Below are 54,508 nucleotides of genomic sequence, written 5' to 3'. Positions count from 1 at the left end.
ATCCAAAAGTTTTGTTGATAACAAAACTAATGTTTCATTCCTTTAAGGTATATTTTCACTTTTCAAAGTACAATTTAAATCTGAAAATTTTTAATCTAGTTTTTTCATAGGCTAGTTAACACTATCTTCGATATTACTTAAATTAATAATACAATTCATAGGACATACTAATTATTATAAGGTAGATAAAAACAAATAACAAGTTCGCACAGTTAGTATTTGTAGGAATATTAACTAAATATAAAATTGTTGCAAAAAATTCAGAGACTAATGTATATATTAATGATAAAATATGTATATAATATTTAAAAGGCTCTACATGTTTTGGTATATAAAATCAGGAGGGATACAATGGCAATTAATAAAATCAACAATGAAAAAGAATTAAAAAGCAACATAATTTTGAAAGAAGTTAATATAAGAGGAAATTTATGTGGTGAATTCGCTGAGTATACTATTGATCATGTATATGAGAACAAAGGGATAAATGATGTAGAAGCAGTTTATACTTTTCCAGTTCCAGAGCAAGCGGTTATATCGGGGTTTGAGGCAGTGCTTGGTGGAAGGACTATAAAGGGACTAATACAAAATAAGGAAGAAGCAAATAAGATATATGAAAATTTTAAAAATAAAGATAACAACACGTTTCTGCTAGAAGAATTTAGAGATAATATAATTAGAATAGTTATTGGGAAAATAATTCCTAATGAAGTTGTTAAAATTAAAGTTTCATATATAGAGGAACTTAGTTATGAAAACAGAAATTTAAAACTTGTTATTCCAACGATAATAACACCAATAAATATTTCTAATAATAATAATAATAATAATAATAAATTAATTGAGAGTGGCAAGGGTAGCACAAGTGAAGATTATAATTACAAATTTACTTTAAGTTTATTAGTTGAATCTTTAACAAAATTAGAATTTAAGTGTAGCTCTCATAAATTAATGGTTGAATATGAAGAGAATAATTTATATAAAGTAACATTAGACCAAGAAAATCAAAAAATGGATAAGAATTTAGAAATAATATTAGAAGAGCAAGAGAAAGTAGAAACTACAGGAATGATTTATGATTATCCAAGAGACGATAAAGGTATCTTATATTTAAGGTTTATTCCTGAAATTGATATAGAGCAAACAGAGTCTAGATCAAGTTACATATTCCTTCTAGATATCTCACAGTCAATGGTCGGTGATAAGCTAATTGAGGCTAAAAATGCTCTCCAATTATGTTTAAGAAACCTAAGCATAGGGGATACATTTAGTATTGCAGCTTTTGGAGACAAACTTAATTACTTTTCTAAGGGTACAAAGGTTAATTTTAATGAAGAAAATTTAGAAAGCGCTAGTGAATGGATTGAAGGACTTAAAGCAGAAAAAGAAGCTGTAATCTTTGATGCAATAAAATATGCTTTGCTTGGTAAAAGTGATAAAGAGGAAAATATAATATTCTTATTTACCGATGATGAGGTTCAAAATGAGAAAGAAATATTAGATTTTGTACAAGACAATATTAAGGAAAGTCGAATATTTCCTTTTGGAATAGATACCTCAGCAAACAGCTATTTTCTAAATAAAATAGCCCGTATTAGTTATGGCGCTGCAGAAGTTATTAATCTTGATGAGCGAATTGAAGATAAGGTGCTTAAACAATTTAACAGAATTAAAAATCCACAGATTACTGACATTGAAATTGACTGGGGTAAAATGAATGTAGAGACAACATTCCCAAGAACTATTGAATATATGTATGATAAAGAACCATTTTCAATTTTCGCAAAAGTCAAAGGAGAAGTTGGCGGAGTTGTAATCTTAAAAGGAAAAGTTGGCAGAAATAGAATCCAAAGAATAATCATGTTAAATGATCTTGAACTTGAAGAAAACGTTAATTTAATTGAAAAAATATGGTATAAAAAACGAATAGAATCTCTTCAACATAGAGTTAAATATGAACGAGGAGAACTTAGAGAAGCGATGAATAACAAAATTATTGAAATTTCTAAAAAAGTTGGTATTATTTGCAAAGAAACTGCTTTTATTCTTTACGAAGAAATGGAGGATCCAATCCTTGGAATAAGAATAAGAGAACTTTTACCTGTTAAAACCACTAAGAGATTAGAGATTTCTTATAAAAATTTAAATGGGGACTCGCAGTCATCAGCATTTTATTATAAAAATGTATCAAAACTAAAAGAAGTTCATGGTAAATACGCTGATTATGAAAGAAACGAGTTGTTAAGGTTTTTAGCATCAAATCAATTTGCTAGTGGCGCGTTTGGAACTAATGTTTCAGGCGACTTGGAGAGTAATATAAAATATACTATAAAAGCAATATTAGCATTTATTATAGGGAATGAAGACATGAAAATGTACACAAATCAATTAAATAAATCCTTAGAGTTTTTAAATAAAACATTCAAGAAAAGTAATTTAGAAAATAATAATAATGAGATAGATGCTAATAATTATTTAAATTTAAATAGAAAAGAATACCTAGGATTATTGTTAGTTTTAAAATTATATATTAAAAAAGGCATAACATTATCTTTCCACAAAGAAAATTTTGTAAAGAAAATTAGTGAAATAGAAGAAAAATTTAATTTGCAAAATGTAGGTGTAGTTGAAGTTAAAAAGGAATTTATTAATGAACTTAGTAAGGTTTCTAATGAATCTAAAAACACACTTGATTTTATAATTGATGCTGCTATTTTAAAAACCACTAAATATTAATAGATTTTTGTAAAAGGAAGTAAAAGAATGTTAACTAAGAATATAAAATATCTAAAATATAGTAGCTTAGAAATATTTGAAAAAAGAAATAAAATAAGAAATAGATTTATTATAAAATCTAAAAATGTAAAGACCGGAGATATACAATTTATGTCGAAGGTCGATCTGGAAATGTTGTTTTATTTGTATGATGAAGTTTTTTTTAGTGGTTATTTTAAAGAAAACTTCAAAGGTACTTTGATGTTTTCTTTATCAACAAGAATGACATCTGCTGCAGGAAAAACAATATATAGTAGGCAGATAAAGTCACTACCAGAAACTGAGGAAATTTATGAAATTAGAATGGGTATAAAATTCTTTTATCAGTATTACAAGGTAGAAAGAGATAAGATAGTTTCTGGGATAAATACAAAGGATTCTCTTGAAGCTTTCCAAATAGTATTTGAACATGAACTGTGTCATTTAGTTGAACTACATCTGTATAAACAATCTAGTTGTAAAAAAATTAGGTTTAAAATAATAGTAGAAAACATATTTGCACATACAGATGTGGTTCATCAATTACCAAGTCAAAAGGAAATAGTTTTAAAAGATTATGGACTTAATGTGGGTCAGAAGGTAAGTTTTATAAGTGAGGGTGTTAAATATAAAGGACTTGTTTATAAAATAAATAAAAGAGCAACAGTTATGGTTAAAGACAGTAAGGGAACTTATAGAGATAAGCGTGGGAATACATATTCTAAATGGTATGTTCATTTTGAACAACTCAATTTTTAATAGGATGGGTGCAAATAACAAAGCATTATAAAGAAATTGTTATAATGGAAATATGAAAATGATAATAAAGTGAATAAATTTATAAATCAGCATAAAATAATAAAGGCAAGTTTTATATAAGGTACAAATAAACAAACAACAAGTCTATATGCTAGGCTATTGACTTGTTATTTATTTATATGTGCCAAATAACTTGCCTCATAACCCTAGGGATTCTTTGACAACTCAAAACAATCTACGCTACAACCCATATACATCCCTACACACCCATATGTAATCTTTCGACTATATTAAAAGCATTACAGCACATATATACATCTTTGCTCGACAATATAGAACACCTTGGGAGCCAAAAAAAATCTCTCGACCAAGAATAACCCCTAGTTATTGTTAAGGTAACCTGCGGCAACCTATATCATCTTAGCTCGAATATTACACATCCGGGAGAACCATATATATACGGTGAGGCACACATACAGCTGTTAAGAACCCATAATACTCTTCCCTCCGGCATATAAAAAACCTTAGCAGATCTCGTATACACCTTTGGCCGAATACTCTAAAGCCATTTTAGCCTACAAGCACTCTAGACTCAACCATTTTAAATCATCTACTAACATTATTGTATGCTTTTTTTGATTTATTATACTATAAGGAACTAGAAAACAATTTGAATTTTATGGTAATATATATAGGTGGTGGAAGATCTAAGTGGATATCTAAGAGAATTATAGGCTTCAATAAATTTTTCTTTGGAATACATGTATTAAAAATGTTATAATGATTACTTAAGGCAATTATTAGAGGCATTTATGACTAAGCGAGTTAATGCTATAAAATCGAAAGTGAAGTGGTTCCTATTAGTAAGGCATTGTTTATTACAGAAAAACCAAGTGTTGCTGCAGAATTTGCGAAAGCGTTGAAAATAAATGGTAAAAAGTTTGATGGATATATAGAGTCTGACAAAGCGGTAGTAACATGGTGCGTTGGTCATCTTGTTACTATGAGTTACCCTGAAAAGTATGATGAAAAACTTAAAAAATGGTCTTTAAATACATTGCCATTTTTACCAGAAGAATATAAGTATGAAGTTATAGACGGGGTAAAAAAACAATTTAATATTGTTAAGAGCCAATTAATTCGCGAGGATATTGATAGAGTTTATGTTTGTACAGATTCTGGGCGTGAAGGCGAATATATATATAGACTAGTAGATGATATGGCAGGCAATCCTGATAAGCAAAAACGAAGAGTTTGGATAGATTCTCAAACAGAATCAGAGATTATTCGTGGCGTTAAGGAAGCAAAAGATTTAAGTGAATATGATAATCTATCGGAAGCTGCTTATTTAAGAGCAAAAGAAGATTATCTAATGGGAATTAATTTTTCAAGGCTTCTAAGTTTGGTCTATGGAAAAACTGTAAGTAGTTATCTTGGTAAAAATTATATAGTTATTGCTGTTGGGCGCGTAATGTCTTGTGTACTCGGAATGGTGGTTCAAAGGGAAAGAGAAGTTAGGGACTTTATTGTGACTCCTTTTTATAAGATTATAGGAACTTTTAAATCGGGCGAGGAAAACACTTATGATGGAGAGTGGAAATCAGTAGAAGGGTCTAAATATTTTGAATCACCACTGCTTTATAATGAGGGTGGATTTAAAGCTAAGGAAACAGCAGAAAAATTAATTGGAGAGTTAAGAGATTCAAGTATTACGGGTAAAGTTTTAGTTGAGAATATTAGTAAGAAAAAAGAAAATAAAAACGCACCATTACTCTTTAATTTAGCAGAAATACAAAATGAATGCTCAAAAGTATTTAAAATAAATCCAGAGCAAACTCTTGGTCACATTCAAGCTTTATATGAGAAGAAAATGCTTACATATCCAAGAACAGATGCTAGAGTACTTACTACAGCGTTGGCAAAGGAAATTGATAGCAACATAAAAAAATTAAGGAATTTAAATGGGAATACAGAAATAAAAAATATAGCCACAAAAATCATTGAAAACAAGTGGTATGATAACTTAGCTAAAACAAAGTATGTTGATGATAGTAAAGTTACAGACCATTATGCTATTATTCCAACAGGCGAGGGTCTGCAAAATTATGCAGCGCTTAAGGATGTACAAAAGAAAATTTATAATTTAGTGATTAGAAGATTTTTGGCAATTTTTTATCCACCTGCTGTTTATAGCAAGGTTGCAGTTATTACAAAAATTAGTGCGGAGAGATTTTTTACGTCAGATAAGGTTTGTCTTGAACTGGGTTATTTGGAAGTTTTAAAACCTGAAAGTGATAATGCTTACCGTGAAAGTACAAATATGAAATTTTTAAGTATGCTCAAAAAAGGTCAAATTGTAGATCTTGAAGATTTAGTTGTGAAAGAAGGTAAAACTTCTGCTCCTAAAAGATTTACCTCAGGATCAATAATTATAGCTATGGAGAATGCGGGTAAACTTATTGAAGATGAAGAACTAAGAGAGCATATCAAAGGTTCTGGAATTGGAACAAGTGCTACGCGTTCAGGAATTCTAACAAAACTTGAAAAAATAGAATATATTAAATCTAATAATAAAACTCAAGTGGTTATGCCTACTTTGCTTGGCGAAATTATCTTTGATGTAGTGAAAAATTCTATACCTACACTGTTAAATCCAGAACTTACAGCTAGTTGGGAAAAGGGACTAACAATGGTTACTCAAAGTGAAATCCAAGGTGACATATACATGGGTAAGCTTGAAAATTATATAATTAAAAATACTGATAGGGTACTAAAGCTAAATAATGGATCAAGACTTAAGAAGAATTTTGACATGGTAAAAGCATTTTATAAAAATCCAAAGGCAGTGGCGAAATAATATTAATTAGTTTACAGATATTTTTATACGCAAAAAAAGTATATATTAATCGTATTGCAATACGTGTAATATATACTTTTTTTCTTTATTCTATAATTAATTCGAATAGTTTTTTAGCAGCTTTTTTAGGACCATCTTTTTCTTGTCCTGCTACTCCTAGAGAAGTTCTAATTTGTCCAACTTTTACACCTGTTTTAAAGAAATCTTCAAAGTAGCTATCTATAAGTACATCTACTTGTTCTTGTTTTTGAACAGGTCCAAAAGGATTTGCAAAATATGAAGTTACTAAACCTAGTTCAGTAGTAGTACCTTTTGCCATTCTTGCGCCTCTTTTACAAACATCAATAGCATCAGCTGAATTTGTAAAGAAATTAATTTCTTCTACTCCATCTTTTACTTCTTCATAATTGTTTGCATAGAGGAATAAATCTATAGGATATCCTTTAATTATAGCTTTATAGCTTGCAACTGGCATAACAAGCCTTGCGTTTATTTTATCAGGATTCATAAATATACTTCTATCAATTTCTTTAAAAGCATAACCTGTATCTAAATCATCGAGTCTTACGAAAGCTCCTATTTCAGTTCCGAAGGCTAATGGTTTTGATCCTTCTTTAAGAGTTAGGTATCCCATGTCATCAAAGACAATGGTCATATCGCTAATATAGTCCTCGCTTAAGCTTCTAAATGCTTCTAAGGATTCAGACTTACCAGCACCACTATCGCCCATAATAATAACATTTGCACTTTTACCATTATTCATAATAATATTTACCATTGCACCATGAATTGGTAGCGAACCTTTTTTAATCATTATTAGATTATGAAGAGTTAAGGCCATCTTTTTTACATAACCGAAATAATCAATCTCGTCGCCATAACTTATATAGCCAAGCATAAGATGATTCTCTTTATCATCATAAAACACTGTTTTAACTTTTGCAAAAGAATCTTTAGCACCAAAAATAAATACTATATCTGGCTTAGCGTCTCTATATTCTTCTTCACTTGCCATTTCAAATAGGTTACATAGAGTTATTGCATGAGCCATAAAATCTCTGTGAACATAAATAAATGTAAGTAATGTACCAACTTTAGCAGGGTAACAAAACCAATGATCCGTGGATATTGTACAGTTTTTCAATGGATTTTCAAAACATTCCTCAAATATACCATCTCGAGTATTTTTTTTAGGATAGCTTATATAAGGCAAATCTAGTATTATTGCATCAATAAAGGGAACATTTTTTAATACTTCATATCCAAAGGGCAAAGGCCAATTTACATTATTAACAATTAGACCTGCATTACCACCTGCAGGTAGTTGCCTGTAAACCTTAGGTTTATGGCCAACTACATTTTCTTCGATTTTTCTGTATAAATTAAGAATAAGCATTGAAAAGTTGTTATTAGCCTCAACAAAACTTGTTTTTTCAATACCATCATTAATTTTATTATTGTGAATTACAGTGTATCTTTCAAGCTTTCTCCAAAAACTATAAAAATCTTCTATAAAATCAACAAAATTATTTTTACTATTAATAAGGGAACTATATTTAGTATTTAAATTTATAATTTCATTTACATCGAGTACGGTTAGGAGTTTAAATAAATGTATAATGTAAATATCTAGGCCCTCATTGTCTGCTTCTGTGTTTTCAACCAAATATTTATAAATATTCGATTTTTTCTTTTTGATTTTCTTAATATAAGTGTTAAAAACTCTTCTGAAACCATCACTTTCTAATAATTGAACAGGGCTATTACAGTATTTTGCAGTGAAATTTATCATTACCTTTTCGTTACTAAGAGAAAATTCTTTTTTCAAGTTGGCACCTCCATGTATAAATAAATATAATTATTAATAAATTGTATTTTTATGCACAAATGTTATCATAAGTAGCATAAAATATTAGAATACTATACTATAATACTCCAAAAGTGAAAGGTTAACAATACTATAATTGTAAAAATATACATTGTAATATTATAGTGTTGGTTGGGTTTAAATAGTATAAAATTAAATAATAATTTAATTAATTTAGCATATAATTATAATAAAGTTTATTGTAATCTTAGGTAATTTTGAGATATAATATATATTAAGCTTTTGAAGCCCAATAGTATGAAGAGGGAGTGATATATTGACAAATAAAAGAATATCTCATGTAATGGCAATTATCTTAATGTTTATATGGAGCTTATCCTATTTAAGTATAAAGGTAATATCTACAGAAATAAGTCCTGTATTATCAGCATTTTATAGATTTGTATTAGCAGCAATAATTTTATTTATAATATTAAAAGTAAAATTCCCAGATGAAAAAGTTTTAAAAGAGGACAAGGTCAAGTTCGCCTTGGGTGGGTTCTTTGGAGTAACAATATACTTTATTTTCGAAAATTATGCGGTAGCATATACATCTGCATCAAATGTTGCAATTTTAATTGCATCTATACCAGTATTTACATTATTTACGCAAAGATTGTTTTATAAAGAGAAACTTACTTATGGAAAAATGATTGGAGCTACATTAAGTTTAATTGGAATTATTATAGTAATTGCATCTAAAGAAAGAGTGGATTTTTTATCTAAAGGGAGTATAGGAGATTTGATGGCTCTTGGAGCAGTGTTTTCTTGGATAATTTATAATATGGTTTGTAGTAGTTTTAAAGGCCATTATAAAGTTATAACTATAACCACTTATGAAATTATGTGGGGATCTTTATTCTTAAGTCCTTCATTATTTTTTAGTGCTTTGCAAATACCTTCTACAAAAGTTGTATTAAATATAATATTTTTATCCATTGCTTGTTCTTGCGTTGGGTATGTCATGTATGTTCATTGCTTAAAAGATCTTGGTGCAACGGTCCTTACTACATATATAAATTTACAACCTATTATGAGCCTAATAGCTGCGGGTGTATTGCTTCATGAGGTTGTTAGGGTATGGCAGGTCTTAGGATGCATTGTTATAATAGTGGGTGTATCATTAGTTAGCTTAGATGGTAGGTTTAAGTTTAACAAGCGAAGGAGGATATAACGAATAAACCCTCCACAGAGGGTTTATAGTGGACTATCTAAACGAGTCAACTAACTCTCTACAGGGAATATCGCATTTATTATGTTTACGATAGTTTCATTACAAATGTTGTAATTAATCTGTAAACCATCTCTTTCACCTTTGATAATTCCTAAAGATTTTAATTTTTGGAGATGTTGCGAGACTGTAGATTGAGGCAGGTTTAAGCAATTTTGCATATAGCCAACATTGCAACTCCCTTTGTTCATAAGTCCTCTAATAATGCATATTCGTGCAGGGTGAGCAATAGCTTTTAATAAATCTGCAATTTCTTCATATTGTTTAATATTGTTAAGGTTAATATCGTTAATATTAATATCGCTAATGTTAATATCGTTTTTTATAATATCGTTATTCATAATAATCTCCTTTAAAAAAATTTCTTAATTATGTTTTAAGTATATCAAATAAATAATATATATACTAATTAACATTAGTATATTACAATATGAATGTCAATAAATTAATATAATAATATAATAATAGTAAAAGATGCTAAAAGAGACTGTATTAACTAAAGAGTTAATACAGTCTGTTAATTTATGAAGCGATTGTATATAATTACTTAGTATCTAATTCGTCTACCATGGCGATTTTTGCGCTTATTAATAGAAGAAATTAAAAATAAAATTAATGCAATAATTATAATTAGTACAACTGCAGCAGCAACGTAGATAATTATATTATCTTTAATAAGAGTAGATTTCGAAATCATTGGATATAATTTGTAGCTTTTATTTGAATCCTTTTGAGTAATAGACATAGTTCCGACAGAAGTATCTTTATCAAGCTTCCATGGATTTACGCTAGAAACATCAACGATGTTTTTTGGTTTTAAATCATTATTATAATAAGTAATATCTTCTTTAGATTCTAGAGGAACACTAATTGTCCTTTTTGGTCCTATAAAGGGAATAACCTTATAAGGAACTGAAATTGTTTTGATTGCGGTATTCTTCTTTTTAAGTACCTCTTTCTGAGCAGCATAACTATAGTTAATTAGTGATGTCATATCTTCAAATACTTTTGTGTCTTTTGCATCATACTCAGAATCCATAACAACACCTATAATTTTACGACCATTACGTTCGTATATAGAAACTAAACATCTCCCGGATTTGTTTGTAACACCAGTTTTACCACCTACGTTACCATCGATGCCAAGAAGCTTATTCCTATTTTCAACGGTTACCTGTGGACCATTGGAAAATTTAATTACACTTGTTTTTTTAGCTATAGTTTTTTTTACCCAATCGTTTTTATATACAGCTCTACCTAAAAGTGTTAGATCATAAGCAGTTGTATAATGTTCTTTAGTTACGTCATCCAAACCATTAGGGGTGACAAAATGAGAGCCTTTCATACCTAGTGAGACTGCTTTCTCATTCATAAGTTTAGCAAACTTTTCTGTATCACCAGCAACGTTATCAGCAACCATAGATGCGATATCATTTCCAGAGTAAAGAAGAAGAGCATCCATCACGTTGTCGGCGGACATAGTATCACCAATTGTTACTGGATGTAAATTTAAGTTATATGAAAAAGCTGGTTGTTTTTTTGCGGATTCTGTATAGACCAAATTATCAGTTGATTTTTTATTTTCAGCAAGTAATAATCCTGTAAGAAGTTTTGTAATACTTGCTGGTTGCATTTTATTATCAATATTTTTAGTGTAAATAATCTCGTTTGTATCCATATCTACAGAAATAGCAGCTTTACCGATTAGTTCTGGGGGAGTAGTAGCAGCTGCCAAAACGGTTGTAGAAAAGACTAAAGTAAATATTAGTGTAAATAATAAAAGTCGGTTTCTTCTTTTCAATTTTCATCTCTCCATCTTAATTAAATTTTGTATTAATTTTGTGACAAATACAGACCAAGTATATCATTTTAATTTATTAAGAACAAGGTGAATTAATTAATGAAGATGGATTTAGATGGGAATTTATAGAATGATAACATTTAAAAACATTTCAGCTCCTCAGGAGCTGATTTAATTATCGTGATTTCTAGAAGGTAATTTGCCAACATAAAGTTTAAATCCCATGAAAATTGAAGTTATGATAATTATAATAGTTGCTATAAATACGCAAATCAAAATTATATTTCCAGAGGGCATGATGGAGAAACTCTCAAGAAATTCTACTTGACCAGTGGTGGGGGATATTGGTAAATTGATTTTTAGTAAAAATAAAAATGCGTAAGTTATGGTGGCAAAGCCTAAAAAGCTTAGAAGTCTTAGTTTTTTACGTTTAATAAAAGTAATTGCAACTCCTCCAAAAATTAGTATAACTAATAAGCATAGTATTAAATTGTTACCTTTTGTTATATCTATTATATTTAGCGCCACATCTTGCGCAGGGGTTGTCATGTTTTGTGGGCTGAAAATAGTAAGAAGCCCAACTAAAAGCCATATAAAGGCTATAAAAGAAATGCAAACCGTCAAATAACCTATAGTTGAAATTACTATTGACAGCAGGTATATATTTAACAGTGTATATTTTTTACTTACAGGTAAAGTATCAAACAGTTTGTGGTCACCGTAAAGTATTCTGTTAATCATCCAAACACTTACTGCAGGTAAAACAATAGCTAAGGTAGTATTTGCAGATAATCTAGTTCCCATAAATATAAAAAAATTCATAAAAATCATCACAAAAATAGCGACAATATAAGTCGTTGTTGTTAAAGGATTTGGGGAAGTCATATTGAGTGGTGGCATTGAATTAAGTAATACCCTCTGATAAGTAATGAGTTTTTTTAACATATTAAGCCCTCTTTTCCTTTATAAAGTTTATAGGATATTAACATGAACTTTAAAGACTGTTTTGTATTGGGAAAACCTAGTGAACTACTTAAAAATTGTTGATAACTCCAAAAACACGTTAGCATTATTTAACCTCCTTGTAAAATTTTCCGTAATTTGAACCCATATAAATCATAATATCTTCAATTGTAGGTCTTGCGGTTTTAACTCCCACTTTATTTTTTATTTTAAACTCACTTGGACATAATCCCTGATAGCCGAAAGTTGTCTCTTTTAATCCTATAAGAATTAATTTCATTTCATGGGTCATGGCTTCTTTTTCAATTTGTGCCAGCATATAGTTATCAAGCATTTCATCTTTAGCTTTTGTAAAAACAATTTTACCATTATCAATCATGGTTATATAATCAGCAATTTTTTCAAGGTCACTTGTAATATGCGTTGAAAATAATATTGACCTTTCCTCATTTTGCATAAGTTCTAGGAGTAAATCAAGTACGTCCGCTCTTGCAATTGGATCAAGTCCTGCTGTAGGCTCATCAAGTATTATTAATTCTGGGTTATGACTTAAGGCCATTACAACTCCGAATTTCATTTGCATACCTTTTGAATACGCGGAGAGCTTTTTATTTGGGTCAAGTTCAAAGCGTTTCATTAGTTCGTCAAATTTTTCGTCATCAAAGGTTTTATAAAAGGGTGATATCATCTTTTTAATTTTATAAGGCTTAAAATGGAGAGGATAAATTAGACTGTCAAACACAATGCCTATTTTTGCTTTTACTATTTCTTCATTTTCTAGCATTGGGATACTATCGAACAAGACTTCTCCTGATTTTTTTTGAATCATATTGAGTATTGTTTTAATAAGGGTGGTTTTGCCTGATCCATTTTTTCCTATGAACCCCATAATGGTTCCTTTTTCTATTGAAAAATTTATGTCCCTTAGAGAAAAATCTCCTATTCGAGAAGTCAAGTTATTAATTTCCAAAGCATTATTTGTCATATTTATTACCTCCAAATATTTCATTTATAACTTTAAGCATTTCCTCGGGGGATATCCCAGAAGTGTCTGCAAATTCTTTAATTTCTAGAAGTCTTTCGGCAAGCATGCCAATGTGTATTGCTTTAATTTTATTTCTATCAATCTCTGCTACAAAACATCCTCGTCCTTGTAAATTGATTACAATACCTTCTTTTTCAAGTTCCTCATAAGCTCGTTTTACGGTTATGATACCTACCTTTAAATCTTTTGCCATAAGTCTTATTGAAGGTAATTGCTCCTTAGATTTTATATTTTCACTCAGTACCATTTCTTTTATTTGATTTTGTATTTGCTCGTATATAGGTGTTTGTGAGAGGGCAGATATAAGAATATTCGTACAATTCACCTCCTTATCTACTGTTATTATATGATAGACACAGTTAATTGTCAATAAATTCTTAGATTATAATTAATTCTTATTAATAATAGTCATTGTAAGCTGATATAGTGGTGGAGAAGAATTAGAAGTGATACTGCTACTTGGATGGAACCATAAAAGGGTTTTTATGATAGAATAGAGTATAGTTTTGTAAAAAAATAATGTATAAAATATTATTGTAAGTTAATAAATAGAGTTTATTAATAAGTTGCCACTTGCCATGATTTCGGCACAAGAAAGGTTGTGATTAAAGTGATAGATAAAATAGAACAAATGTTTAAGGATAGACTTCCTAAAGTAATAGGAAAGTTAGATGAAAGTGCGGTTATGATATTATTAGTAGAGGACGTAGAGGGATTATCTATTGTATTTGAAGTACGTGCTTTTAACTTAAGAAGCCAGCCAGGGGATGTTTGCTTACCAGGTGGAAGAGTGGAACCGGGTGAAAACCCAAAGGAAACAGCTATAAGAGAGACAATGGAAGAACTAAATTTAAAAAGAAATCAAATTGAAGTAATAGGAGATATGGATTATTATATTAGTCCTTATGGAAATATATTGTATTCATTTGTAGGTAATCTAAAATATGGAGAAATAAACCCAAGTAGAGATGAAGTTGATCATATATTTAAAGTTCCATTAAAATTCTTTTTGGAAACAAAACCACTACTTTACAATATGAATATAGGGCCATTAAGCCAAGAAGGGTTTCCGTTTCATTTGATTAATGGAGGTAAAGATTACAAGTTTAGGAAAGGAAATTTAGGGCAATATTTTTATGAATATAATAATTATGTAATATGGGGTTTCACAGCTCAAATTATTAAAAGTTTTGTTGACGTTTTAGGGGATAATATATTACAAAAATGATATTTCTAAAAATAATATTTATAAAAAATAAAGTACTGGAAAAATACCGTTTTAAAAAGCAGTAATAATATTTAAATTATTACTGCTTTTTATGTCATGCTATTTACTAGGTACAACTTTATTTTTCCTCATGAATAATGAAACACTTATTACGATAAGTGCCGCATAGATAAAAATATATATAATTGAGAGTAATCCCGCAGTATAGAAAAATTTCAAATAAATAAAAGCAAATATCGATATAAGTGACCAGAATAGAGAAATAAATGCTATCTTGTTATTTCTCGATCTCCAATGCTCGGGGTCTTTCATAGTGCCAATAATTTTATCGCGTTTTTTGCTTTTAGATCCAGTATTAATTACTACAAATTTGTAATATAAAAAGAATATAAATTCTACTATAGAAACTGCAAGAAACATATATGACAAAGATAAACTGGTTATATTCAAAAAAATCACTCCTTTTAGGAGTTATTATGCCCTAAAAGTTATGAAATAACACTATTCTTTTTTATCAGAAATAATGCCTTCATAATAATCTGTTCCCCATTTACACATAATGTCAAGTATTGGCATTACACTTTTGCCTTGTTTTGTTAAAGAATATTCTACTTTAGGAGGAACTTCTGCATATACTTTTCTATGGACCATCTCATATGCTTCTAATTCTCGAAGTTGTTGTGTTAACATTTTTTGCGTTATTACACCCATAGAACGTTTAAGTTCGCTAAATCTTAATACACCATTTTGGGCTAATTTCCAAAGGATAATTGGTTTCCATTTACCACCTATAATATCCAGTGTTAACTCGATGGCGCAGTTATATTCTTTATTATTTATTTTCATAATTTTATCGCTCATAATTACCTCCTAGGTTTACACTTACAACAAATTTTGATCAAACTTAAAGTTATTAAGATACTTAGTTACTTATAAGTTAGTACTTGATTAAAAAACCTTTAGTTTATACAATTATATCATTGATATAATTTATATACAATAATTCTATGTATATCCCCAATTTTTGGATGTTAAAAATAAAATACTTTAATTTATTGTAAAAATGTTTTATAATAATATATAACAATAAAAACTTACAAGATTGTTACAAAATGGTTATGTATCATTTTTAAATTTTAGTAAATCCAATTTATGTATTGAGATAATAATTTAAAAAAGCAAGGAGTGAATTTAAATGGAAAGAACCTTGATTTTGATTAAACCTGACGGAGTTAAACGTGAATTAATTGGAAAGATTATTAATCAGTATGAGGAAAAATCACTAGAAATTGTAGCACTCAAAATGATTACGGCTACAATAGATGACGCAAAAAAACATTATATTGAACATGTGCAGAAAGATTTCTTCGAAGAGTTAATAGGTTATATTACTTGTGGCAAAATATGTGCAATGATTTTAATGGGTGAAGGAGCAATTGAGTTAGCACGAAAAATAAATGGGAATAAGGATCCAATAAAAGCAGAACTAGGAAGTATTAGAGGAAGATTTGCAATAGATAAAACCCAAAATTTAGTTCATGCATCTGATAGCACAGACAGTGCAGAACGTGAAATTTCAATTTGGTTTCCGGAGCTCAATGAAGATTATAAGTTTAAAATAGCAAAGGATTTGTTTGCAAAAAACCAAGGTCCATTAATAAATGTGTAACTAACATAAAAAAAGCTAACCAATTTATATTTTGGCTAGCTTTTTTATTAATGAGAATCGCAATGCCCAGAACATCCAGTGCAGGATTTGTTATCGCCGCTTTTGCAATCTTTTTTAGTAGGTATTGTTTTAATCCAAAACCTAGAATCTTTATAGGCGATTGTGAGTTCTGAAATATTGTCCATTAGAGTATCATCATATAATATGTTTAAATCTGCAATATTACTTTTGATGTCTCCTGTTTTAAAATTGTCGAGGGAAATATCAACTTTGGCAGATTTACAACATCCACTGACGTACACAAATCGTACACTATCAAACGCCTGGTCATGTTTAATCATTTCCGTAAACTCAGATAAAGCAACTTTTGAAAGTTTGATTTTTAAAGGTTGTATCATAGGCCCTCCTAGTGCTGCTTGCGTGTTTAATGATTATCTTTTGCTAATCTTCAAGAATTTCAGAATAATGATTTAATAAACTTTGCTTTAGGTTCCATAAATTCCATGAAAGATCAACTGAATACGCATGGGGATTATCGAGCCTTAAAACTTCGGTCCATAATTTAGATACCTCGTTTTCTGAAAAAGTTTTTATTTCCATAACAGTTGGTGATTCATAAATTTGTTTCCCGTTCTCAAATAGTTTAACCAATAGTTCTTTAATATAGTAATGTTTAAGGTTTTTCTTTTTCCAAGTATAAGTTGGATTAAATATTTCAAGTGGTTTAGATTCATCAATTACCTCGTCATGCAAGGTAATTAAATCTGCAATTGCTTTGTGCGTTGTTTTATCAAAAATTCTATATAATTTTTTGAAAGCAGGATTTATAATTTTTTCAGCATTTTCACTGATTTTAATTTTTGGTATTATTTGTCCATCATTCTCAACAGCAACAAGTTTATAAACACCACCAAACACTGGCTCAGATCTTGCAGTTATTAGTCTTTCACCAACACCAAAATTATCAATTTGAGCTCCACTTTCTAAAACACCTCTAATAATATATTCATCAAGGGAGTTTGAAACAGTAATTTTAACATCTTCATATCCAGCTTCATCTAGCATAATTCTAACCCTTTTAGTTAAGTAGGTAATATCTCCGCTATCGATTCGGATTCCTACAGGCCTTTTTCCCAAAGGTTTAAGTACTTCATTAAATACTTTTATGGCGTTTGGAACACCAGAGCGTAATACATTATAAGTGTCGATAAGCAGTACGCAGTTATCAGGGTAGGTCTTCGTCCAAGATTTAAATGCAGCATATTCAGTATCAAATAATTGTACCCAACTATGTGCCATAGTTCCAAGGGCTGGAATATCAAACATTTCTTCAGCCATTGTGCAGGCGGTACCAACACAACCACCAATAACAGCAGCTCTAGCTCCATATATAGCACCATCATAGCCTTGGGCACGTCTTGAACCAAATTCCATAACTGGTCTGCCTTTTGCTGCTCTACATATTCTACTTGCTTTAGTAGCAATTAGAGTCTGATGATTTATTGTAAGTAGTGTCATTGTTTCAACAAATTGAGCCTGAATAACAGGTCCTTTAACAATAACTAAAGGTTCACCTGGAAAAACAGGGTAGCCTTCAGGTACAGCCCATACATCACAAGAAAATTTAAAATCTTTTAAGTAATTTATAAATTTATCTGAAAAAATATTTTTATTTTCCAGATAAGCTATATCATCATTTGTAAACTTTAAATTTGATAGATATTCAATTAATTGTTGCACTCCACCCATAATACAATATCCGCCGGCATCTGGTATTCGTCTAAAAAACATATCGAAATAGGCAATTTTATCTTGAACATTATTGTCAAGATAACCGTTTGCCATAGTTAATTCATAAAAATCTACTAGCATTGTTAGGTTTCTTTCATTCCTCACATTAAAATCTTTTGAGTATATCATAATTTTTTCCCCTTTGAAATTTAATAAAAGTATATAATAGAGTTATTGCACATTTACATTTTAATGTAATAGAAGAATTATTACAATAGTAAACTGTGTATAAAAATAATATATGATTGGGTTAAAGTAGGTGGATGATATTGAATACTAAACATAATAATGATAATAAAGTAGGTCAAAGTAAAGTAAATGCAAGATTAAGTCAGGAGCAAAGGGACGCTGTGTTTTTCAGTAGCAGAAATTTGTTGGTTACAGCAGGTCCGGGAAGTGGTAAAACAGTAGTTATTGTTAACAGGATTGTTCATTTAATAAATGATCAAAACATTAATCCTAAAAACATTATAGTAATTACTTTTACAAGAGCTGCATCTATTAATATGAAAAATAGATACATAGCTATTAACGGAAAAGATAAAGTACCATTCTTTGGAACTTTCCATGGCTTGTTTTATAAAATTCTTAAGAATTATTATGGACAAATAAATATAATTGATACATTAGAGGTATACAAACTTATTAAAAATGTACTAATGTCCTATTTAGATGAGGTAGGGGATGACAAAGTAAAGGAAGTTATAAATAATATCTCGTTATTTAAAATAAGTGGTGATGTTATGGAAAATTTCTCTCCAAGCATTGATAAGGGTATATTTACGGCAGCATATAATATTTATGAGCAGTATAGGAAAGAAAAGAACTTATTTGATTTTGATGATCTTCAAATAGGATGCAAAGATTTATTCATAAAAAATTATACAATACTTGAGGGGTATAAAAAACTATTCAAACATATTTTAGTTGATGAATTTCAAGATTGTGATCCTATGCAAGTAGCAATACTAAAACTTTTAAATGAGGAGAATTCTATTTTCGCAGTTGGGGATGAAGACCAGTGTATTTATGGTTTTAGAGGATCAAACCCTGAGTGTATGGTTGGGTTTTCAAACCATTTTGAAGGCGGAGGAAAGTTACCTCTTTCTACTAATTATAGATGTCCAAAGAATATAGTTGAAATATCAATGAATATTATAAAAAACAATAGTATGAGAAATGATAAATATATCACGGCATTTAAGCAGCAAGATGGTATCATTGCAGTACTTAACAATGTAAATGAAAATGCACAAGCAGATGAAGTTAGTAATATTATACAAAAACATAAGGTAAATCCTGATAGTAGTTATAGGGATAATGCTGTGCTTTACAGAACAAATGTTGAGTCTAGAAGTTTAATAGACGTTTTTATAAAAAAAAGAATCCCATTTAAGCTATTAGATAAGGAGTATGACTTTTTCCAACATTTTATTTGTAAAGATATAATTGCTTATCTTAGATTAAGTATTGATAATAGTGATAAACAGAGTTTTCTTAGAATAATTAATAAGCCATTTAGATATATAAGTAAATTAAATTTAGAAAAATTAAAAAGAAATCGTGAACGTGAAGACTGCTTTGAAATGGTAAAAGATATCGAGGGTGTACCTATATTTCAAATGAAGATGCTTGATAAGTTAAGGAAGGATATACTGTTTTTAAACAAAACTTCACTTGCAAGTGCTATAGATAATCTAGTTTTAAGTATTGGTTATCATGATTACATTAGAGAATATTGCACAAAATTTAAAATTGATTTAGCGGAGATGGAAGATGTTATTGACGAGTTTAGACAATCAACAGAGGAATATAGGTCTATAATAGCATTTTTATCTCATGTCGAAGAAGTTAAAGAGGAAATCGGAAAACATAAGAAAAATCTCGATGATGATGCAGTAATACTTAGTACAATTCATGGCGTAAAGGGAATGGAATTTAAAAATGTATATTTAATTAATTGTAATGAGGAGAATATCCCACATATAAATAGTATAGATACTAACCTAGAAGAAGAAAGAAGACTGTTCTATGTAGGAATTACAAGAGCCATAGATAATGTTTGGTTATGCATCTCTAAAAATGTGAAAGGAAAAGCAAAAGAAACATCTAGGTTCATTAAAGAATGTTTGATTCTAGGAGTTGATGGTTCGGATTTGCCTTTTAAAGAAGGGGACACGGTAGTGCACAAAAGTTTTGGTACAGGAGTGGTAATTTCAATTACCAGTAAAGATTTAGAACTTAAGTTTGAAGGGGATGTTACTCGGAAATTTGATACAAATATACTTTTTAACAACTCTTTAATAGCGAAAGTATAATAAAAAACATATATTGTAATGGAAAGCAATTATTGACAAAGTGCTTGGATATGGGGTATCATGAAAATATACTATTTTTAGTGAATCGTTTACTTGAGGAGAGGATTTAATGGTAGCATTTAAGAAAATGTGGGATGATGTTCGTTTAATTTTGTCAAATGAAGAATATGAGGATATACAAATTTTAGAGAAATTTAAATTTGGATTTACAGTTAAAGAGAGTGAGAATATAATCTTTATTACAAGAGATGATTTTGTTGATTTTTGGTGCAAACTACTGTATTATAATGAATTATCATTAGAACAGGTTTTACAAGAGGATAAATCAAAACTAAAATATATTTACACTATTATAAAAAAACTACCATATATATCAGAAAACTCTGGAGTAATTAAGTTATTGCAGTAGATTTATTATGATGGATTTATTGAATGTTGTTATATAATGTTATATAATTTTATTAAGCTCATATTCTATGAATATGAGCTTAATTCATATTGATTTAAATTGTATTTATAAATATGTTCATATAATTTTGCGAGGAAGAGGTATAGAAAAATGGAGATCACAAATGTTAAACCGGAGGAAATGATATTTGCTTTAGATATAGGGACAAGATCTATAATAGGAACGGTTGGAGTGACTTTTGAAAAAAAATTCCAAGTTCTTGCTGAAAGTTATATGGAACATGAAGAAAGAGCTATGATTGATGGCCAAATTCATGACATTAAATTGGTTGCTGGTGGAGTAATAAAGGTGAAGAAAGAATTAGAGGCAAGTTTAAATGTTTCATTAACTAAAGTAGCTATTGCGGCTGCTGGTAGGTTCTTAAAAACAAGTTCAATTAAATCAGAGCTTGAAGTAGATGAGGACAAAGAAATCGATAGAGAAGTTATTAGAAGTTTGGAACTCACTGCAGTTAAAATGGCTGAGCATGAAGTTGCACTGTCCACAAAAGGAAAACTTTATTGCGTGGGGTATAGCGTGAAAAATTATTATTTAAATGGATACATAATAACTAATCTAAATTCCCACAAAGGAGAGAAGATTGCAGTAGAAATAATTGCAACATTCCTTCCACGCTCTGTTGTTGATAGCCTCTACGCCGTTATGAATAAAGCTGGACTTGAGGTTGTAAGTTTAACACTTGAGCCAATAGCTGCAATGGAAGCTGCAGTGCCACAAAAACTTAGACTTTTAAACTTAGCTTTAGTTGATATTGGTGCAGGTACTTCTGATATTGCTATAAGTAGTAATGATAGTATTAGTGCATATGGGATGGTGTCTATTGCAGGTGATGAGGTAACTGAAATGATAGCACAAGAATATTTAGTTGATTTCAACACTGCTGAAAAAATAAAAAAGGAATGCAGCGGAGAAGACAAAATTAAATACATAGATGTTTTAGGTTTTGAAAATGAGATAGAACCACAAGGAATTTTAAAAACAATTAAACCTATAGTTATGAAAGTCTCTGAAGAGATAGGAAATAGAATTATTGAATTAAATGGGGGAAAAGCTCCGAATGCAGTATTTTTAGTAGGAGGGGGAGCACATACACCTTTCATTAGAGAAAATATTGCTAAAATTTTAAACTTGCAAGCTTCGAGGGTTGCTATAAAAGGTCGTGAATCTGTTGTTGAATGTATTTGTGATGCAACGCTTGGAAGTACTGGGGTTACAGTTTTGGGTATAGCATTAATATCAATTAAGAGACTAGGACATGATTTTGTTGATGTAACTATAAATGATAAGATTATAAGTCTATTTAATGCACATAAACATACAGTTGCGGATGTAATGATGCAAGAAGGTATAAATCCAAAGATATTGATTGGTAAAAATGGACGCAATATAAGATTTAACTTTGATGGGATAAAAAGAATATCATTTGGAACCTTAGCTAAAGGTGCACAAATTAAGATTAACGATCTTATTTGTAATATTGATTCGGAAGTAGTAGAAGGTGATATTATTGAAGTTATTTTCAGCAAAGATGGGAAAAATGCTAAGCCTACTATTATAGATTATGTAAAAAATATTCAAGTTGTAAGTTTTTATATTGAGGATGTTATTAGTAATATTGAGCCAGTACTATTTATTAATGAGCAAAGAGTTTTAATAAACGCTATAATAAAAGAAAATGATGATGTTGTGATAAAATATCCTAATACAATTTGTGAATATGCAAAGTATTTTGATGATAAGTTAATTGGGTTAACCTTTATAATGAATAATAAGAAACTTATGGAGGATTATATTATAAAAGAAGGTGACAGGATATATTTAGAAGAAGTAAAAACTAATAATGTCATTTATGAAAAAGAAGAATATAATGACTGTAAAAAAAAGGTGGAAACAATTAATGATGAATATAGGAACATTAAAGTTGAAGTTAATAAAAAAAATATAATTCTAAAAAACAAAGAGAAATATGTATTTGTGGATATATTTAATTATGTGGAATTTGATTTGTCTGTCTCAAAAGGGAACCTAATACTAACGCTCAATAAGAGTAAAGCTAGTTATTATCAGCCTCTAAACGATGGAGATATAATTGAAATATATTGGGAAAAACAATAAGCGAAGAGGTGTATATATTGAATTTTTTAGTTGAATCAAAAACCATTGAAAAAGAGTTGATTTTCATAAGGCGTGACTTACATGAGAATCCAGAATTGGGGTTTGATTTATTTCGAACTTCACAAAAGGTGAAAGATTTTCTGCAAAAAGAAAACATTGAATTCTGCGAGGTAGCTAAAACAGGAATCTGCGCTATTATTCGCGGTAATGGCGATAAGACCATTGCGTTAAGAGCGGATATGGATGCACTTCCACTGCAAGACATGAAGACATGTAGTTACTCCTCTAAAATTAATGGTAAAATGCATGCTTGTGGACATGATGCACATACTACTATACTTTTAGGTGCAGCAAAAATATTAAATAGTATGAGGGATGAATTGCCAGGGAATGTTAAATTGTTTTTTGAACCAGCAGAGGAAACTACTGGGGGATCACCACTTATGATTAAAGCTGGAGTACTTGAAAATCCTTATGTAGATGCTGTTATTGGGCTTCATGTTGAAGAGTTTCTAGATGTTGGTACTGTTGGTTTAAAAAGAGACGTAGCTTATGCGGCATCAAATCCATTTACTATAAAAATAACAGGTAAAGGAGGACATGGTGCAAGTCCACATATGACTATTGATCCTATAGTAATTGCGAGTAATGTTATTACAACACTTCAAAGTATTGTGAGTCGAGAAATTCCACCTACAGATCCTGCTGTAATTACAATAGGATCAATTCATGGAGGAACAGCTCAAAATATAATACCGGAAGACGTGACAATAACGGGAATAATTAGAACTATGAAAAGCGAACATAGGGAATATATAAAAACAAGATTAGTACAGGTAGTTGAAGGCATAGTTCATTCTATGAGAGGGACATGTGAAATTAAAATTGAAGAAAGTTATCCTTGTTTATATAATAATGATAAACTTGCAGATTTGTTTGAAAATAAGGCAAGTGAACTCCTCTCTGAGATTAATGTTCAAAAACTAGATCAACCAACAATGGGAGTGGAAAGTTTTGCTTATTTTTCTATGGAAAGACCATCATTATTTTATTTTTTAGGAAGTAGAAACAAGGAAAAAGGTATAATAAATCCTGCTCACGGAAGTTTATTTGATGTGGATGAGAGTTGCATTGCAATAGGTGTAGCTATGCAATGTAAATTAGCTTACGAATTTTTATTGAATTCATAGCACAATTTAGTATATAATAGGTATTCGATGTGAATTTTTAAAATATATGATGGTTTGTTATAGAATAAAATGTTTATTATAAAATAAAAAGGGGCTTTTTAAATAAAAAAGTTATCTATTATAAAATAAATTAGAGTATGTGTGAAATTCGCCAATAGATAAATAGAACGTAGGAGGATATGTATGAGGATCGAAATTGGAGCAAATGAAGCGGGTCAAAGAACAGATAAATTTATGAGGAAAGTACTTGGAGATGTGCCACTTAGTAAAATATATAAAGCTTTTAGAAAAGGTGATATTAGAGTTAATGGAAATAAAATCAAGGAAAAACACTCTTTAGTAATAGGAGATATTGTTGAAACAAAATATATTACTAGTGAGTTTAAAAAAGAGGAGTTTCACAGGATTGATAATAATTTGAAAATTACATTTGAAGATGCAAATATATTAATGGTGGAAAAATGGCCAGGAGTTTTAGTTCATGCTGACCAAAAAGATGGTGAAGCTACTTTAACAGATTATGTACTTTCATATTTGTTTGATAAAGGAGATTATCAACCGGAAAGTGAAATAACATTTACGCCAGCACCTTGTAATAGACTAGACAGAAATACTTCGGGAATAGTTATGTTTGGTAAAAACTTTAAATCTCTTAAACTTTTAAATGAGATGATAAGAGAAAGAAATATTGAAAAATATTATATGGCTTTAGTTAGAAATCGGATTAAAGATGGAGTTTATGAAGGGTATATATATAAAAATGAGGATGCAAATATATCTAAGGTTTTTGACACCCAGATGCCAGATACAAAAAGAATAGCAATGGAAGTTAAAACTATTCAGAGTTGTGGTACATTTTCTATAATAGATATTAACCTTTTAACAGGCAGAAGCCATCAGCTTAGAGCGCATTTAAGCCATTTAGGTAATGCTATAGTTGGTGATCCAAAATATGGAGATAAAAAAATGAATAGTTTCTTTAACAATAAATATGGTTTAGATTATCAATATCTTTACGCATATAAGGCGATGTTTAAGAATTGCCCTGAGGGACTTGAGTATATGGAGAATAAAACTATTGCTGAGAGTTTACCACCAGTATTGAAGAAGATTAAAAGAGACGTATTTAAATTTTAGAGGGTGAATTTAATGAGTGAACATGAAAGTTCAAAAAAACAATCTACCTCAAAAGGCTTTGCCATATTATCTTCGGCAACTTTAATTGTTAAGCTTTTATCCTTGCTTTACGTACCATTTTTAAGCCATATATTAGGAATAGAGGGGTATGGCATATATTCATCAGCTTACGTTATATTTGTATATATGTATGTATTAACAAATGCAGGTATTCCTGTGGCAATTTCTAAGATGGTATCGGAACTTATAGCTATAGGAAATTATAAAGATGCAGTGAGAACTTTTAAAATAGCTAGATTTTTGCTTTTGATATTAGGAATGGTTATGTCAATCGTAATGCTTTTTTTTGCAGGTCCTTTAGCTAATAGAACAGCAGATCCTACTGCAAAACTTGCGATTATGGCACTTGCTCCAACTATTTTAATATCATCAGTGTTATCAGCTTATAGAGGTTATTTTCAAGGAAGAGGGAATATGACTCCAACTGCGGTGTCTCAAGTATTAGAACAAATTGCAAATACTATATTTAGTTTGATTTTTGCAGCAATTTTTATAAAATATGGACTAGCAGCAGGTGCAGCAGGTGGAACCATAGGCACATCTGTAGGAGCATTGGTTGCAGTAATATATATGATTTATTTCTATGAAAAAAATAAAGTTTTTAGAGTTCCAAAAGGGTATAGTCAGTTAAATATAAAAAGATTTACTACTAAAAAAATAATAAAAAGACTACTAAGTTATGCAGTGCCAATGACAATATGTTTAGGTCTGCAACAAGCGGGGACATTAGTTGACTTATTATTAGTTCAGGCTAGGATGTTAGATTCAGGAATTGATAAAGTGCAGGTTACTATTTTATGGGGCGTGCTAAGCCAATATACAACGCTTATAAATATGCCTATAGCTATCATTTCCTCACTTGCTATAACTATTCTACCCTCTATTTCTAGTTTAATAGCACTTAAAAATAAAAAAGCAGTAAGAAATAAAATTAATTATGCATTTAGGTTATGTTTTCTAGTGGCGGTGCCATCTGCAGTTGGACTTGGTGTTTTAGCTAAACCAATAATATATCTGCTTCATTATGATCCTAGGGTTTCAAGATTACTCATATATGGATCGGTTGTGATAGTTCTTATGGCTGCAGTTAGTATACAGACCTCAATCCTTCAAGGCATTGGGAAACTTTACTTAGTTACACTTTATGCAGTACTAGCATTAATAGGAAAAATCATTATTAATTATATTTTTGTAGCAATTCCAAGTTTTAATATATTAGGGGCGGTTATGGCGAATGGTGTGAGTTTTGCAATACTTTTAACTCTTAACTATTTTACTATGAACAAAGCTCTGAGAATTAAAATTAATTTACTAAGGCATGTTATAAAACCTTTAATCGCTTCATGTGTTATGGCAATAATTACAATATTTACGTATAGTAGCTTAAGTTATGTTTTCAGCGTTATAAGTGAAGGATTTTTTGCTAAAGCTATAGCTGTAATTATTGCTATGAGCCTTGCTATATTGACTTATTTCATCACATTAATCTTTATAGGTGGTATAACTAAGGATGATTTAGATGTATTTCCGCGTAAAATTACAAAACTTATACCTAATTCTATTATAAATAGAATTAGATAGAAATAAAGTTAAGGTTAAGGTAATAAATAAAATCTTCTGTAATGTTAATAATCACAGAAGATTTTATTTATGCTTTAACCTTATTTCTTTTTTGAGTAAGAATAAATGAAAATAACAATAGCGAAAAACCAACAATAATAATTATTATGTTTTTAGTAATAAAAATAGAATTTGGTAATGTGCTGTTTAAGATTTTTAATGTGAAATATAATAATATGCTAAGGCTAATGTCAATTATAAAATTACCTATGGAAAATTCCAAATAACAGGCCTTCTTGATTGAGAGTATGTTCAATATAAAGCTTAAAATAGATGTTACAAGTAGAGCTATTCCGTAGCCTAAAATATTTAGACTTGGAATGCCTAATAATACATATAGCAGTGCAAGTTCGAGAACAGAGGTAACTATAGAATTAATTAAAAGGTCCTTTTGTTTTCCAAGCCCATTTAAGATTCCATAAGTGGAACCAGACATGTACATAAAGGGAGCACTTAAAGCAGCAAGTTTTATGTAGATACCTAGGTCATACCTGTCGAAAAACAATTTTCCAAGCGAATCTCCAGCACATAAACATATTATCATAGTTGAAATACCTAGTAAAAATGAGATTTTTATAACTTCCCGAACTCTGCTTTCTAAACTGTTATAATCATTCTTACTAATACTTTTAGAAATATCTGGGGTTAATATGGTTGCCATGGACATTACTACAATAAAAGGGAAAAACACAATGCTCATAGCCATACCTGAAAACTTACCGATTAAGGCTAAACTTTGAGTATATTCTATTCCAGCAGAAACTAATCGTCCTGGTACAATTAATGTAGAGAGTGCTGAAATTATAGTGTTTAAAAAACCATTTAAACTTAAAGGTAAAGATACAATTAGGATATTAAATAAGAGTTGAGCCCTTCCCTCAGTTTTTTTTAGAGACCCCTTAAATTTATTTTTGCTTTTTTTATAGAAGATATATAGTAGTATAAAACTTATAAGTTCCCCAACAGATAAGGATATATATGTAGCAGTTACTGTAGAAGTTACATTTTTTAATGCAAAGAAATTTATGATTCCAAGGATTATGGCCATTCTTACGGTTTTTTCAACTATGTCTATAATTGCGGGGACTTTAACATTGGAAATACCATAAAAATACCCCTTATATATAGAGGAAAGAGCAACAAATATTAAAGCGGGGCAGATAACCCAAAGGGAATAGAGTGTACGTTGGTCTTTTATTATATATGTACTAATAAATGGTGAAAAAATAAATACAAATATTGTTATAAGTATAGACAATCCGAAATCAAAAACTAAGGCGGTATGTATAGATTTATTTAAGTTACCATAATCATTTATTCCGTAGTATGAGGAAGCTTCTTTTGAAATTGCGGTGACCATTCCACCACATATAAGGCAAATAAATAAGTCATAGATGGGCATAACAAGACTGTATAACCCCATACCTTCTGCACCTAGTTTCTTTGAAAGTACAATTGAAAACATAAATCTTAATATTCCGGCAGTTAGATTTGAGATTGTCAGTATTATTGAGTCTTTGTAAAAACTATCTTTAATCATAAAAGAATCCTCCTTGTTCTTGCAGCTTAGGAACAGTTATTAGTAATTAATATGTGAACCTAAAGGATTATATTCTATTGCAATCATAAAATTAATAATTTCTGATGGATTTAGCCATGAAATTGAATAAGTAAATTATTAACACATATACTCTAATCTATATAAATATATATATGTTAGAGTATTTATAATTTAGGGGGCAAGTATGAAAAAAACCATTGGATTTATAGTCATTTTAGCTGCAATGGCTTTTGCACTGTTTTCATTGAAAGGTTCATTTAAAGAATATAAGGTTGACGTGAAAGATGAAGTTTTAAAATCGCAAATCTTATTTAAAGGACTAAGTACTGCAGTGGATTTTACTAAAGACAATGATGGAAATTACTATGTAGCGTTTAAAGATAGAATACAGTACATAGATAAGGTAGGTAAAGCACACAATATATTTGCAAAAAAAGGGTTGAGTATAACTAGTTTAGATTGCAATAATGAAGTATTGTATTATGCATCAGGAACATTTGTCTATTCATATAATTTAGTAACAAAGGAAAATAAAGAAATAATTAAGGGTATACCTAATTATGGAGATTATAATAGCAGCTTAATTAAAATTAATGGAGATTATTTATTTGTCACGATAGGCTCTGCAACTAATTCGGGAGTGGTTGGCTCTGATAATTTGTGGATGATCAATTATCCTCAGAATCATGATATTTCGCCTAAGAGTATAACTATAAAAGGAACTGTGTTTGGGGACATTAAGACTGGAGCATTTGCTACATATCAAACCGAGAACATAAAAGGTGAAATTATAGCGGGGCACGTGATTGGGAATTCATCCATAATGATATATAATTTAAAGACTGGGGCAAAAGGAAACTTTGCTTGGGGTATAAGGAATATGAAAGGTATAGATTTTAACAGTGAGGGTAAAATATTAGTTACAGTTGGAGGTATGGAGGAGAGAGGACTAAGATCTGTAAGTGGAGACAATGATTATATATATCAAATTAAAAAAAACACATGGTATGGCTTTCCAGATTATACTGGTGGAGATCCAATAAGTTCCCCTAAATTTGAAGATGAATTTAACAAGGGTATACCGTTTATTTTAGCTAAGCACCCTACAACTAACCCACCTGCACCTATTTATCAGCATAAAGCAGTAGATAGCCTTGAAAGTCTAACCGTTGATAAAAAAGGAGTATTTGGGGATATAGACTGTATATATTTCTATGAAAAGAATGATAATAGTATATATAGTTTAACCAAGAATGGTGCACTTAAAGAAAAAGTAGTGTTTGAAGGCGGAGCGTATATCTCTAGTATGAAATTTTTTGATGATTTATTGGTGTTAGACAGTAAAAGTGGATTTTTACTTAGCATTAAAAAAAATGTTAATAATGATTTAATTAGCGGAAAGGGAAGGATTAGTTACTACTTATTAACCATAGTTATAATTTTAATAATGACCATACTTGTTGATTTAAGGAGAAAACCTAGAATATAATAAATAAATGTTATTTTAAATAAATTTAAATCTGTTTTACAAGGATATTTGGCGTATACTTAATGAAGAGGTGAACATTTTGAAAAATAAAATTGAATTTACTTATGGGAAAACTTTAAAAGGGTTAATGATAACAGTAAACCCAGTTAAAAAAAGAATAATGAAAACTCATTGTATTGTTCATAAATTTATAAATATTCAAGCCATCGAAATATTGAAAAACAAGGAATATAATGAAGCTCATAATTTTTATAAAAAATATATAAAAGAACTAAACAAAGGAGTTACTTGGGCAGATCAAGATTTTAAAAGTACAAATCATTTTTACCATCACATTAAAGGAACTGGACTTTATGGATTTTCAAATGCATTAGTTGAATTTAAAAAATATTATAAATTAGCATTAAGATTTATAGAAGCAGGTGATACAAAAAAAGCACTTTTTTATTTTGGGGCATCATGCCATTTAATTCAGGATGCCACAGTTCCTCAACATGTAAATAATAAGTTACTTAAAAACCACAGAAATTTTGAACTTTGGATTATAGGTAAATTAATGAGTGATTATTCATTCCCCGTTACTAATGAGATAATAAAAGAGGATAATGTAGAGGACTATGTAAAAAATAATGCATTATTTGCTAACAAAACTTATAATGCTAACGTAAATATAAAAGAAAAAGAAGATAGATATAATAAAGTATCTTTGATTATAATTCAAAGAGCCCAAAAGACCACTGCAGGGTTAATGTTGAATTTTTACAATAAGATTAAGAAATAATTCCTTTATTTTAGAGGAATTATTTTGTTTTTGAAGAATAAATAGAAATAGGTAAAAATATATGAAGTTATCTTCAAAGAGGGGTGAAACAATTGAAAAAGGAGGTTTTTATAAATCTAGAAAAAGAAATTTTCAAAGGAAATATATTAGATATAGGTTTTTCTAACCATGGAATTATATATAATATCTATAAACAATATATTGACGATAGTAGTAGAGTGGATTACGTTGAGGGAAAAGAGGAGAAGGCAGCCATTGAAGAAGGCGTATATGATCTTTGCGTACTATTTTTTACATTGGGTGATATAACATTCTCACAAAGCAAAAAGAAATTAATACAAGATATATATAAGTATTTAAAAATTGATGGGCTTTTATATATATGGGATATAGACAAGGGCTATGCAAAAATCTTTAATTCTAAAATAAAGATTGTATTGCCAGATAAAAATACAAAACAAATTTATCAAAGGGATTTAAATATATTTAAGAATAGCTCTAAAGAAAATACAATAAAAATTTTACAACCGTATTTTGAAATAACAACGCTTAAAAATTCAGACGATGTTTATTACATGATATGTAAAAAGAAAGGGAAATCAAAAGATGAAAGTAACACTAGTAGGTATTAATGCAAAATTTATTCACACTAACTTGGCAGTAAGATATTTAAAAGCGTATACAGAAGATTTAAACTATGAATGTAATATTATGGAGTTTTCTATAAATGATCAAATTGAAAGAATATTAGAAGAAATTTTAATTGGCAAGCCAGATCTTGTAGCATTTTCTTGTTACATATGGAACATTGATTACGTTAGGGCTGTTGCATCTTTAATAAAGCTTGTAGATAGTAGAATTGAAATCCTTTATGGTGGACCTGAGGTTAGTTATGACTGTGAAGCTTTTCTTAAAGAAAACGTAGGGGATTATGTCATTGAAGGTGAAGGCGAAGTTACGTATAAAGAGTTTATTAATTGGAAGATTAAATGCACAGAAAATTCAAAAAATAATCCTAGTGATGTTATGACCATTGTAGTCAAGGCTAATATGCCAAACATATTAGGTCTTTATCATAAGAATAAAGGCGAAATTGAATATTATGGTAAGAGAGAATTAATGGATATAAGTGAGGTCGTATTTCCATATGGAGAAGAAGAATTTACAAATAAAATAGTTTATTATGAAGCCTCAAGAGGATGTCCTTTTAGTTGCAAATATTGTCTTTCATCCACAACTCATGGAGTTAGATTTTTAAATGCCGAAAGGGTGAAAATGGAACTTAAGTTTCTTGCAGATAAAAAAACAAGATTAGTAAAGTTTGTTGATAGAACATTTAATTGTAATCCTCAGTATTCCATAGAAATTTGGAAATTTTTAATAAATCTAGAGTGTGAAACGATGTTTCACTTTGAAATATCAGCAGATTTGCTAAATGATAACGAAATAGAAGTGTTGTCGAAAGCGCCTAGGGGAAGATTTCAGTTTGAAGTTGGAGTACAAACAACAAATCCTATAGTTCTTGATAATATAAGCAGATTTGTTAAATTTGAAGAGATAAAAGAAAAGGTATTGCAGGTAAACAACATAGGTACTATTAATCAACATTTAGATTTAATAGCAGGTCTTCCAGGAGAAAATTATGATTCATTTAGAAAATCATTTGATGATGTTTATAAAATTGGTATTGAAGTAATACAGCTAGGATTTTTAAAACTACTTAAGGGGTCCAATATGATGAATGAGGTTTCAATGTGGGGTATGGTTTATGCACCTTATCCACCTTATGAAATTTTGAAGACAAAGGATATAAGTTATGATGAACTTGTAAAATTAAAAAGGGTAGAAAAAATGGTAGATAAATATCATAATTCACAAAAATTTTATAATATATTGAAATATTTCATTGAAAAATTTCAATCCCCATTTGACTTTTATTATGAGCTTGGGTTATTTTTTTATGAAAAAGGATATTTAGGCAGAAGTATTTCCTCAGTAGATTATTATAAAATATTCATTGAATTTAATGATGAAAAGCTTAAGCAAGATAATTTTGATTTAAGGGAGATTGTTAAATACGACTACCTTAAATATAACAAAAAGAAGTGGCTTCCAAGTTTTCTAATTAGAGATGTAGATAAGGAATTAGAAAGAACTATTAAAGAAAAATTATTAAAAAACAATGTCATAGATAATACATCTAATGTCCATGTTGAAAAATTTATGATTAATATTCTGAGATTTATAGATAATAATATTATAGATAGAGAATATAGTTATTTAGTATATAATATTAATGACGAGGAGAACATAAGAGATATAACTTATATTTTAGATGAGAAATTGTAATTAAAATCTATGGATTATTATTAAATCAGATGAAATTGTTAAATATATTTTAATATTTGAATTATAAAATAGTCTTATTAGTTTAAATATTTTCAATATTAAAAAAATGTTGAAATTTGTACTAATTGTTAGTATAATTAAGGTATATTAAATATTATTTAAAGTATAACAATATATACCTAACACACTTGTGGTTATTATAAGTTATGGATTGATTATTAAAATTTACTCTATTTAAAAAAAAGGTGGTGATATTTTGGCATTAGAAGCAATAAAAGTTATAGAAGGTGCAGAAAGGAAAGCAACAGATATCATAAATAAAGCAGTTTCTGATAGTAAGGATATATTAAAAAAATCTGAGATTTACGCTGGAGATCAATTCAAAAAAGGTTTGGATGTGGCAAAAGAAGAAACTAATAAAATTATTGAAGATGCTAAAGAAGATGGTAGAATTAAATCTGAACCAATAATTGAAACAGGTAAAACAGAGGTTAACAACATACTTAATTTAGGAAAAGAAAGATTTGATAAGGCGGTTAACATGGTGGTTGAGAGGATAGTGAAAGATAATGGCAATAGTTAAAATGAGTAAATTCACATTGTTTGCCTTTGAATCACAAAAAGAAGCTTTGATAGATGATCTCCACAGATTTGAAAATGTTCAATTTGTAAATTTACAAGAAAGTGCGGAAGAACATTTGCAATCACTTCAAAAGGATTCCGAAAATGAAAGAGTTTCTTATTTAGAAGGTGAGTTAGCTAAAGTAAAATTTTCCATTGACCTTTTAATAAGTCGTACCGAAAAGGAAAGTGCTATAAAATCTTTAGCCAAAGGTAAAAGTAGTTTCAATTACGAGGAGTTAGAAGATTTAGCTAAAAAATCAAATTATAAGGTAAACTATAAAAAGCTGAAAGAAAAAGATGATGAATTACTGAAAATTAAGAATGAAAAAACTAAAATTAATTCTGAAATTGAGGGTTTAACTCCATGGATAACATTAGATTCAGCGTTTAACGATTTAAAATCATTAAACTCTTCAATATTCTTAATGGGATCATTACCAAAAGCTTTTAAAGATATTTTTAGAGAAAAGTTTGAAAGTGAAATTCCATATGCCTACTTAGAAGTTATTAGTGAAGTAAAGGATGAAATAAATATAATTGCTTTAGTACATAAAGATTATGAAGATAAAGCAAAAGAATTACTAAAGCTTCACGGCTTTAATAGTATAAATTTTAGGTATGAAGGAATTGCATCACAGGAAGTAAGCATATTCAAGAAAAGGTTAGAAGTTATATCTAATGAGGAAGAAAGAATAAATGTTGAAATAAAAAGTGACTGTAAATATTTAGATGATTTTAAAATAGTATATGAATATTTATCTAATAAAAATATAAAAGCCATGGCATGTCAAAATTTCTTGAAAACTGAAAATGTAGTTGCTATCGAGGGATGGGTTCCAACAGCTTTATCAAAAGATTTAGAAGATGTAATAAAGGCTATAACTAAAGAAAATTTTTATCTAGAGTTTGAAGGAGCAGATAAGGAAGATAATGAGGTGCCTATACTTTTAAAGAATAGTTCAGTTGTTGAACCTTTTGAGTTAATAACATCAATGTATAGTTTGCCTAAATACTCAGAGATAGATCCGACACCGCTATTGACACCTTTTTACATGGTATTCTTTGGAATGATGCTTGCTGATATTGGATACGGGTTAGTAATATTGATAGTGACAGCTTTTGCACTAAAAAAGTTCAATTTAGATGAAGCTCAGCGAAGGTTCGCTAAGTTTTTCTTGTTTTTAAGTATACCAACAATAGGGGCAGGAATTGTTTATGGAAGTTTCTTTGGAGATTTAATTAAATTTAAGTCTATAATAAATCCAGCAGAAGATATAATGACATTACTTATAATATCTATTATAATGGGTGCATTCCATATTTATTTTGGCCTTGGGGTCAAAGGATATCTGCTTATCCGCGATGGTAAACCAATGGATGCTGTTTACGATGTACTAACATGGTATGCTGCATTAACTGGAGCATTTTTATTATTAGGTGGATCATCACTAGGTTTAAGTCTAACTGTAATTTCCATTGGTAAATGGGTTATGATAACTGGTATGGTTGCATTAGTATTAACGCAAGGAAGAGCAAATAAAGGGATTGGTGCAAAACTTGCTGGAGGAGTATATGGCTTATATGGTATATCTGGATATGTAGGTGACTTGGTTTCGTATTCAAGAATTATGGCAATCGGGCTTGCGGGTGGATTCATAGCAATATCATTTAATATGCTTATTAAAATGATGCCATCACCTTTTAATATTATTATAGGTATATTCATATTTGTGCTTACACAAACGTTTAATTTATTATTAAGTGGATTATCAGCTTTTGTTCATAGTGCTAGGCTTCAATATGTAGAATTTTTTGGTAAATTTTACGAAGGTGGAGGCAAGGCCTTCAAAGTGTTTAAATCAGCAAATAAGTATATTACTGTAATTAAAGGAAAGCAAATTTAAGGAGGAATTAATAATGACATTTATGGAATTTATAATTAAAAATGGTGGAATTGTATTCGCTGTAGTGGGTATGGCTTTGGCGGTTATTTTACCTGGAATGGGATCAGCAAAAGGTGTAGGTTTAGTTGGTGAAGCGGGTGCAGGACTCACGACTGAAGAACCAGATAAATTTGGTAAAGCACTTATTATTCAATTATTACCAGGTACACAAGGGCTTTATGGTTTCGTTATAGCAATATTTGTGTTACTTAAATTAGATGTGACTATGACACTTGGTACGGGATTATATTTGTTTATGGCATGTTTACCGATAGCAGTTGTAGGATATTATTCAGCAATAGCTCAGGCAAAAACTTCAGCAGCTGGTATTGCAATATTAGCTAAAAAACCAGAACATATGGCGAAAGCTATAATATTTGCAGTAATGGTTGAAACATATGCGATTTTAGCATTTGTTATTTCAATAATTTTAGTTACTAAAACTCTATAATATTAGTAACAAAGACATTCTAAGTTTAAAATTAAGCAGTTAAAGGATGTGAATATATGTCGAATTTAGAAAACTTATCTGCTAAAATAATAGACGATGCTAATATTAAAGCAAAAGCTATATTGAAGGAAGCTAAGGATAATGAGAGTTTATTGATTGAAAACAAAATAAAAGAAGTAGAAGTGCTTAAACACCAAATGCTAGAAAAAGCAAAAATTGAAGCTATTACGGTAACTAAGAGAATTATATCAAATTCTAAGTTAACTGTAAGAAACGATAAGTTAGTTGCTATGCAAAAAATGATAGGTAAGGTGTTTACGGTTGCTTTAGAAAATCTATTACAAATAAGTGATCAGGAATATTTTGACATTGTAAAAAGATACCTTTTATCAATGCCAATAGCAGGAGATGAAGAAATAATACTTCCTGGGAAATATAAGAGTATTATAAGCAATGAGTATTTATCTGGAATTAATTTTTTATTAAAAACTAATGGAAAATTAGGTAAATTAAAGCTAAGCTCCGATGATCGAGATATTCAAAGCGGATTTCTAGTAATAAAAGATGGTATAGAAGTTAATAATACTTTTGAAAGTTTAGTTAATTCATTAAGAGATGAGCTTGAACCTGAAATAGTTAATGAACTATTTAAATAAATATAAAGAAGATAACAAGTGATAATTGTTATCTTCTCATGATTAATATAAGGAGGATAGCCATATATGGATAAGATGGATTTTACACAAGCTGTGGCTAGGCTAAGGGTATTAGAAACAAGACTCCTTAATAAAATAAAGATTGAGAGAATGATTGATAGTGACTCGGCAGATGATGTACTTAAAATCTTGCAGGAAAATGAATATGCGAGTTTGATGGGAAATGTAAAGAGGGCAGAGGACTACAACATACTACTTAAAGAGGAGTTAAAAAGAGTATATTTACTTATGTACGAAATTTCCCCGGAATCCATTATAGTAGATATTATGAGTTTGAAATACGATTATCATAATATAAAGGTGATACTAAAGGGAAGAGCGCTTGATAAGGATTTATCTCATATGCTAATACCAGTAGGTACAGTAAATAGCGAAAAATTAAAGTTTTATATGAAGTCTATGGAATATAAGGAATTAAACCCTATTATGAGGGAAGCTATAATTGAGGCTGAAGAGGTCTTTAAGGAAACTAATGATCCACAAAAAATAGATATTATATTAGATAAATATATGTATCTAGACATGTTAACTAAGGCAAAGGAAACAAAGATAGAGTTTATAATTAATTATGTTAAAAGAAGTATGGATTTCACTAATATTAAATCAATTATTAGATTGAAAAAACAAGAAAAAGATGTTGATTTTTTTAATGAGGTTATTCTTAGTGGTGGAGATATAGATAACGATGTTTTACTTAGAGCGTTTAACGAACCAATTGAAAATATGGCAGCTAAATTTTCTTCAACAAAGTATGGAGAAGTTGTACGAATTGGACTAGATGAATATATAAAAACTGGTAAACTTTCTATTTTAGAAAAGTTATCAGAAAACTTTATTATGGAGAATCTAAAAGTTGCTAAGTATGTTGCTTTTGGAGCTGATCCAATATTTGCATATATCGTAGCAAAGGAAACAGAAATAAAAATAATCAGAATAATTATGGTTGGGAAATTAAATAATGTTGATACAACTGTTATAAGAGAAAGGGTGCGTGAAGTTTATGCATAAAGTAGGAGTAGTTGGAGACAAAGATTCAGTACTTGCTTTTAAAGCTCTTGGAATTGACGTATATCCTGTTATCGAGGTGGATGAAGCTAAAAAAGCTATAGACAAAATGGCGTCAAGTAATTATGCCGTTATATTTGTAACTGAGCAGATAGCTCAACACTTAGATGAAACTATAGCAAGGTACAGTAAACAGATGATTCCTGCCATTATACTAATACCAAGTAATCAAGGCTCACTAAATATAGGAATGCAAAAAATTAAAGATAATGTAGAAAAAGCAGTGGGCGTAAATATTTTATAGGAAGGTAGGGATATAACTTGAAAATAGGTAAAATTGTAAAAGTTTCAGGACCATTAGTTGTTGCAAAAGACATGGATGAAGCTAATATATATGACGTAGTTAGGGTTGGAGAAAAAGGTCTTATAGGCGAAATTATTGAAATGAGAGGGGATAGAGCCTCTATTCAAGTATATGAAGAAACATCAGGTTTAGGACCTGGAGATCCAGTAGTTTCTACTGGTGAACCATTAAGTGTTGAACTTGGACCTGGCCTTATTGAATCAATGTTTGATGGTATTCAAAGACCTCTTGATAAAATAAGAGCAATAGCTGGTAATTACTTAACAAAAGGTGTAAATGTTTCACCACTAGATAGAGAAAGAAAATGGGGATTTGTGCCTACTGCTAAAGTTGGAGATGAAGTTTCATATGGCGTGGCAATAGGAACAGTACAAGAGACTACGGTTGTCGTTCAAACTATAATGGTGCCTAAAGGAATAGAAGGAACTATTACTTCTATAACTGCAGGAGAGTATACTGTAGAAGATACGGTAGCTGAGGTGCAAACAGCCAGTGGCATTAAACAAATTACATTAATGCAAAAGTGGCCAGTAAGACGTGGTAGGCCTTATGCTGATAAATTAAACCCAGTAGAACCATTAGTTACAGGTCAAAGAGTAATAGATACCTTCTTTCCAGTAACTAAAGGTGGTACAGCTTGCGTTCCAGGACCCTTTGGTAGTGGAAAAACTGTAGTTCAACATCAATTTGCTAAATGGGCAGATGCAGAAATAGTTGTTTACATAGGATGCGGGGAACGTGGCAACGAGATGACAGATGTTTTGAATGAGTTCCCAGAACTTAAAGATCCAAAAACAGGTGAATCTTTAATGAAAAGAACTGTACTAATTGCTAATACCTCTAATATGCCAGTTGCAGCTAGAGAAGCGTCTGTATATACCGGAATAACAATAGCCGAGTACTTTAGAGACATGGGTTTTGCTGTAGCACTTATGGCAGATTCTACATCTCGTTGGGCAGAGGCATTACGTGAAATGTCAGGTAGACTTGAGGAAATGCCAGGTGATGAAGGATATCCAGCATATCTAGGTTCACGTGTAGCTGATTTTTATGAGAGATCTGGAAAAGTAGTTTGTATGGGAGACGATAAAAGAATCGGAGCAATTACGGTTATAGGCGCAGTTTCACCTCCAGGTGGAGATCTATCAGAGCCAGTAACTCAATCAACCCTTAGAATAGTAAAGGTGTTTTGGGGACTAGATGCTGATCTTGCTCATAAAAGACATTTCCCTTCAATAGATTGGTTAGGATCTTATTCACTTTATGTAGACCAATTAGCTAAGTGGATGAATGAGAATGTTGCAAGCGATTGGACTGAAATTAGAATTAAAGCTATGGCTATATTGCAAGATGAAGCAAAACTTGATGAAATAGTTAGACTTGTAGGTGTAGAGGCTCTTTCTGAAAAAGATAGATTGAAACTTGAAGTTGCTAAATCAATTAGGGAAGATTATCTACAACAAAATGCATTCCATGAAGTGGATACTTTTACATCTCTTTCAAAACAATATAAAATGTTAAAGCTAATTTTAGAATTTTATGTTGAGGGTGAAAAAGCATTAGGCGCAGGAGTTTATTTGAAAAAGATATTAGAAATGACAGCGCGAGATAAAATAGCTAGAGCAAAATATATTGCAGAAACTGAGATGTCGAAAATTGATGATATATTTACGATCCTATCTGACGATATGGAAAAATTAATAACGGAAGGAGGAGTTGTGAATGATTAAGGAATATAAAACTATAACAGAAGTTGTAGGACCACTTATGGTTGTAGAAAAGGTAGAAGGCGTTAGGTATGATGAACTTGTAGAAATACAATTACAGACTGGTGAAATTCGTAGCGGAAAAGTGCTTGAAATAAATGAAGATAAAGCAATGGTTCAGTTATTTGAAAGTTCTACAGGAATTAACTTAAAAGGTAGTAAAGCTAAATTTTTAGGAAGACCGCTAGAACTTGGTGTTTCAGAAGATATGCTGGGAAGAGTTTTTGATGGATTAGGTAGGCCTAAAGATGGTGGACCTAAGATTATCCCTGATAAGAGATTAGATATAAATGGAGAGGCATTAAACCCAGTTGCAAGGGATTATCCATCAGAGTTTATACAAACAGGGATTTCAGCTATTGATGGACTTAATACTTTAGTTCGTGGGCAAAAATTACCAGTATTTTCAGGTTCAGGTCTTCCACATGCGCAACTTGCAGCTCAAATAGCAAGGCAATCAAAGGTGTTAAATTCAGATACAAAGTTCGTTGTTGTATTTGCAGCAATAGGAATAACTTTTCAAGAAGCACAGTTTTTTGTAGATGATTTCACAAAAACTGGTGCAATAGACAGAACAGTATTATTTATGAATCTTGCGGATGACCCAGCTGTAGAGAGAATAGCAACGCCTAGAATGGCTTTAACTACAGCTGAATTTCTTGCTTATGAAAAAGGATATCAAGTTCTTGTAATCATGACAGATATTACAAATTATTGTGAGGCCTTGCGTGAGGTTTCAGCTGCAAGAAAAGAAGTTCCAGGTAGACGTGGATATCCTGGATATCTTTATACTGATTTATCAACGTTATATGAGAGAGCTGGTAGAATTAAGGGACTTGAAGGTTCAATAACTCAAATACCAATACTTACAATGCCAGAAGATGATATAACGCATCCAATCCCTGATTTAACTGGTTATATAACTGAAGGTCAGATCATTTTAAGTCGAGAAATTTATAAAAAAGGTATTATGCCACCAATAGATGTTTTGCCATCATTATCAAGACTTAAAGATAAAGGTATAGGAAAAGGAAAAACTAGAGAAGATCATGCTGATACAATGAATCAACTATTTGCTGCATATGCTCAAGGTAAACAAGCAAAAGAGCTTGCAGTTATATTAGGAGAATCAGCATTATCTGAAGCAGATAAAAAATATGCAACATTTGCAGATGCTTTTGAAAAACGGTATGTTGCCCAAGGATTTGAAGTTAACAGATCTATTGAGGAAACTTTAAATTTAGGATGGGAGCTTCTATCTATTCTCCCAAGAAATGAACTTAAGAGAATTAGAGATGAGTATGTAGAAAAATACTTACCAAAAAAAGAGGGTGAGTAAACGTGGCAAGGCTAAATGTTAGTCCAACTAGAATGGAGCTTACTAAACTTAAAAAAAGATTAGGTACAGCTACTCGTGGACATAAATTGTTAAAAGATAAGCAAGATGAACTTATGAGAAGATTCATTGATCTTATAAAACATAACAATGAACTTAGAAAAAGGGTTGAAGAAGAATTACAAAACTCTTTTAAGGATTTTGTTATGGCAAGTGCCTTAATGTCATCAGAATTTCTAGAGGAAGCAATTTCATATCCTAAAGAAAAAATTTCTGTAGAAGTTGAGACAAAAAATCTTATGAGTGTTAATGTTCCGATTATGAAGTTTAAAAGAAAATTAGAAGATGACCCAGGAAGTATATACCCATATGGATTTGCCAGTACTTCTGCGGATCTTGATGGAGCAATAGAAAAGTTGTATTTAGCATTGCCTGAGCTTTTAGAACTTGCAGAAGTAGAAAAAACTTGTCAGCTAATGGCAGATGAGATTGAAAAAACTAGAAGAACTGTTAATGCACTTGAATACATGACAATACCTCAGCTTAATGACACTATAAAATATATAAGAATGAAGCTTGAGGAAAATGAGCGTGGAGCTTTAACTAGACTTATGAAGGTTAAAAGTATGATGGAGAAGGCTCAAGAGATAGCTGATGCAAAAAGAATTAGCAAGTAAATTATTAAGGAATTAAGGTATTTTTTTGATGCCTTAATTTTTTTGTTTAAATTTTAGTTGATGTATACTTATATTTAGAATAGAATATAAGATGAATTGGTTAAAATCTATTAAAGTATAAATGAGAATTTTCACTTGGAAATATCGTTAACATAAAGAAAAGGAGAATGGTTATGGCAGTTAGAAAAATTTTGCAATATGGGGATGAACGTCTTAATACGATTTGCACAAAGGTTGAGAAAATAGATAAAAAAATATTAAACTTAGTTGATGATATGATGGATACACTTTATGAAGGCACTGGTATAGGTCTTGCCGCTCCTCAAATAGGTATTTTAAAGAGGATTGCATTAATTGACTTAGGATCTGAAGAAGATGAGCCAATAATAATTATAAACCCTAAAATAACAGCACAATCTGGTAATGAAAAGGATTTTGAGGGCTGTTTAAGTTATTCGGGATATGAAGGTGAAGTGTTCAGACCTACAAATGTTACAGTTGTAGGAATTAATATTAAAGGTAAACCAGTAAAATATGAGGCTGAGGGGTTACTTGCAAGAGCGTTCTGTCATGAAATCGATCATTTAGATGGAGTATTGTATATGTCTAGAGCTGAGGAAATGTACGAATTAACCGAGGAATAATTTTTTAAAAAAAGAACATATCCTTTGATTATTAATATCATAGGGCATGTTTTTTTTTATTTTTTGAATATATTGATTTGTTACCATATAAATGGTAATATAATATAAAAAGAAAGTGTATATACAGTAGTATATACATAAAGCGGAGAGGTGTATAAGTAAATGCAAGATTTGAAAGAAAAGATTAAGAAATTAAAGGTTGAGAAGAATGCTTTAATTTTAGCACATTATTATCAAAACGATGATATACAAGAGATAGCTGATTTTGTAGGAGATTCTTATTATCTTAGTAAAATGGCAAAAGAATGTAGCCAGCAGACTATAGTTTTTTGTGGAGTAGAATTTATGGCCCAAAGTGCAAAAATATTATCACCAGAAAAAACAGTGTTACTACCCAATATAGAGTCTGGATGTGCTATGGCAGATATGATTAATGGAGAAGATGTACGCGAGCTTAAAAAAGAACACCCCGGGGCAACAGTTGTGTGTTATATAAATTCAACAGCGCAGGTTAAAGCTGAAAGTGATATATGTTGTACTTCTTCAAATGCTTTAAAAATAATTAATAAATTAAATGTGGATGAAATAATATTTATACCAGATAAAAATTTAGGTGAGTATATAAATGAAAAAGCAAATGTTAAGAAAATGATATTTTGGAATGGATTTTGCCGTGTTCATGAATTTGTAAATCCACAAGAAATATTGGATGTTAAAAATGAAGATGAACGTGTAAAAGTTTTAGTTCATCCTGAGTGTAACAGAGAAATTAGAAAGCTTGCTGATTTTATAGGAAGCACTGGAGAAATAATTGATTTTGTTAAAAATGATCCAGGGGAAAAATATATGATTGTAACAGAAGAGGGTGTGCTTTATGATTTAAAGAATAAAAACCCTAATAAAATGTTTATAACGCCGAAGTCCCCAATGACTTGCTGTAGTATGAAGAGAAATACCCTAGAGGATGTATATAATAGTCTCCTTTATAACCAAAATGAAATAACATTAGATGAAAAAATAAGACTTGCTGCTCATAAGTGTCTAAGTACTATGCATGAAATGGCTAGGTGATATGATATTATGGATACTTTTGTAGATGTATTAATAGTTGGAACTGGCGCAGCAGGGTTGTACTGCGCATTAAATTTAGATAAGAACTTAAATGTACTTTTAATAACTAAAGACACTGTAGATAAATGTAATACCTCTTTGGCTCAGGGTGGGATATCAGTAGCTAGAGATGAAAAAGATTATGAGCTATTTATCCAAGACACATTAAAGGCAGGGAAATTCAAAAATTCACGGCAAGCAGTAAAAACTCTAGTACATGAATCTATTGATAATATTGATAAAGTAAAGGGTTATGGAGTCAGCTTTGATCTAGAAAATGGAAAATTCCAGTATACAAAGGAGGGTGCTCATAGTATCAATAGAATTGTGCATCATAATGATGAAACTGGAAGAGAGCTTTTTGAAGTTTTATTAAAAGAAGTTAAAACTAAGAAAAATGTAAAAATATTTGAAAATACTACTTTGCTTGATATCATTACAGATAATGATAAATGCGTTGGAGCAATTATTACAAGGGGGCAGTTAACGAGGGGACGGTTAACAACAAAAGAGTTAACAGGAGAGTTAACAGAGGGACAGTTAAGAATAAATGTATATTCTAAGGAGATAATTTTAGCGACAGGTGGAATTGGAGGTTTATTTAAAAATTCAACTAATAGAAGAGGATTAACTGGGGATGGAATTGCTATTGCTTTAAGGCATAATATTAAAACCGCTAATTTAGAATATGTTCAATTTCATCCGACTGCTTTATATGACGAAAACGAGAACTGCGAAAAATTCCTGATAACGGAATCTCTCAGAGGGGAAGGCGCAAAACTTTTAAATCAACAGGGGAAGAGATTTGTTGATGAACTTTTACCAAGAGATATAGTAGCAAGAGCAGTTTATGATGAAGAGGAAAAGAGCAGCAAACCGTATGTGTTTTTAGATATTTCATTTAAAGATAAAGAGTATATTGTAAACAGATTTCCAGGCATTTATAAAAGATGTTTGGAAAGTGGCATAGATATCACCAAAGATAAAATTCCAGTAACACCAGTAGAACATTATCATATGGGAGGGATCGCTGTAGATCTATTTTCTAGAACATCCATGGAACATTTATATGCCTGTGGTGAAGTAAGTTGTACAGGTGTACATGGAGCAAATAGGCTGGCAAGTAACTCGCTTCTAGAGGCCTTGGTATTCTCAAGACGAGCTGCCGAGTTTATAAATAAGTCTATAAGTGGGATTACTAATTTAAGTTATGAAGACGTACAGGATATAAAAACTTTTAGAAATTATAGTGAAATTAATAAAACTATAATTATAAACAAATTTAAGAAAATTGGAGAGGGTATAAGGAATGAATTGGTTAATTATTGATAAGCTCATTAAAGATGCAATAAAAGAAGATGTACCACAAACAGATATTACAACGGAATTTATTATTGGTGATGATTGCAGTTGTAGCCTTGATTTAATAGCTAAAGAGGATGGAGTAATGGCGGGATTGCTTGTATTTGAACGGGTTTTTAAATTGCTTGGAGAGGTTAAAATAGAGTTTTTTAGGCATGATGGAGATGAAGTTATCCAGGGGGAATGCATTGCAAAACTTAGTGGGAATACAAAACACATATTGACAGGGGAGAGAACTGCACTAAATTATCTTCAAAGAATGAGTGGCATAGCTACATTAACTAAAACTTATGTTGACCAATTAGAAGGAAGTGGCGTAAAGATTTTGGATACAAGAAAAACCACACCTAACATGAGGATATTTGAAAAATATGCTGTAAAAATTGGAGGAGGGTGTAATCATAGATATAATCTCTCAGATGGTGTCTTAATAAAGGAAAATCATATAAGCGCAGCTGGAGGAATAAAAGAAGCAGTCGAAATTATACGTAATAATGTTTCATTTGTTAAAAAAATAGAAGTTGAAGTAGAATCTCTAGAGCAAATTAGCGAGACGTTAGAAGCTGGAGTAGACATTATAATGCTTGATAATATGGACACTGAAACTATGAAAAAAGCAGTTGTGATAATTGATAAAAAAGCATTGATTGAGGCATCTGGGAATATAACACTAGATAATATTGAAGGAGTTGCAAGCTGTGGAGTTGATTATATATCTGTAGGAGCATTGACCCATTCTTGTAGAATATTAGATTTAAGTATGAGAAATTTAGTTAATGATTAACTTGGCATCAAAAAAAGACTAGCTATAAGGCTAGTCTTTTTTTGTTATTGAATGCATTTATCGATGTAATATTTCAACCTATCATTCCATTCAGGAATTTTAATCCCTAAAGATTTTTTAATATGAGAATTATTAGAGCATGTGTACTTAGGTTCTTTTATGATGTTGGATAAAAGTTTATCAGAGCTTACAATTAGAGGGATATTTAGATTGCTAAATTCAATTATACTATTAATAAGTGTTGACTTTGATAAACAACCTTCACTAGTATAGTTATATACCCCATATTTGTTGGTTGCTAACAGTTCTTTAATTACTAGGGTCAAGTCTTCAATATAAGTTACACATAGGGTAGGATTTGAAAATAGATAGACTGCTGTGTGGTTGCCTTTTATGAGTTTTCTAACAAAACAATCATTACCTCCAAATATAGTTGAAGTCCGGACAATAAAATACTTTTCACAAATTGTTTGTATTAATTCTTCACCCCCTAGTTTACTCGTGCTATATGCATTTATAGGAATACATTCATCAATTTCATTATAGGGGGATGAACTTTTATCACCGTATACATCAGTGCTAGACAGATAAACTAAAGGTATGTTAAGCCTGTTGCAACAAGTGGCTATGTTTAAAGTTCCGACAGTGTTTACGTCATAAGCTAAAGTCTCATTATACTCGCATATATATTTATTTGTTATAGCTGCGGTATGAATAACAACGTCAGGTTTTAATATATTTAGAGTCTTCTCAGTAGATATTTTATCAGTTACGTCAAGTTCCGCTTTATCTAACCCATATACAGTATGTGATTTTGACAATTCGGAGGAAAAATAAGTTCCAACATTGCCTTTTGCACCAGTTATTAAAATATTCATAGATACCTCCTAAAAGTTCATGATATTAAAGTATATGATGGAGTATGTTTATTATTAAAGAAATTTCAAATTTTGTGAGGTGGGTGAGGGTAATGAGGTAATTAGTTAGATAGGTAGGTAATGATTGGGGACAGTTCTAATTGATAAGAGAATCAAACATCTGAATATTGGGGACAGTTAACAATTATTAGACTATTCCATGCAAGTATGAAGATACATGAATATCATCTCATTTTAAAGGCAAGAATATAAAAAAGTCTGAGAGGAGAGGTGATTTTTATGCCAAGAATGGCAAGAGTAAAAACAGAAGAGTCTGTATTTCATATTATGTGCAAAAGCATTAGTGAGGTGCAGCTATTTAGGGATGGGGAAGATAAGAAAAAGTACTTATCTCTTGTAAAGAAGTATAAAGAATTGTACAAATTTAAAATTTACGGATATTGCATTATGGATAATCATTACCACTTGGTAATTGATGCTAATGGTTCAGATATTTCAAAGGTTATGCATGGAATAAATCTTTCATATGCTATGTATTTTAATAGAAAATATGAGAGAGAAGGACATCTTTTTAAAGAGAGATTTAAGAGCAAAATAGTTGATAATGATAAGTACTTAAAGACAGTATCTCTATATATACATAATAATCCTACTGATATTGGCGAATATAAAAAATGTCCGGATAAGTATGGGTTTTCTAGCCTTTCAATATTTTTAGGGAAACGACGAGACTCCTTTAATTTAGTGGATTATGGATTTGTTTTAAATCTTTTTGGTAGTGACATCAAAAGTGCAAGAAAAAACTATCATGATATTATTTTTGGGTGTAATGAAAACAAATCAGATGATGAATATGCATTTAGAGAAGAGTTTATAGAAGAATTTAAAGAAGAATTTGAATTTGAACATGAAAAAACAGAATATAGAAGTGAAAGAACGATAATTATAAGAAACTTTAAGCCAGAAGACGTAGTAGAATTTGTAGCATTAAGGATGAATATATCAAAGAGTAAAATTTCTATTAAATATAGTAGAGATATTGTTGAAGCTAAGGCACTAATAGTTGTGTTAATGAGAAGTCTCTGCAATTTTAGAGTAAGAGATATATGTAAAGTGCTTGGTAATATTACACAGGCGAGAGTATCTAAATTGAGTAGTATAGGTATTGGATTTATTGATAATAAAGAAAAACATAAAAATATTATCGAGGAATTTATTAAATGCTATGCATAATAGATTTAGTTTAAGCAGAGTAATTAGAGTTATTTAGAGCGCTTTTTTATACATGAAAATTGAAAAAAATAATTTAATAATAAAAAATATTTTTAACTGAATAAATTGGACAAGCATATGGGAAAATAAGTTTATTTTAAGATTTAACATATAGATAATAAAAATATAAGATTGTTAACTAAAAGTAAAGGCAAAAAGATAAAAGTTTTACAAGATGACTATAAAAAAACAATGGCTTAAAAAAGTTAACCGTCCCTTATTATTCATTAGTTGAACACATTTCTTAAATGTGGTAAAATGTACTATATGGAAAAACAACAATATCGTATATGTTTATAGTAGATGGTAATAATAATGGTATTTACTAAGGAGACTACAAGGAGGATTTTATAATGAAAACAACAAAACTTAAAGATAATATATATTGGGTTGGAGTGAATGATGCAAAGCTAAGAGTATTTGATATTATAATGGAAACAAAAAAGGGAACTACCTATAATTCATATTTAATCGATGACGAAAAAATCGCTATAATAGATTGTGTTAAAACTGGTTTTTTTGATGAGTTTTTAGGTAAAGTAAAAGGTGTTATTGGAGAGAAAAAAGTAGATTACTTAATTGTACAACATACTGAACTCGATCATAGTGGTTCTATAGGAAAGCTTTTAGAAGTTTATCCAGAAGTGGTTATTATTGCTTCAAAAGCTGCTATAATGTATTTAAAAGAGATTATTAACAAAGACTTTAATAGCATACCAGCAGTAGGTGAGTTATCACTTGGTAAAAATACATTACAATTTATTTCAGCTCCAAATCTACATTGGCCTGATACTATGTTTACATATGTTAAGGAAGAAAAAATATTATTTACTTGTGATGTAATGGGTTGTCATTATTCACCAAAAGAGTGCATAACTGATAATTGCTCTGGTGAGTATTTTGATGAAATGAAATATTATTTTGAAGTTATAATGGGACCTTTTAAAAAGTTTGTAAATATGGGCTTAGATAAAATTAAAAATTTAGAGCTAGATATAGTAGCACCAAGCCATGGCCCTATACATATGAATGATATTAAGATGTATATAGATCTATATAGACAATGGGCTAAAGTTTACGAAATTAAAGAAAAAAATATACAAATATTCTATGTTTCAGCATATCATAACACCGAAACTATGGGAGAATATATAGCTAAGAAAATTAATGATAGTGGAGTAAAGGCAGAGGCTCATGAAATAACATCTATGGATATAGGTGATATTGTAGAACTCATTGAAAAGGCGTCTGGGATAATGATTGGTTCACCAACTATTAATCAAGATGCTGTTAAGCCTGCTTGGGACGTTCTATCACTTGTATGTCCAATTACTAATAGAGGTAAAGTAGCATCAGCCTTTGGTTCATTTGGATGGAGTGGAGAAGGTGTTCCGATGCTTACACATAGATTAAAGTCTTTAAAATTCAAAGTAATTGAGGAAGGATTTAGATTTAAATTTGTTCCTGACACTAAAGAATATGAATTGGCTGATAAATTTGTTGAAGACTATTTAAAACTTTTAAATTAAATATTTAAAAGTAATTAATCAAATGTAAAAAATTTATATTTGGTTACGCAAGTTAAATAATAAAAAAGGAAATATCACTTTATGTGAAATTTTTCTTTTTTTTTATAGGAAATAAAAGAAAGCTAAAATAGAATAAGTAGAGTTTGTAAATGAGGACTTACTAATGATGTATGGAGGCGATATATTTGAATAAACAATATATAATTAATTTCTTAAATCAAAATGATTTAAAAGATATAGTTGAAATTGAATATAAAAAAGAAACTATAGCATTAAAATTTAAATATATTTATGATGATGTAGAAATGGAAGCTGCATCGTCTTATGCAAATGAAGAAGGGGATATTAAACAAAATAAAGAAGAATGGTATGAAGAATTTTTCCTGATTTATCTTAGTGATATTGCTGCTGATAATGTTGAAGATATCATGGAAGAGTGTGCTGAGAAAATGGAAATTGAATACGAATTCATTGGTTGTGATATTTCCCAAGAGGCTTATAAATTTAATGAATTCGCTGTAGTGTTTTATGATAAAGATTCAAATATTGATACAGATGATATCTTAATTGAATTAGATATATAAAATTATATTTAAATGTATATTTATGTTGACAAATAGATAAATCAAGCCACTTGTTTGTAAGTGGCTTTGACTTTCTGATATTTCACTATAACTTCATCTAATTGTTGACTACAAGTTATAACCATTTTATCTGTAGGTTTTCTGAAAGTTAAAAGAAAATGTAATACCATTCTTAATGACTCTAATTCCTTTTCTATAATGTTTAATTTTAGATTCATATTATTTATCCCTCATCTCCTTATTTTTGTTTTTGTGGAGTAAACATATGATACCATATTATTCTATGAATGTTAAATTTTTAAATACTCATTAAAACTTAAAAATATACAAAATAAACCATAACATCTAATAAAATATAAAAAATAAATGGTAAAATATTACACGAAATCCCATGTAGATGTTTAAAAAAGCTATTTGGTATAATATGTAAAAGGCGAAAAAAGTCTTAATTCTCTTGTAATATATTTATATTAAGTAGCATATGTTTAGTTTTTACTATTTATGAATACAATACTTTGGTATAATTAAAAAGATGGATATAAAAAAGTAAATAAAGAATATAAAAAAAGTTGAATTAATATGGGAGTGTTATTATGAGTGTAGACGAATTGACAAGTAGGATAAATTACCTTTATAAGAAAAGTAAAGAAGAAGGACTTACGGAGGAAGAAAAATTGGAACAACAAGAATTAAGACAAAAATATATAGACAATGTTAAAAACAATTTCAGATCTCAATTAAATACCATAAAAAAAGTGTAACTTGTTTTTAATAATAAATAATAAATAAACGACGGTAAATAATAGATTTACTAATTAGTAGAAATGAGGAATTCTAATGGCTGTTACTATAGAGGATTTAATAGAGCATTTTAAGTTAGAGGTTTTAGCACGTGGAGAAAAGGGTAAACAAATTGATGTTAGTGATATTAACAGACCAGGGCTTCAAATTGCAGGGTTTTATGAGTATTTTGGTAATAAACGAGTTCAATTAATAGGTATGGCAGAGTGGAGTTTTTTGGATTGTATGGAGGTAGACCTTAGAAAGAAACGAGTAAAGAAATATTTTAAATTAGATACGCCTTGTGTTATTATCACTAGGGATTTGGAACTTCATAAAGAAATCCTTGAGGCTGCACAAGAAAATGGACGATGGCTTTTAAGAACGAAATTAATCTCTACAAGATTTATTAGTAAACTTACGAATTACTTAGATACGAAATTAGCACCAGAAACTAGGCTTCATGGTGTTTTGGTGGATGTTTACGGTATAGGAATATTATTAAGTGGAGAAAGTGGTATAGGTAAGAGTGAGTGCGCATTAGAACTCATAAAGAGAGGTCATAGGTTGATTGCGGACGACGCAGTAGACATTAAAGAAATTGATGGAGTCTTACTAGGACATTGTCCATACATAACCTCCGGGATGTTAGAAGTTAGGGGAATGGGAATAATAGATGTTCCTGCAATTTATGGTATGAGTTCTGTTTTAAATACAAAAACTATTAGTTTGTACCTCTCACTTACTCAATGGAATGAGGGTGAAGAATATGATAGACTTGGTATAGATAATCAATATATGGATATTCTAAATGTACATTTAAGAAAAATAACAATTCCAGTTAGACCGGGTAGAAATATTGCAGTTATTATTGAAGCAGCTGCAGCTAACTATAGGTATAGTCTTAATTCTAAGATCACGCCTGTTGAAACTATTAATATGAGAATAGAAGAAGTAAATGCTGCACGTAAAAATGAATAGGTAACAAACAGACTGGAACTGATTTAATTGTTATTTTGTGATAGGTTTTGTATTTGTAATTTAAGGTAATATTTAGTAGAATAGTAAATGCGGAAAATATTTGTACTATGGAGGTTATAAAAATGTCTGATGTTAAAAGTTTAGAAAAAAAATATGAATTAGCTTGGGATAAATATTCTAAAAGTGACTTAAAAAAAGTGTTTTCATTATCAGATGATTATATAGATTTTATGTCAAAATGTAAAACTGAAAGAGAATGTGTAACAGAGTTTATTTCACTTGCTAAAAAAAATGGTTATAAAAATATTGACACATATATAGAGGCAGGAACAAAGCTCAAAGCTGGTGACAAAGTTTATGTAAATAGTATGGGAAAAACTTTGGCGTTATTCTTAATTGGTTCTGAACCTATTGATAAGGGTTTTAAAATTTTAGGGGCACATATTGATTCTCCTAGACTTGATTTAAAACAAAATCCACTTTATGAGGATTCAGATTTAGCATTAGTTAAAACACATTATTATGGTGGAGTTAAGAAGTATCAATGGGTTACAATTCCTTTAGCTATACATGGAGTTATTGTTAAAAAAGATGGTACTGTTGTAAATGTAGTAATTGGAGAAGATGAAAAAGAACCAGTAGTTGGAATTTCAGACCTTTTAATTCATTTATCAGCAGATCAAATGAAAAAGACTATGGACAAAGGCATTGAAGGCGAAGATTTAAACGTGTTTATGGGAAGTATTCCAGTAGAAGACAAGGAAGCTAAAAATAGAGTTAAGTTAAATATATTAAGACTCTTAAATGATAAATATGGAATAGATGAAGAAGATTTTGTATCATCAGAGCTAGAAGTAGTACCTGCAGGAAGAGCTAGAAGTTATGGTTTAGACAGTAGTATGATTATGGCTTATGGACATGATGATAGAGTGTGTGCATATACTTCTTATCAAGCATTGATGAACATTAAGGAAACAGACAAAACTTGTATTGTTATACTTGTTGATAAAGAAGAAGTTGGAAGTATTGGAGCAACAGGAATGCAATCAAAATTCTTTGAAAACACAGTAGCTGAGATTGTTGATTTAATGGGTGAGTATAGTGATTTAAAAGTGCGAAGAGCATTAGCAAATTCAAAAATGTTATCGTCAGATGTAAGTGCAGCATATGATCCAAACTTCCCATCTGTTATGGAAAAACGCAATGCAGCATATTTTGGAAAAGGAATAGTTTTAAACAAATATACTGGAGCTCGTGGAAAAAGTGGATGTAATGATGCAAATCCAGAATTTATTGCTGAGCTTAGAACTATAATGGATAAACACAATGTTTCTTGGCAGACATCAGAACTTGGTAAAGTGGATCAAGGCGGCGGGGGTACTATTGCTTATATATTAGCTGAGTATGGTATGCAGGTAATTGATTCAGGAGTTGCTCTTCATAATATGCATGCGCCATTGGAAGTTGCAAGTAAGGCAGATATTTATGAAGCACTCAGGGCTTATCAAGCATTTTTACTAGAAATATAAAGAAATAAAGCATAATGATAGAAAAAAAGGGGATGTGAAAACATCCCCTTTTATGAATCTAATTTTTTTACAAACTTTTTTAAATCATCAGTGCTTAAGGAAACTGAGCCAACTTGACCATGACCATGACCTGTGTCTGATTCTGAAATTCCATGAAAATCAGAACCGGCAGTAATAAATTTATCATATTCTTTAGATTTCGATTTTAACAGAGATTTTTGCTTTTTTGTATTTATTGGATAAACTGCTTCAACACCGTCAAAATCAAGATTTAACATTTCATCTATAGAAGATTTCTTGATGAGTACAGGGTGTGCAAGTACAACTAATGCATTAACTTTTTTTAAAACGCTTATGCCATTAGCTGTTGAAATTCTCTTAATGTGAACATATGCAGGGCTGTCGTTTGAGAGGAAGTTATCAAAAATATAGTTCCAATCATATTTATAACCAGCATCAATTATTGACTTGGCTATATGTGGCCTTGCTATTACTCCTTGAGCTAAATCTAGAACCTTTTGATAATCTATTTTTAGTTTGAAAAATGTATCTAAATTTTCAACTATTTTTTTAGCTCTCAGTATTCTAAAATCATCGATATCCTTTAGAAATTTCTGAAATTCAACATCTTTATATTTATCATCTTTAAAATAACCTAAAATGTGAATGGTTTCATTATTGTGAATAGTAGATAGTTCTATACCAGGGATTACCCTTATATTTTCGTTTAAACCTTCTCTAATTCCTTCTTCAACATTCATTGTAGTATCATGGTCAGTTATTGCAATAATATCCAAACCACTTAAAGAAGCCTCATGAATTAGTTCTTTAGGACTTAGTTTTCCATCAGAAGCATTTGTATGAAGATGGAAATCACCTTTGTTGTACATATAATCACCTCAAATTTAATGTTTAACTGGAACATATTAAGCATTTATCATGCCAATATGCTAGTTTACGTTTATGTGTCTAATACTATTTTAACCAATAATGGCTAACATATAAAGGCTTTTCAATAAATAGTTATTATTAATAGCTAATTATTAAATAATAAAGAAATTTGATATAGATGGTTATAGTAACTTTCAACGATTTAATTTTAATGATTTTGTTAAGGTT

49 protein-coding genes are annotated in these 54,508 nt (G+C 30.0%); 35 read left to right on the top strand and 14 right to left on the bottom strand.

Annotated features, from left to right (window positions below; all coding sequences use genetic code 11):
- Positions 1-351: 351 nt before the first annotated feature.
- The 3 genes from ACREVX_RS07105 (at position 352) to ACREVX_RS07095 (ending at position 6,370) form a co-directional block, all read left to right on the top strand.
- Positions 352-2,736, top strand: a complete 2,385-nt coding sequence (locus ACREVX_RS07105; protein WP_431543470.1) for a VIT and vWA domain-containing protein — start codon at positions 352-354, stop codon at positions 2,734-2,736.
- 27 nt (positions 2,737-2,763) lie between these two features.
- Positions 2,764-3,513: a hypothetical protein gene (locus ACREVX_RS07100; protein ID WP_431543469.1), complete on the top strand. Its 750-nt coding sequence runs from the start codon at positions 2,764-2,766 to the stop codon at positions 3,511-3,513.
- 859 nt (positions 3,514-4,372) lie between these two features.
- Positions 4,373-6,370 carry a DNA topoisomerase gene (locus ACREVX_RS07095; protein WP_431543476.1) on the top strand — a complete coding sequence of 666 codons (1,998 nt, stop codon included), beginning with the start codon at positions 4,373-4,375 and terminating at the stop codon, positions 6,368-6,370.
- A gap of 85 nt (positions 6,371-6,455) precedes the next feature.
- Here ACREVX_RS07095 and ACREVX_RS07090 read toward each other — a convergent pair whose 3' ends face one another.
- On the bottom strand, positions 6,456-8,198 hold the full coding sequence (locus ACREVX_RS07090; protein WP_431543468.1) for a phosphoenolpyruvate carboxykinase: 1,743 nt from the start codon (positions 8,196-8,198) through the stop codon (positions 6,456-6,458).
- A 316-nt stretch (positions 8,199-8,514) separates the two neighbouring features.
- Between ACREVX_RS07090 and ACREVX_RS07085 the strand changes: the two genes are divergently transcribed.
- On the top strand, positions 8,515-9,411 hold the full coding sequence (locus ACREVX_RS07085; RefSeq protein WP_431543467.1) for a DMT family transporter: 897 nt from the start codon (positions 8,515-8,517) through the stop codon (positions 9,409-9,411).
- Positions 9,412-9,461: 50 nt separating this feature from the next.
- Here ACREVX_RS07085 and ACREVX_RS07080 read toward each other — a convergent pair whose 3' ends face one another.
- From ACREVX_RS07080 to ACREVX_RS07060, 5 genes are all read right to left on the bottom strand, one after another.
- Positions 9,462-9,809: an ArsR/SmtB family transcription factor gene (locus ACREVX_RS07080; RefSeq protein ID WP_431543466.1), complete on the bottom strand. Its 348-nt coding sequence runs from the start codon at positions 9,807-9,809 to the stop codon at positions 9,462-9,464.
- Positions 9,810-10,015: 206 nt separating this feature from the next.
- On the bottom strand, positions 10,016-11,269 hold the full coding sequence (locus tag ACREVX_RS07075) for a D-alanyl-D-alanine carboxypeptidase family protein (protein WP_431543465.1): 1,254 nt from the start codon (positions 11,267-11,269) through the stop codon (positions 10,016-10,018).
- A 171-nt stretch (positions 11,270-11,440) separates the two neighbouring features.
- The gene (locus ACREVX_RS07070) at positions 11,441-12,214 is read right to left on the bottom strand and encodes a hypothetical protein (RefSeq protein WP_431543464.1); all 774 of its coding nucleotides are present in this window, start codon (positions 12,212-12,214) and stop codon (positions 11,441-11,443) included.
- Positions 12,215-12,338: 124 nt separating this feature from the next.
- Entirely contained in the window at positions 12,339-13,217 is an 879-nt protein-coding gene (locus ACREVX_RS07065; protein ID WP_431543463.1) for an ABC transporter ATP-binding protein, read from the bottom strand.
- Entirely contained in the window at positions 13,207-13,602 is a 396-nt protein-coding gene (locus tag ACREVX_RS07060; RefSeq protein WP_431543462.1) for a GntR family transcriptional regulator, read from the bottom strand. Before ACREVX_RS07060 ends, ACREVX_RS07065 begins: the two co-directional genes overlap by 11 nt.
- Before the next feature lie 285 nt (positions 13,603-13,887).
- Between ACREVX_RS07060 and ACREVX_RS07055 the strand changes: the two genes are divergently transcribed.
- The gene (locus tag ACREVX_RS07055) at positions 13,888-14,505 is read left to right on the top strand and encodes an NUDIX hydrolase (RefSeq protein ID WP_431543475.1); all 618 of its coding nucleotides are present in this window, start codon (positions 13,888-13,890) and stop codon (positions 14,503-14,505) included.
- A 99-nt stretch (positions 14,506-14,604) separates the two neighbouring features.
- Here the strand turns inward: ACREVX_RS07055 and ACREVX_RS07050 are convergent, their stop codons facing one another.
- Positions 14,605-14,955 carry a hypothetical protein gene (locus tag ACREVX_RS07050; protein WP_431543461.1) on the bottom strand — a complete coding sequence of 117 codons (351 nt, stop codon included), beginning with the start codon at positions 14,953-14,955 and terminating at the stop codon, positions 14,605-14,607.
- A gap of 51 nt (positions 14,956-15,006) precedes the next feature.
- Positions 15,007-15,366 (bottom strand): winged helix-turn-helix transcriptional regulator, encoded by a 360-nt coding sequence (locus ACREVX_RS07045; protein WP_431543460.1) that lies wholly within the window; start codon positions 15,364-15,366, stop codon positions 15,007-15,009.
- 334 nt (positions 15,367-15,700) lie between these two features.
- Here ACREVX_RS07045 and ndk point away from each other — a divergent pair, with 334 nt between their 5' ends.
- Positions 15,701-16,174 carry a nucleoside-diphosphate kinase gene (gene ndk / locus ACREVX_RS07040; protein ID WP_431543458.1) on the top strand — a complete coding sequence of 158 codons (474 nt, stop codon included), beginning with the start codon at positions 15,701-15,703 and terminating at the stop codon, positions 16,172-16,174.
- Positions 16,175-16,221: 47 nt separating this feature from the next.
- On the opposite strand, the gene ACREVX_RS07035 is transcribed toward ndk, so the two are convergent.
- Both ACREVX_RS07035 and ACREVX_RS07030 read right to left on the bottom strand, forming a co-directional pair.
- Positions 16,222-16,572, bottom strand: coding sequence for a hypothetical protein (locus tag ACREVX_RS07035; protein ID WP_431543456.1), 351 nt, complete (start codon positions 16,570-16,572; stop codon positions 16,222-16,224).
- A 43-nt stretch (positions 16,573-16,615) separates the two neighbouring features.
- Positions 16,616-18,094, bottom strand: a complete 1,479-nt coding sequence (locus ACREVX_RS07030) for a nicotinate phosphoribosyltransferase (RefSeq protein WP_431543455.1) — start codon at positions 18,092-18,094, stop codon at positions 16,616-16,618.
- A gap of 140 nt (positions 18,095-18,234) precedes the next feature.
- Between ACREVX_RS07030 and ACREVX_RS07025 the strand changes: the two genes are divergently transcribed.
- From ACREVX_RS07025 to ACREVX_RS07000, 6 genes are all read left to right on the top strand, one after another.
- Positions 18,235-20,283, top strand: a complete 2,049-nt coding sequence (locus tag ACREVX_RS07025) for an ATP-dependent helicase (protein ID WP_431543454.1) — start codon at positions 18,235-18,237, stop codon at positions 20,281-20,283.
- Positions 20,284-20,392: 109 nt separating this feature from the next.
- Positions 20,393-20,692: a hypothetical protein gene (locus ACREVX_RS07020; RefSeq protein ID WP_431543453.1), complete on the top strand. Its 300-nt coding sequence runs from the start codon at positions 20,393-20,395 to the stop codon at positions 20,690-20,692.
- Positions 20,693-20,842: 150 nt separating this feature from the next.
- A complete protein-coding gene (locus ACREVX_RS07015) occupies positions 20,843-22,867 on the top strand; it encodes a cell division protein FtsA (RefSeq protein ID WP_431543452.1) in 2,025 nt (674 codons plus the stop codon).
- A 17-nt stretch (positions 22,868-22,884) separates the two neighbouring features.
- Entirely contained in the window at positions 22,885-24,057 is a 1,173-nt protein-coding gene (locus ACREVX_RS07010) for a M20 metallopeptidase family protein (RefSeq protein WP_431543451.1), read from the top strand.
- Between the two features lie 183 nt (positions 24,058-24,240).
- Positions 24,241-25,194: an RluA family pseudouridine synthase gene (locus tag ACREVX_RS07005; protein ID WP_431543450.1), complete on the top strand. Its 954-nt coding sequence runs from the start codon at positions 24,241-24,243 to the stop codon at positions 25,192-25,194.
- A gap of 12 nt (positions 25,195-25,206) precedes the next feature.
- Positions 25,207-26,835: a putative polysaccharide biosynthesis protein gene (locus tag ACREVX_RS07000; protein WP_431543449.1), complete on the top strand. Its 1,629-nt coding sequence runs from the start codon at positions 25,207-25,209 to the stop codon at positions 26,833-26,835.
- A 67-nt stretch (positions 26,836-26,902) separates the two neighbouring features.
- Here ACREVX_RS07000 and spoVB read toward each other — a convergent pair whose 3' ends face one another.
- Positions 26,903-28,414, bottom strand: a complete 1,512-nt coding sequence (gene spoVB, locus ACREVX_RS06995) for a stage V sporulation protein B (protein WP_431543448.1) — start codon at positions 28,412-28,414, stop codon at positions 26,903-26,905.
- Positions 28,415-28,619: 205 nt separating this feature from the next.
- Between spoVB and ACREVX_RS06990 the strand changes: the two genes are divergently transcribed.
- The 17 genes from ACREVX_RS06990 (at position 28,620) to nadC (ending at position 45,836) form a co-directional block, all read left to right on the top strand.
- Positions 28,620-29,924 (top strand): PQQ-dependent sugar dehydrogenase family protein, encoded by a 1,305-nt coding sequence (locus tag ACREVX_RS06990; RefSeq protein ID WP_431543447.1) that lies wholly within the window; start codon positions 28,620-28,622, stop codon positions 29,922-29,924.
- A gap of 79 nt (positions 29,925-30,003) precedes the next feature.
- A complete protein-coding gene (locus tag ACREVX_RS06985; protein ID WP_431543446.1) occupies positions 30,004-30,705 on the top strand; it encodes a zinc dependent phospholipase C family protein in 702 nt (233 codons plus the stop codon).
- A gap of 92 nt (positions 30,706-30,797) precedes the next feature.
- A complete protein-coding gene (locus tag ACREVX_RS06980; protein ID WP_431543445.1) occupies positions 30,798-31,337 on the top strand; it encodes a class I SAM-dependent methyltransferase in 540 nt (179 codons plus the stop codon).
- Complete coding sequence (locus ACREVX_RS06975; protein ID WP_431543444.1) at positions 31,312-33,054, top strand: B12-binding domain-containing radical SAM protein; 1,743 nt, start codon at positions 31,312-31,314, stop codon at positions 33,052-33,054. The genes ACREVX_RS06980 and ACREVX_RS06975 overlap by 26 nt, the downstream gene beginning before the upstream one ends.
- Before the next feature lie 256 nt (positions 33,055-33,310).
- Positions 33,311-33,637 (top strand): ATPase, encoded by a 327-nt coding sequence (locus ACREVX_RS06970; protein WP_431543443.1) that lies wholly within the window; start codon positions 33,311-33,313, stop codon positions 33,635-33,637.
- Positions 33,624-35,582 carry a V-type ATP synthase subunit I gene (locus ACREVX_RS06965; protein WP_431543442.1) on the top strand — a complete coding sequence of 653 codons (1,959 nt, stop codon included), beginning with the start codon at positions 33,624-33,626 and terminating at the stop codon, positions 35,580-35,582. Before ACREVX_RS06970 ends, ACREVX_RS06965 begins: the two co-directional genes overlap by 14 nt.
- 13 nt (positions 35,583-35,595) lie before the next feature.
- Positions 35,596-36,072, top strand: a complete 477-nt coding sequence (locus ACREVX_RS06960) for a V-type ATP synthase subunit K (RefSeq protein ID WP_431543441.1) — start codon at positions 35,596-35,598, stop codon at positions 36,070-36,072.
- Between the two features lie 56 nt (positions 36,073-36,128).
- The gene (locus tag ACREVX_RS06955) at positions 36,129-36,728 is read left to right on the top strand and encodes a V-type ATP synthase subunit E (RefSeq protein ID WP_431543440.1); all 600 of its coding nucleotides are present in this window, start codon (positions 36,129-36,131) and stop codon (positions 36,726-36,728) included.
- 66 nt (positions 36,729-36,794) lie between these two features.
- Positions 36,795-37,796, top strand: a complete 1,002-nt coding sequence (locus ACREVX_RS06950; RefSeq protein WP_431543439.1) for a V-type ATP synthase subunit C — start codon at positions 36,795-36,797, stop codon at positions 37,794-37,796.
- Positions 37,789-38,097 (top strand): V-type ATP synthase subunit F, encoded by a 309-nt coding sequence (locus tag ACREVX_RS06945; protein ID WP_431543438.1) that lies wholly within the window; start codon positions 37,789-37,791, stop codon positions 38,095-38,097. Before ACREVX_RS06950 ends, ACREVX_RS06945 begins: the two co-directional genes overlap by 8 nt.
- A gap of 17 nt (positions 38,098-38,114) precedes the next feature.
- A complete protein-coding gene (locus tag ACREVX_RS06940; RefSeq protein ID WP_431543437.1) occupies positions 38,115-39,887 on the top strand; it encodes a V-type ATP synthase subunit A in 1,773 nt (590 codons plus the stop codon).
- The gene (locus ACREVX_RS06935) at positions 39,880-41,262 is read left to right on the top strand and encodes a V-type ATP synthase subunit B (protein WP_431543436.1); all 1,383 of its coding nucleotides are present in this window, start codon (positions 39,880-39,882) and stop codon (positions 41,260-41,262) included. Before ACREVX_RS06940 ends, ACREVX_RS06935 begins: the two co-directional genes overlap by 8 nt.
- Before the next feature lie 2 nt (positions 41,263-41,264).
- On the top strand, positions 41,265-41,936 hold the full coding sequence (locus ACREVX_RS06930; protein ID WP_431543435.1) for a V-type ATP synthase subunit D: 672 nt from the start codon (positions 41,265-41,267) through the stop codon (positions 41,934-41,936).
- A gap of 173 nt (positions 41,937-42,109) precedes the next feature.
- Positions 42,110-42,580: a peptide deformylase gene (gene def, locus ACREVX_RS06925; protein WP_431543434.1), complete on the top strand. Its 471-nt coding sequence runs from the start codon at positions 42,110-42,112 to the stop codon at positions 42,578-42,580.
- A gap of 162 nt (positions 42,581-42,742) precedes the next feature.
- Entirely contained in the window at positions 42,743-43,651 is a 909-nt protein-coding gene (gene nadA / locus ACREVX_RS06920; RefSeq protein WP_431543433.1) for a quinolinate synthase NadA, read from the top strand.
- A 9-nt stretch (positions 43,652-43,660) separates the two neighbouring features.
- On the top strand, positions 43,661-45,019 hold the full coding sequence (locus ACREVX_RS06915; RefSeq protein ID WP_431543432.1) for an L-aspartate oxidase: 1,359 nt from the start codon (positions 43,661-43,663) through the stop codon (positions 45,017-45,019).
- On the top strand, positions 45,000-45,836 hold the full coding sequence (gene nadC / locus ACREVX_RS06910; protein ID WP_431543431.1) for a carboxylating nicotinate-nucleotide diphosphorylase: 837 nt from the start codon (positions 45,000-45,002) through the stop codon (positions 45,834-45,836). The genes ACREVX_RS06915 and nadC overlap by 20 nt, the downstream gene beginning before the upstream one ends.
- A 44-nt stretch (positions 45,837-45,880) precedes the next feature.
- On the opposite strand, the gene ACREVX_RS06905 is transcribed toward nadC, so the two are convergent.
- The gene (locus ACREVX_RS06905; protein ID WP_431543430.1) at positions 45,881-46,714 is read right to left on the bottom strand and encodes an SDR family oxidoreductase; all 834 of its coding nucleotides are present in this window, start codon (positions 46,712-46,714) and stop codon (positions 45,881-45,883) included.
- A gap of 279 nt (positions 46,715-46,993) precedes the next feature.
- Here ACREVX_RS06905 and ACREVX_RS06900 point away from each other — a divergent pair, with 279 nt between their 5' ends.
- From ACREVX_RS06900 to ACREVX_RS06890, 3 genes are all read left to right on the top strand, one after another.
- Positions 46,994-47,947 carry a transposase gene (locus ACREVX_RS06900; protein WP_431543429.1) on the top strand — a complete coding sequence of 318 codons (954 nt, stop codon included), beginning with the start codon at positions 46,994-46,996 and terminating at the stop codon, positions 47,945-47,947.
- A gap of 392 nt (positions 47,948-48,339) precedes the next feature.
- Positions 48,340-49,515, top strand: a complete 1,176-nt coding sequence (locus tag ACREVX_RS06895; RefSeq protein ID WP_431543428.1) for an FprA family A-type flavoprotein — start codon at positions 48,340-48,342, stop codon at positions 49,513-49,515.
- Positions 49,516-49,700: 185 nt separating this feature from the next.
- The gene (locus ACREVX_RS06890; RefSeq protein WP_431543427.1) at positions 49,701-50,099 is read left to right on the top strand and encodes a hypothetical protein; all 399 of its coding nucleotides are present in this window, start codon (positions 49,701-49,703) and stop codon (positions 50,097-50,099) included.
- A gap of 41 nt (positions 50,100-50,140) precedes the next feature.
- On the opposite strand, the gene ACREVX_RS06885 is transcribed toward ACREVX_RS06890, so the two are convergent.
- Positions 50,141-50,317, bottom strand: coding sequence for a Spo0E family sporulation regulatory protein-aspartic acid phosphatase (locus ACREVX_RS06885; protein WP_431543426.1), 177 nt, complete (start codon positions 50,315-50,317; stop codon positions 50,141-50,143).
- Between the two features lie 375 nt (positions 50,318-50,692).
- On the opposite strand from ACREVX_RS06885, the gene ACREVX_RS06880 reads away from it, so the two are divergent.
- The 3 genes from ACREVX_RS06880 to ACREVX_RS06870 all read left to right on the top strand — a co-directional run bounded on the left by ACREVX_RS06880 (position 50,693) and on the right by ACREVX_RS06870 (position 53,389).
- The gene (locus ACREVX_RS06880) at positions 50,693-50,860 is read left to right on the top strand and encodes a DUF896 domain-containing protein (protein ID WP_431543425.1); all 168 of its coding nucleotides are present in this window, start codon (positions 50,693-50,695) and stop codon (positions 50,858-50,860) included.
- Positions 50,861-50,936: 76 nt separating this feature from the next.
- Positions 50,937-51,860 carry an HPr(Ser) kinase/phosphatase gene (gene hprK, locus ACREVX_RS06875; RefSeq protein ID WP_431543424.1) on the top strand — a complete coding sequence of 308 codons (924 nt, stop codon included), beginning with the start codon at positions 50,937-50,939 and terminating at the stop codon, positions 51,858-51,860.
- 122 nt (positions 51,861-51,982) lie between these two features.
- On the top strand, positions 51,983-53,389 hold the full coding sequence (locus tag ACREVX_RS06870; protein ID WP_431543423.1) for an aminopeptidase: 1,407 nt from the start codon (positions 51,983-51,985) through the stop codon (positions 53,387-53,389).
- A gap of 50 nt (positions 53,390-53,439) precedes the next feature.
- Here the strand turns inward: ACREVX_RS06870 and ACREVX_RS06865 are convergent, their stop codons facing one another.
- Positions 53,440-54,279, bottom strand: coding sequence for a PHP domain-containing protein (locus ACREVX_RS06865; protein WP_431543422.1), 840 nt, complete (start codon positions 54,277-54,279; stop codon positions 53,440-53,442).
- Positions 54,280-54,508 lie beyond the last annotated feature (229 nt).

Source organism: Clostridium sp. (assembly GCF_050717545.1).
In the GTDB taxonomy this organism is placed as follows: Bacteria; Bacillota; Clostridia; order Clostridiales; family Clostridiaceae; genus Clostridium_AD.
The sequence above is the reverse complement of the archived record's forward strand: the minus strand, read 5'-3'. Positions and strand labels throughout refer to the sequence as shown.

What these genes read in the sequence shown, in the direction of transcription:
- ACREVX_RS07105 (WP_431543470.1), top strand. Translation starts at nt 352, where the DNA reads ATGGCAATTAATAAAATCAACAATGAAAAAGAATTAAAAAGCAACATA.
- ACREVX_RS07100 (WP_431543469.1), top strand. Translation starts at nt 2,764, where the DNA reads ATGTTAACTAAGAATATAAAATATCTAAAATATAGTAGCTTAGAAATA.
- ACREVX_RS07080 (WP_431543466.1), bottom strand. Translation starts at nt 9,809, where the DNA reads ATGAATAACGATATTATAAAAAACGATATTAACATTAGCGATATTAAT.
- ACREVX_RS07070 (WP_431543464.1), bottom strand. Translation starts at nt 12,214, where the DNA reads ATGTTAAAAAAACTCATTACTTATCAGAGGGTATTACTTAATTCAATG.
- ACREVX_RS07065 (WP_431543463.1), bottom strand. Translation starts at nt 13,217, where the DNA reads ATGACAAATAATGCTTTGGAAATTAATAACTTGACTTCTCGAATAGGA.
- ACREVX_RS07045 (WP_431543460.1), bottom strand. Translation starts at nt 15,366, where the DNA reads ATGAGCGATAAAATTATGAAAATAAATAATAAAGAATATAACTGCGCC.
- ndk (WP_431543458.1), top strand. Translation starts at nt 15,701, where the DNA reads ATGGAAAGAACCTTGATTTTGATTAAACCTGACGGAGTTAAACGTGAA.
- ACREVX_RS07035 (WP_431543456.1), bottom strand. Translation starts at nt 16,572, where the DNA reads ATGATACAACCTTTAAAAATCAAACTTTCAAAAGTTGCTTTATCTGAG.
- ACREVX_RS07030 (WP_431543455.1), bottom strand. Translation starts at nt 18,094, where the DNA reads ATGATATACTCAAAAGATTTTAATGTGAGGAATGAAAGAAACCTAACA.
- ACREVX_RS07020 (WP_431543453.1), top strand. Translation starts at nt 20,393, where the DNA reads ATGGTAGCATTTAAGAAAATGTGGGATGATGTTCGTTTAATTTTGTCA.
- ACREVX_RS07015 (WP_431543452.1), top strand. Translation starts at nt 20,843, where the DNA reads ATGGAGATCACAAATGTTAAACCGGAGGAAATGATATTTGCTTTAGAT.
- ACREVX_RS07005 (WP_431543450.1), top strand. Translation starts at nt 24,241, where the DNA reads ATGAGGATCGAAATTGGAGCAAATGAAGCGGGTCAAAGAACAGATAAA.
- ACREVX_RS07000 (WP_431543449.1), top strand. Translation starts at nt 25,207, where the DNA reads ATGAGTGAACATGAAAGTTCAAAAAAACAATCTACCTCAAAAGGCTTT.
- spoVB (WP_431543448.1), bottom strand. Translation starts at nt 28,414, where the DNA reads ATGATTAAAGATAGTTTTTACAAAGACTCAATAATACTGACAATCTCA.
- ACREVX_RS06990 (WP_431543447.1), top strand. Translation starts at nt 28,620, where the DNA reads ATGAAAAAAACCATTGGATTTATAGTCATTTTAGCTGCAATGGCTTTT.
- ACREVX_RS06975 (WP_431543444.1), top strand. Translation starts at nt 31,312, where the DNA reads ATGAAAGTAACACTAGTAGGTATTAATGCAAAATTTATTCACACTAAC.
- ACREVX_RS06965 (WP_431543442.1), top strand. Translation starts at nt 33,624, where the DNA reads ATGGCAATAGTTAAAATGAGTAAATTCACATTGTTTGCCTTTGAATCA.
- ACREVX_RS06960 (WP_431543441.1), top strand. Translation starts at nt 35,596, where the DNA reads ATGACATTTATGGAATTTATAATTAAAAATGGTGGAATTGTATTCGCT.
- ACREVX_RS06955 (WP_431543440.1), top strand. Translation starts at nt 36,129, where the DNA reads ATGTCGAATTTAGAAAACTTATCTGCTAAAATAATAGACGATGCTAAT.
- ACREVX_RS06950 (WP_431543439.1), top strand. Translation starts at nt 36,795, where the DNA reads ATGGATAAGATGGATTTTACACAAGCTGTGGCTAGGCTAAGGGTATTA.
- ACREVX_RS06945 (WP_431543438.1), top strand. Translation starts at nt 37,789, where the DNA reads ATGCATAAAGTAGGAGTAGTTGGAGACAAAGATTCAGTACTTGCTTTT.
- ACREVX_RS06935 (WP_431543436.1), top strand. Translation starts at nt 39,880, where the DNA reads ATGATTAAGGAATATAAAACTATAACAGAAGTTGTAGGACCACTTATG.
- def (WP_431543434.1), top strand. Translation starts at nt 42,110, where the DNA reads ATGGCAGTTAGAAAAATTTTGCAATATGGGGATGAACGTCTTAATACG.
- nadA (WP_431543433.1), top strand. Translation starts at nt 42,743, where the DNA reads ATGCAAGATTTGAAAGAAAAGATTAAGAAATTAAAGGTTGAGAAGAAT.
- ACREVX_RS06915 (WP_431543432.1), top strand. Translation starts at nt 43,661, where the DNA reads ATGGATACTTTTGTAGATGTATTAATAGTTGGAACTGGCGCAGCAGGG.
- nadC (WP_431543431.1), top strand. Translation starts at nt 45,000, where the DNA reads ATGAATTGGTTAATTATTGATAAGCTCATTAAAGATGCAATAAAAGAA.
- ACREVX_RS06905 (WP_431543430.1), bottom strand. Translation starts at nt 46,714, where the DNA reads ATGAATATTTTAATAACTGGTGCAAAAGGCAATGTTGGAACTTATTTT.
- ACREVX_RS06900 (WP_431543429.1), top strand. Translation starts at nt 46,994, where the DNA reads ATGCCAAGAATGGCAAGAGTAAAAACAGAAGAGTCTGTATTTCATATT.
- ACREVX_RS06895 (WP_431543428.1), top strand. Translation starts at nt 48,340, where the DNA reads ATGAAAACAACAAAACTTAAAGATAATATATATTGGGTTGGAGTGAAT.
- ACREVX_RS06885 (WP_431543426.1), bottom strand. Translation starts at nt 50,317, where the DNA reads ATGAATCTAAAATTAAACATTATAGAAAAGGAATTAGAGTCATTAAGA.
- ACREVX_RS06880 (WP_431543425.1), top strand. Translation starts at nt 50,693, where the DNA reads ATGAGTGTAGACGAATTGACAAGTAGGATAAATTACCTTTATAAGAAA.
- hprK (WP_431543424.1), top strand. Translation starts at nt 50,937, where the DNA reads ATGGCTGTTACTATAGAGGATTTAATAGAGCATTTTAAGTTAGAGGTT.
- ACREVX_RS06870 (WP_431543423.1), top strand. Translation starts at nt 51,983, where the DNA reads ATGTCTGATGTTAAAAGTTTAGAAAAAAAATATGAATTAGCTTGGGAT.
- ACREVX_RS06865 (WP_431543422.1), bottom strand. Translation starts at nt 54,279, where the DNA reads ATGTACAACAAAGGTGATTTCCATCTTCATACAAATGCTTCTGATGGA.